Genomic DNA, 47,567 nt, shown 5'->3' with positions numbered 1-47,567 from the left:
CCGCTTTTACAAGGACGGCGTGATCGTGGGCTTCAAGGTCATCGACGACTTCAAGGCCATGCGCGACGCGTGGAAGGCTGGCGAGTGCGACGTGCTTGGCCTGGCCACCACCGACTCGCTGCCGACGGAGATCACGGAGCTCGCGGCGCTTGGTGCCAAGCAGTTCATCCAGACCGACTGGAGCGAGGGCGGCGACGCCATGGTGGTGAAGGCCGGGATCAACTCGGTCTGCGACCTCAAGGGCAAGAAGGTGGCGGTGGCCATCGGTACGCCGAGCCACACCCTCCTCCTGCTGACCTTGGCCACCTGCAACCTTTCCTACACGGACATCCAGGTGGTGGGCGTGGACAACGGCATCGAGGCGGCCAGCCGCTACAAGGCCGGCGCCGCGGATGCGGCAATGGTCTGGGCCCCGGATGACGAGGACTGCGTGAAGAACGTGCTCGGCACCAAGGTGCTGGTCAACACCAAGAAGGCCAACAAGGCCATCGCCGACGTCTTCCTGGCCAAGCAGGATGTGCTTGTCGCGAAGAACGCGGCCTTCAGGAAGTTTACTTGCGGATGGCTCAAGGCGGCGGGCGAGATCAATGCCGTGCCGACGGCCAAGACGCAGGCGGCGCAGATCATCAGCGCGGGTTTCAACCTGAACGACGTGGCCTCGGCCACTCGCATGATCGAGAACGCGCGCATCACCACCTACGGTGACAACCTGCTGTTCTTCGGCCTCAAGACGTCGCCCGGTGCCGTGCGCGGCGAGGAGGTGTACAACAAGATGCACCGCCTCTTCAACCAGATCGGCCTGGCGCCCGACAACATCCCGCTCTGGCGCAACATCGTGGACACGTCCTTCGTGGCGTCGTGCACGGAGCTCGCCGGTCCGCCGGAGAACGCCCCCGAGGAGACCCCGCGCTTCGCGCCTCCCAAGCCCGAAGACGCCAAGGCTCCGGCGTTCTCGTCCCTGGACCTCACGGTCAACTTCGCCTTCAACTCCGCCGACTTGACGGACGGGGGCAAGGAGGCCATCGATGCGTTCTTCATCAACCGTTCCAAGGAGTTCGGAAAAACGCGCATCCTGATCGAGGGCAACACGGACAGCAAGGGTTCGCGGGAGGTGAACCAGAAGCTGTCGTATGATCGCGCACGTTCCGGCGCCAACTACCTGGTCGTCAAGCTGGGTCTGGACCCCAACCGCTTCATCATCGTGGGCAACGGCCCCGACAAGCCGGTGGTGGGTTGCGAGACCAACGCGTCCGAGGATTGTCGCGCCAAGAACCGGCGCACCACGTTCAAGTTCCTGGAGAACTGATGACGGCTTAACGGCCACATCAACCGGGGAGGCGGGATCGTCCTGCCTCCCCATTTTTTTTCACCTCTTAACATCGAAAGGAGGCAAGTGATGGCCTCATATGATCTGCGCGAGGAATTGCCACAGAGGAACGCTCTACTAGTAGAGCTGATAGGCTTCTCCGCAATCATTGGATTGTGGACGCTTATCACTGAAATGGAATGGATACCCGTGGGTATCCTTCCTTCGCCCTTAAAGGTAGGGAGGGCTATCATAGAGATGAACTCCCAAGATGCCCTTATTGCCAATGCCGTGCAGTCCTTGAAGGTCAATGTCTTGGGTTTGCTTGAAGCAGTGATTTTGGGGCTGCCTCTGGGTTTGGCTATTGGCCTTAACAAGTACTTGCGCGCTCTGTGCAAGCGATTCATTGTGGTCATTCGTTTTCTGCCCTTGACCATTTTGATTGGTCTCTTCATCGCTTGGTTCAAGCTGGGTGATTTCATGAAGATTCAGTTCCTGGCTACATCCATCTTCCTTTATCTTTTGCCAGCTGTGTTGCAGCGTGTACGTGAGGTAGAGGACGTATATGTTCAAACCGTTACTACGCTCGGAGCTACCAAGTGGCAGAGTGTGTGGTACGTCTTTTTGCCGGCCGTGGTGTCTCGTTCGTTTGACGACATTATTAACCTGGGTGCTATTTCCTGGACTTACATCGTGGCCGCGGAAATGTCAGACATGTATGGCGGAGGACTGGGAGCTTTGTCTTATTTGGCTGCACGACAATCTCGTGTGGACAAGCTCTTTGGTCTGGTCATCATCATTATCCTGATTGGTTTCCTTTTGGACAAAGTTCAGCTTTATCTGGATAAAACCCTCTTTGCTTACAAGTATGCCAACAAAGAGCATGGGAGGTAATTCATGACAGCCTCTGAAGATCGGAACAATGCCGGAATCAGGTTTGAAAACGATTCCACTTTGCCCGATGTCGTGAGCCTGGTGAATATCTCCCAGACTTACGATGGCGGAGCCCATTACATCATTAAGGATTTAAATCTTTTGGTGGAAGGGCACGCCGAGCGGGGACATTTCACAGTTCTTATGGGAACATCCGGATGCGGAAAGTCCACTCTTCTGCGCTACATCGCTGGTTTGCAAAAGCCGACCAAGGGTGAGGTGTTGTTGCATGGAAAGCCGCTCGAAGGATCTGTTCCTATGGTATTCCAGACCTATTCTTCGTTGCCTTGGCGCACTGTCTTGGAGAATGTGACACTACCTTTGGAAATCAAGGGCATGGGTACCCCTAAGGAGCAGCGCGCGGCAGCAATGGAGATGCTTAGGACCGTGGGTTTGGAAGATCAGTGGCGCAAGTTTGCGCAACATCCGATTTTGTCCGGCGGACAGCTTCAGCGCGTCGCTCTGGCCCGTGCGCTAGTCTCTAATCCAGAGCTCTTGCTCATGGACGAGCCGCATCAAGCCTTGGACGTGAACACTCGTTTCCTGGCCCAGCTCACTGTGTCCAGGTTGAGGGAGAAGCTTAAGTCCACCATTCTTCTGGTGACCCATGATATCCAGGAGGCGGTGTTCCTTGCTGATGATATCTACATCATGGCACCTAATCCCGGACGCATTGTGCAACACATCAAGGTGGATTTACCCTCTCCAAGAGGTCGTGAAATCCGTATGGACAAGAGGTTTGTGGAACTTGTCCAGATGGTGGAACAATCACTCTTTGAGGTAGGGTCGCTTCCGCCTTTGGTACAGCCACCGCAATCGGTTGTCGCTCCGACAGTCGTGATGCCGTCAGCGGCCGTGCCCAATTAGTTCTTTAACCAACCTTAATAGACTCTCTGTAATAGGAGAGTCTTTTTTTATATTTTTTAAAGCTAATTTAAGCTCATTTTAAGACCTTGACAAAAAAGACTAAAAGTGGTAAAGTAGCCAGTCCTGTAAAATAAGCAGGCAAGCTCTTTTAAATTGAAATGATGCAAGTAAAATAAGGGAGGTGCTCATGTCTTCAGAGAATTCCCCAGTTGCTTATGGGACTGTCATTGCAACTTTTGAGAGAGAACAGCCTAAGGGTTTAATCCCGGAAGTTATTGAAACAGACATCTCTTCTGCTCTACAACGTGGAGGTTTTGGCGATTTCTTTCTCTCTATCACAGGGGAGAAAGTTCTAAGAGACGCCAAGCGTGAATCACTAGAAGAATTTCACATTGGTGATGTCTGTCGCTTAAAGCGGCCAAGCCTCGTAAGCTTTGAAATCGTCAATGCCGAGACCATCGTGATTGTTGGTTTTACCAAAGAAGGTAATGTCATCAGTCAGCTTGATGGTAAGGGTGTTATCAATGATTCTCCCAGTGAGCATCGGAAAACCTTTGAAACTCTGTCTTCGTCTTCTAAGGATACCAAGGCAAAAGTTCAAAGTGGTGATGCCAAGGTGGAAATGGAAAAAGTCACCATCGCCGTGGTTGTTTTTGAAGGGCGCGTGTTGGAAATGGTTCTGCCTAAGGATCTGGAAGTTACGCCTGGTGAAACAGTCACGTTGAATATGAAAACACTTAACGTCGTTGGCAGGGCCGTTCTGCAAATGGCCGGCGACATCGCCTTGATACGGCGAGTGATTGATGAGACTACTTCGGAAGTGGAATATCGTAACACTGTCAAGATCGTCTTTAATGGCCGGTTTGGAAAAGAACTGACCAAGGGCGATCGGGTGGTACTGGATGCTTCCGGCGTGGTTGTTATCAACAACTTGGGTAAGGATGATGATCGCTTCTCCCTGGGCGTGAAGCTTGGGATAAAATGGAGCGACATCGGTGGTCTGGAAGAAGCCAAACAGCAGATGATTGAGACAGTGGAATTGCCACATCGCTTTCCTCATCTGTTTGGTCTTTATGGACAGAAGAGAGTCAAGGGGATTTTGCTGTTTGGGCCTCCGGGCTGTGGCAAGACTCTTCTTGGTAAGGCCGTGGCGACGGCTCTCTCTGACATCTATGGTGGCGATAAGGCCTCTGAAGGCTTTATCTACATCAAGGGACCGGAAGTGTTGGAAAAGTTCGTGGGTGTGGCCGAAGCCAATGTGCGGCAGATCTTTGATCGCGCACGCAAGCACATGGCTACTCACGGCTATCCGGCTGTCATCTTCATTGATGAAGCTGAGGCACTTCTTTCCAAGCGTGATTCCGGAGTGAGTTCTGACGTGGGGCGCACAGTTGTGCCCGCGTTCTTAAACGAAATGGACGGTCTGGAAGATTCGGGAGCCGTGGTAATTCTGGCAACCAATCGTCCGGATCTGCTTGATAGTGCGGTTGTGCGTGGTGAACGCATTGACCTCAAGATCAAGGTGACGCGTCCTACGCCTGCGTCCACCAAGGAAATCTTCCGGCTGAATTTCAAGCACATGCGTCTGGCAGAGGGCTTGATCGTGGAAGGCTTGGCCGAACTTGGTAGCACGGAGATTTTCTCTGCTGCGCGCATACTTTACGAGATTCGTAAGCGTGATACCACTGTTGTCAACTTCACCTTGAAGGATATTCTAAACGGTGGTATGATCGCGAATGTCGTGAAGGTGGCGACAGCTTTGGCCCTGCGGCGTGACATCGCTAAGATGAACGCAGCTGGGGTCAAGGATGATGAGGCAGAGAAGTTTGTGAGTGGTCTTACCAAGGAGGACTTGGTCTCTGCGATTGATATTGTGCAGAATCAAACCCGCGATTTGGATTTCGTTGATGACCTCAAGGAGTTTGTCCACGATTTCCAGAAAGAGGTGGTTAGTGTCGAAAAACTTCGACAGGGACGAGGTTAGATGGCAGAGGCGCGTGGCCTGGCATCTAAAGAAATCAAGTAGGAGGGTTTCATGGACAGGAAGACGTTGGTTCTGTTCATCGTGGTCGCAATGGTGCTCCTGGTGCTGGCCGTGTCCTTCATCATCAACGTGTTGGAGATGATCGCCCCCGTCATCGGGATCGCGATCATCCTCTACTTCGCCATCCCGTACTTGTGGAGGCAGCTCTTCCCCAAGGGGCCCCGGCAGCAGTAATGGTGCAATTTCCCATCCGGAGAAAGATCTTCGGAATGGGAATCCCAACATCAGGACAGGAGGTTTTCATGAGCACATTCATCAGAGTGCTGGTTGCGGCAGTGGTGTTCGGTTACTTCTCCACCCTTGCCAAGGCGGCCGAGGCGAAGGGTGCCACGACCACCGGATTCCTGGAGACCCAAGTGCAGCTGGACAAGGACGCTGATCGTCCGGTGCCCATCCTGGATGTTGCGCTCATCCACAACTTCCAGGGCGGTTGGGGTCTGCAGGGGTTCTTTCTGGTGACCGACGCGTGGGCGCAGGGTTACATCGGCCCCAACTACAAGCCGGTGGACTGGTTTTTGATAGGTCTGTACGTGGGTGCCGAGCAGGGTCTCACGGGCAAGCTTCAGGCTCGCTACTCCACCTGGTTGTGGCTGGGATGGGATATCTACTCCCTCTCTGGCGCGGTGGAGTTGAACAACGCCGTTTTTCAGGGAGACAAGGCGGGCGTCTGGTATGACGTCGTGGGAAAGCTCAATCCCTCTTCCTGGCTTGGCGCCGGCCTGCGGATGCGCCGCTTCATCGGCTTTGGCCCTTACGCGGAGTTCAGCTTCGCGGCGCTAGGAGTGCCGCTGACCCTCTGGCTGAATTACACGCCGGTGGATCAGGAGGGCCTGGCGGGTTATGTCCATAAGGCCCGCGGCCTCCTTGGTCTTTCGGCCAACTTCTAACCTAAGTTTCTTAAACAACACCCGGCAACCTTGAATAATAGCTTAACTGCTGTTTCTCGTAGGTTGCCGGTTTTTTTATTGCCAAAAGGTCCTATTTTTGATATTCTTTATCCTATCAACCATGTCCAAATTTAAGCTTAAAATTTTGCTCCAAATGTACAAAGGGCTCATGGTCGTTAAGCGCGGCCTGATCTCTTTTTTTATTTTTATTTTTAAAGTTTTTTTGGAAAAATTGGGTAAAGGTTTGGCCAAGATTCTCATTTTTCCTTTTTATAAATTATACTTGCGTTACTATCTAAAAGGCGGTTATTATCTGCAATTATTTTTTAATAAAAAAGTTTTTTACGCTTTGATTTTATTTTTAAGTTTGTTTTTGGTGGCCAGTGAAAGTCAAACTTATGGCACTAACAAATATATTGGCGGTCGCGAGAGTTTGTTGTTTCAATCTTTGGGGCCGGGCGAGGAAGGGGATTTTTTGGAGGAAGAATTAAATGTGAATATTCCCACTGTTACCTTTCAACAAAAAGCAGGTCTTAGTTCCGGATTGGCCTTGGGGCAAGAGACTATTGCGCCGACCAGCGAAATTATTGGGTTTAATCAAAATTTGAGTGGTGTTTATTCTTCACCTATTTTACCCGGAGTGAGTTTAGAAGGAAGCCGCAGAGAAATTGTTAAATATGTTGTGCAGTCAGGTGATAATATTCCCAGTATTGCTCAAAGATTTCAAATTAGCGCTGAAACAATTTATGCGGAAAATAAATTGAATTCACGAAGCATAATCAGGCCGGGGGATGTCTTAACTATTTTGCCCGTTTCCGGAGTCAGTCATACAATTAAAAAAGGCGACACCATTCAAAAAATTGCCGCTACTTACAAAGTTGATGGACAAAAGATTTTAGATTTTAACGCTTTGGGCGAAGGATCTTTGCCTGTGGGTGAAAAAATAATCATTCCCGAAGGCCGATTACCTGCCGCTCCTGTGTTTTTCAAGCCGGCTTCCCAACCGGCGCAAACTTCTACTGCCAAGCCTTCATCTTTGCGCGGAGCCGGTTCCGGCATGCTGTGGCCCACTACCGCGCGTCGCATTACTCAATATTTCAGTTGGCGCCATAATGGCATTGACATTGGTATTTCTATTGGTACCCCAATTTACGCTTCTGATGACGGTGTGATAGAAAAATCCGGTTGGAATACCGGCGGTTATGGCTATATGATTTTGATCAATCACGGCAATGGTATTAAAACCCGCTATGGGCATAATAGCAAATTGTTTGTTTCTGCCGGGGAAGACGTGCGTAAAGGCGATGTTATTGCTTTAAGCGGTTCCACCGGTCGCTCTACCGGTCCTCATTTGCATTTTGAGGTAATTGTGGGAGGTGTCAGGGTTAATCCATTTTTGTATGTGAAGTAATCGTACAGCCAAAAAGTATTGAATCATTGACAAGGCGGTTCTTTTTTTATTCAGCTTTCATTCTATATTGCAAAGCCTCGGCCAAGTGTTCAGTTTTGATTTGTTGCGAATTCGCCAAATCGGCAATAGTCCTGCCTACTTTTATCACGCGATAATAAGCGCGTGGTGAAAGATGCCAATTAGTAACGGCTAAACGCAAAATATCTTTTTCTTTTTCTCCCAAAGGGCAAAACTTTTTTATTTCTTCACTGCCCATTTCGGCATTGGTAAAATTTTTTGTATTGGCAAGTCTTTGGGCTTGTATCTGACGGGCTTTTTCCACTCGTTCTCTAATTTGGGTTGATAATTCTGCCTCTGATTCGCTTTCTAACTCGGAAAATTTTAATCTGGGTACTTCCACGTGCAGATCTATCCGGTCTAAGAGCGGTCCGGAAATCTTTTTTTGATACTTATGAATCTGTAGTGGCGTGCAGGAACAAATTTTTTCGTTATCGCCAAAGTAACCGCAAGGGCAAGGATTCTGCGCGGCTACCAGCATAAAACGGGCGGGAAAAACGCAAGTGCCGCTGGCGCGAGAAACTGTAATTGTTCCATCTTCTAAAGGCTGGCGCAGATTTTCTAAAACCTGGCGGGAGAATTCGGGAAATTCATCTAAAAATAAAACGCCGCGGTGAGCTAAAGTAATTTCTCCGGGTCGCGGAATTTTTCCTCCGCCCACCAAAGCTGTTCCCGAAGCCGTGTGGTGCGGGCTCCTAAACGGCCTTTCCACAATCAGCGGTTTTTGCGGCGTGAGTAATCCGGCTACAGAGTAAATTTTGGTGGCCTCCAAAGCTTCGGCCAAATCCATTCGGGGCAAAATCGTTATTAAAGTTTTAGCCAGCAGTGTTTTGCCAGAACCCGGCGGCCCGGAAAGCAAAATGTTGTGGCCGCCGGAAGCCGCAATTTCCAAAGCTCGTTTGGCAAAATTTTGGCCTTTGACATTGTTCATATCTAATCCCGGCCAAATAGTTTCTCGGTTATAATTAGAAAAATCTTGACTGTTTAAAGCAGTAATTTTTTCTTCTTCTAAAAGATGTTTAATTAATTGTCCTAAATTTTTTACCGGCACAATTTCCAGGCCTTCAATCAACCTGGCTTCGGCAGTATTTTCTTCCGGCAAAAATAATTTTTTCAAGCCCGCTTCTTTCATAAAAATGGCAATTGGTAAAACACCGTTAACCTTGCGCAAGGTACCGTCCAGTGCCAATTCGCCGATAAAAACAGAATCTTTATAATTTAAATCTTTGCCTAAATGCCCCAGGGCAATAGAAACAGCCATGGGCAAATCATAACGCGGCCCTTCTTTGGGTATGTCGGCCGGCGCCAAATTGACGGTAATTTTTTGCGTGGAGGGAAAAACCAGTACGGAATTTTTAATGGCCGCGCGAATTCTTTCTTTGGCTTCTTGTACAGAGGTATCGGGCAGGCCCACAATATTAAAAGAAGGGAAACCGCCGGATAAATCGGTTTCCACCTCTATCAAGGAACATTTAAGGCCGGTAAGGGCCACGGATCTAACGCGTGAAAGCATACCTCCTTAAATTTTCTTTTGCTTATGCCGGTATAGTTTAATGATAAGTAAAATTAGGCCGCTAAAAATTAACAAATCGGCCAGATTAAAATAGGAGACGGGAAAGAGATAAAAATAATCTACCACATAACCGTAAGAAATTCTGTCAAAAAGATTACTGATGGCGCCCAGGATAATTAATGTAATTGGAAAAAAGAAGCAGGGTTTTTGCCAAACAAAAAACAGCAATCCCATTAAAATTAAAATAGAAAAAATAACGATGACTGATTGGGGAAATTTAATACTAAAAGCCAAAGCGGAGTTTTTAAAAAAATAAAAAGCAAAGATTCTGGGAATAATAAAAAAACCCTCCGCATCGCGTAGAGCAATTTGTTTTAAAATAATGTCAGCTAGAAAAAGGAAAATTAAATAAAAATATTTTTTCATCAAGATAGGGTTCTATCCGTTATGGCGCATCAGATAACCGGCCTTTGTATTATAACGTATTAGCCCCTTGCTTTCTAGGTAAAGATTTGGTAAAAAGCAAGTTAAACTTCTTGAGTCAAAAGTTTTTTACAGGAAACGCAAGAGGTGGAAGATGGTCTGGCCAACAATCTTTTTTCGGGAATTGGTTTCCCGCAATATTTGCAAATGCCGTAAGTGCCATCTTTAACTTTTTTTAAAGCGCTGTTAACATCCTGCAGATCTTTTTCCACAGTTTTTTCCAGGGCTAAATAATCCGAATAGGTGGAAACCTCTTGAATGTTTTCATCTTCCTCGTCTCCATATTGAGGAAATTTGGCATCAAAATCTTCCGCATTGTGAATGTTGCGTTTGGTGAATCTGGCCAACTCGTTTTCTAATCTCTTTTTTTCTTTAAGAAGCAGGCCTTCAAAATTTTTTAGTGTTTTTTTGTCCATAACTTTAACTTGAGCTAAATTATGCACTAATTATAAAACAACGGGATGGAGAAGTCAATATATTGACAATTAAATTTTGGTTACCGTCCTTATAAGGCTAATCCCAAAGGCGATTTTTAATTTTTGGTTTGTTTGTATAGACTAGTCTAATCTTTTTTCTGCTGTTTCCCAATCAATAGCTTTAAAAAATGCTTCAATATAATCAGCGCGTTTAAGGCCGTAATCCAACATAAAAGCATGTTCAAATACATCCATTACCAATAAAGGGTTGGCACCAGCAAGATGTCCCGTGTCATGTTCGTTGACCCAAGTGTTAAAAAGATGGTCGGAAACTGGATCTTGGTACAAAATTACCCAGCCAATACCACGCATGGCGCCAGTGGTCTTAAAATCCTTTTCCCAGCTTGAAAAGTCCCCAAATTCAGCAACTATTTTTTGGTTTAAGGCAGAATTGGCTGAAAAATTAGATTCACCATTTTTAAGATTATCAAAATAAAGCTCGTGCAGGCGCAGTCCATTAAATTCCCAGCCAAATCGGCGTTTTAGCTCGGCAAATTCGGGCGTGTTTGTTTTTTGGCTTTGAGACAATAGAGCTAATTCTTCCAGTATTTTATTTGTATTGGTGTTGTAGCCCTGATACAGGGTAAAGTGATTTTTAAGTAAAATATCGCTAAATCCTGGTGTCCCCAGTAAGGATTCAAAGTTTTTAGGTTCAAACATAAAAAATATTGGTTAATTTTTAAAAGACTAAACTATAAGTAATTTTACCAATAAAAAGATCTTTTTAAAAATAGAAAAAACCCTTAAAACGCCAAAAGGGGCATACTTAAAGCCCAATTATTTGTTTATTTGAAGGCAAGTAGCCCCTAAAATCCTGTGGGGGAACTTGAGCGGCCGATAAATCGGCCAAACAAATATCCTAATCCCAGGACTGGGTTGCTCTTCTTAGACCCTACTTTTGGCTTATGCCAGTTCAAAAATCATTCATAATCGTGGCTTAAAGCCGTTGTTTACCCCAAAATGGGCAAACAAGAGAGTGAAAGAAGCAAAGATGTATGCAGTAACGCTCATGCACACGTCTTTTAATTGTCCAAAGAACTATTTCTAACTACTTATATAATAATTATACCCCTTTTTTATGGTTTTGTCAACAAGCAAGGTGCAAAAGTAAAAATTTTATTTAAATTTACAAAAGAAAACGTTTTAAAAATAAAAAAATCTTGAAAAATTTGTCTACACTAATCTATACAAATCTGGGGATAAAGTAGGGTTTATGAGCAAGTTATCCACAGGGCGGTTAGCTTAAAAGTGGATTTATTGGTTAATATCTCGTCGGTTCGGTTTGTATACACTAGTCTATACAAACGGAAAGTAGTGTTTTGTGGTGATTATTGATTTTTTCAGAGTTTTTTAGTAAGGTTAACTAAATTGCCAAGTGGCAATACCGTGCCTGTCCGGTAGACAGGTTGTTCTTTGCCAATTAAGCTAAAGAACTTACCAAGGTTTTGCTTTAAGAAAGCAGAGTTGCGGCAAGTTGTGGGCTGTTGGCGGAGGGGGGTGTTATGCTGAGTGCACAAGAGGTGCTGGCCTTGATGGAAGAAGTGAGTGTGAGGTTAAATCGAGGACAAGACCCCGAGCAATTTGCTCAGGATTTAAGGGAATTCCTCCGAAATCCTGCTTTATGGCGTGAGTCAAAAAGATACCTGGTAAGTCAGGCAATGGAGCTTTTAGGTACGGCGGAAGTTTTAGGAAATTCCTCCCATATGGAAGATATTTATAGTGCGATGGGAAGAATAAGTAGTTCTGATTTTAGACAGGCTCTATGTTATTGGATGCAAGGCGTCTACTTCACCATGGGCATTCAGTGCGAGGTCCCTCTGCCCCCTGCTCTTACTTCTAGACAGAAAAAATCTTTGAAGAAGTATGGTTTGCGCCTGTTTTATATCCCAGCTATCACGGAAGCTGAGTACCCTGAAAGCTTCATCAAGCCGGATTGGGGCAAGCTTCTGACCGTTTCTAGCATTGAGAGCAAGCCTTTGCTTGGCCGTTGGGTGGTAATAGAGACCATCCCCAAGCCTAGCTGGGATGACCCAGTTGGTTATACTAATGACACCCTGGCTCAGGCTCTAAAGTTGGTTAAGCGTTTCGCCGTAAGTTGGGATGATTTATACAACGAAGATGGTTTTCTGACTAAGATCGCCAAGATCACCGGCCTTCCCAAACACTCCACCCGTCTGCCTACGGCAGAAGAGTGGAACTTCCTGGGTAATCTCTTCCTCTGGCTCAACGCCAACCGTAAAGAAAACCTCCCTGATTTTGGCTCTACCAGTTCCTGGGAGTGGACTGAGAATCTTTACGACTTCGACAATCGTGTGGTTGTGGGCAGCCGTGAGGACGGTGGACTGGCAGATGTTGACGACAACTGGCACAACAGCCACAACGACAGCATCGCTTTCCGCGTTCTGGCAGTTCTTTAATTAGTCTTTGAACCCCCTCCCCCCGCCTAGGTTAACTCCGGCGGGTTTTTTAATACAAAAGCCGCTCTTGTGTAAAAAAGCGGCTTTAATAATTTCTGGTTTCCCAATCAAGTTGGGAAAGACAGTCAACTATCTTCTTGGTCCATGACCGCCATGGCTACTGTGTCCGCCACGGCCGCCACGTGAGTCATCACGGCGAGGTGGGCGAGAAGTACGCGGCCTGTCAAAACTTGGTGCACGCTCTTCGTAGTCTTCTGGCTTAGGTAGCAATTCCTTCATGGTCAAATTCAATCGGCCCATATCATCAATTTCTTTTACTTTTACTTTTACTATATCACCAACCTTCACCGCATCTTCTACTTTTTCTGTGCGACTCCAAGCCATTTCCGAAATATGTACCAAACCTTCTTTGCCTGGTAAAACTTCCACAAAGGCGCCAAAATCCATTAGGCGAGTCACTTTGCCTTCAAAAATTTCACCGGCCACAGGTACTCGTATAATGTCTTTTACCATTTGTTCGGCTTTTTCCAAGGCTTCTTTATTTACCGCGGTAATAGAAACCGTACCGTCTTGTTCAATATCAATTTCTACTCCGGTAGCTTCAATAATTCCATTGATGACTTTGCCGCCGGGACCAATGACTTCGCGAATTTTGTCAACATCAATTTTAAAGGCAATAATGCGCGGAGCAAAAGGAGATAGTTCGGTGCGAGGAGCGGGGATGGCCGCGTTCATGATTTCCAATATTTGCATTCTGGCTTCACGGGCGCGCATTACAGTTTCTTTAACCAAGTCGGAATTTAAGCCTGCGGTTTTGGTGTCTAATTGAATAGCAGTAATGCCTTCGGTAGTGCCGGCTACTTTAAAATCCATACCGCCTTTGCCGTCTTCTAAGTCTTGTAAGTCGGTTAAAATTTTGTAATTGTAACCGCCTTCATTAAAATCAGAAGCCAAGCCCATAGCAATGCCGGCCACGTGGCGTTTGATAGGAACTCCGGCATCCATTAAGGAAAGGGATGAGCCGCAGGTGGAACCCATGGAAGAAGATCCGTTGGATCCCAAGACTTCGGAAACTACGCGGATAGTGTAAGGGAATTCTTCTTTGGTGGGAAGAACCGGAAGTAAGGCTTTTTCAGCCAAAGCGCCGTGACCAATTTCACGGCGGCCGGGTCCGCGCATCGGACCAACTTCGCCTACGCTAAAAGGAGGGAAGTTATAATGATGCATATAGCGTTTTTTAGAAGTGCCTTCCACGCCTTCCAATGTTTGCACGGCGGCCGGCGAACCTAAAGTAACCGCACTTAATATCTGCGTCTCACCGCGAGAGAACAAAGCCGAGCCGTGAGTGCGAGGCAGTACCGCCACTTCAGAGGTAAGCGAACGAATTTCTATTAAGGCACGGCCGTCCACGCGTTTGCCTTCTTTAATAATTCTTGCGGTGATGAATTCTTCTACCAATAATTTATAATTATCAAAAATAAATTTGCGTCTATCCTTGCCAATGTTTTGTTCTTGTAAATGATTTTCCAAGTCTTTGGCCAGGCTGGCAAAAGCTTCTAATCTTTCGGCTTTGACTTTTAATTCTTTGGCAAAAAAGTAATGAGCTACATTTTGGGCAATGAAAGTTCTGGCCGAATCCAGTAGTTGGTTCTCATCATTAGGAGTTGTTTCTTCGCTCACGTCCATATCTTGAGCTAAAACAATTTTTTCTTTACCTACCTTGGTCTGTGCTTCTTTAATCAAATCCATAATATCGCGCAAATGTTTTTGGCCAAAAGAAATAGCCTCTAAAATGGTTTCTTCCGGCACTTCATTGGCACCAGCTTCTAGCATTATTACTTTTTCCGGCGTGCCGGCCACTACTATATCTAAAGTGCTTTTTTGACGCGCTTCGTAAGTGGGGTTTAAAACCCACTCGCCTTCAATTTGTCCAACGCGGATGCCGCCGATAGGGCCTTTCCAAGGAATGTTGGACATAGCTAAAGCACCGGAAGCGGCGATTAAACCTAAAACATCCGGATCGTTTTCTCCGTCAAAAGATAGGATTGTCACTACTACCTGTACTTCGTTGCGCATGGTTTCATTAAAGAGAGGGCGAATGGCTCTATCAATCATACGGCCGGATAAAACAGCCTCGTCAGAAGCGCGGCCTTCACGTTTGATAAAACGAGAACCTTTAATAATGCCGGCGGCGTACAAACGCTCTTCAAATTCCACCATCAAAGGGAAGTAGTCTACGCCTTCGCGCGGTTTCTGGCTCATTACGGCGGTAGCTAAAACAACGGTGTCCCCATATTGCACGGTGCAGGAACCGTTGGTTTGATTGGTGAATTTACCAACCTCTAGGGTAAGATCTTTGCCTCCCCAAGTTTTTGAGAATTTTTGGACCATAAAATTTTTGGGCGCCGCCGCATTTTTTTGGCAACTACCCGTTAACTGGTCCAAAGGCTGAAGACCTAAAAGGTCTCTGTGTCTTTGGATCAGCGAATTAATTAATTTTTAACTTTTTTTAAAACTTTTAAAAGTTCTTTTTTTCTCCGGCACTCTATCCATGATTAAAAATCTTTTTTTATCAGCGGATAAATCTAAAAATCCATCAGCCGTTTCTATCAGTTTGGAAGAAGTGGTTTCTTTAAAAGCTAAAACTTCTACTTGCTTGCCCTGGTTTTGCAGATAGGTGACTAACTGCTGGTAATCTCCGTCGCCGGAAACTAAAATTAAAGCATCCAAACTTGGAGAAAGACGAATCATATCCACGGTGATGCCCACGTCCCAATCAGCTTTTTTTGCTCCGCCAAAAAATATCTGCAAATCTCTTTCTTTAGTTTCAATTCCCAAATTGGTTAGCGCGGCAAAAAATGGTTTTTCTTCACCGGTGGGGGTTTTAACCACGTAAGCGATGGCGCGAATGAGTTTGCGATTATCCACGCCGGCTTTAACAATTTCGCCAAAATTAACTTTGGCATTAAATAAGTTTTTAGCGCTGTAATAAAGATTTTGCACATCAATAAAGATGCCAACGCGCTGATCTGGATGTTTTATCATATTTTTAGGCTCACATTAAGCCAAAAGACGCGTAAAAACGCGCCTTGAGGAAATTATTTTGCTGTTTCTGCGGCCGGAATTTCTATGTCTTCTTCTATGGGTTTTTCCTCCACAGCCGCTTTTTTTAATTTTAATTTGACGATGATTTCGTTGTAGCTTTTGGGATTTTCGCGGGAGAGATATTTTAACAGTCTGCGTCTTTCATTAACTTTGCGAAGCAAGCCGCGACGAGACGAATTGTCTTTGCGGTGATCTTTTAAGTGTTTAGAAAGTTCAGCGATTTCCTCTGTAAGAATGGCGATTTGCACCTCGGTAGAGCCGGTATCATTTTCGTGAGTTTTATACTTTTCAATGATGCGTAGCTTTGCTTTTTTGTCTAACATAGATTAGGCATTAAATTTACCAAGCCGCGGCAACGCCTGCCTCCTTGTGGAGGATTGCCGGGTTCGGATCCCTTTATTAGGGAATGTTTTAATAAAAATATTATAGCACCAAGAGGTAATTTTGTCAAGTTTTTGGGCTTACTAAAGGGGAAAAATATAAAAAAGCCATCGGGGTTAAATCCGATGGCGTTAGGAAGTTTTTTCTAAAATGATTTTTTCGTACTGCGGTCCGTTAGCAATCAAGGTAATAATGGTCTCTTGGCGTAAACGCTGCCAAAAGTTACTGGAGCCGCCTTGGGCAACTCTTTTTACCATAGCTTCTTTGTCTGGAGACCGCCAGTTTCTTTCTCCAGTTTCCGTCTGCCAGTGAAGGCAAAGCTCGTCTATCAGTTCTGGCAAAAGAGGCATAGAAGATAAGATTTGGTCCGGATCCAAAACTAGGATCAAAGATTCCGCTTCGTCTGTTTCCATCGCTTCCGTCCAGCTGACCTTGGCCAGAAATCTGGAAATAGTAGCTGGTGAGGCTGATTTGGCAATAGCTTCCATCAACCTGTGGGCGTAGCTTTGGCGCGAAGTAACAGGGGCAGGCATTTTTTTAGCCTGCTTTCTCTCAGAGCCAAAGATAATCTGTTCCAAGCTACTTTTATCTACATCCAAGTGGATGTTAGTTAACCAAAAGCCCAGCGGTCGCTGTTTGCCTTTGACTGTCGGCGGATGCAGAATTATCTCCAAGGCTTTATGCCACATCTCTTCTAGCTTACGCCGTTCAATTTCATTGGGTTTAAAAGGAAGATTTGCCGTGTCCAGATAATCTAGGAAGCAGTTGGTACTGGTTTCGGCAAAGTACGCGCCGCGAGAAACCCTTAAGGAGCTTTCTACATAATTTAATATGTGGGATGGCAAAATTGTGGTCATGGTAAGTTCGTGACTGCGATTGACGCGCTTGTCACGAATTGTTCTTCCAACAGCTACATTGCTCCCCCCGCAGACAAAGGAGGCGGCCATAGTCATGAGCAGAGTTTCCGAAGTCCAGACCAGATGGTGGCCTCCAAAAGAGTCGCCGTATTCCAAGTTTCCTTCCTTTTTAAGTTGGGTCCAGGGTAAAAAAGACCGGCTTACTTGCCATTCTAAATAAAGATCATCTACCATTGCCTTCCAAGTGTTAAGGTCGGCTAAAGTTTTAATTTTTTTTATAACATTGGACAAGTTAGGTCTTTTATTTATTTTTCTTTTTTGCAAACCGGTGGCCACTTGCTCTGTTTGAAAAAGCAAGAGTTCTCTGGCTGCCGGATGGTTGGTGCTGACAGGAATGATCTCTACACTATAGCCAAAAGAGGTGATAGCTCTTTTAACCGCCGCCGCTACTTCACCAATTTGGGTGGCAGTTTTTTTAATTTCCTCCATGATTTCGGCAATCAAAGAGGTTGTTTTTTCTTGGTTTAATATTTCTACGGCCAAGGTTGTATTTCCTTGGCTCTTTTTTTCCACAGCTACGGAAAGAAAAGAAAAAAGAATTTCCACGGCTTCCAGAGAATTTCCAATATCCAAAGGATTGATTTTCAAAAAGTGGCACAAGCTTGGATACAGGATAGCTATTTCTTGTTGGATTTTTTCGCGGCGCTCTTTAGATAGAGTTTCGTTTTCAATACCATGTTGTATGACTTTGTCAAGGAACTGTGCCCCTTCTTGGGGCCTTATGACTAACTCGCTCATGGTCCCCTCCTAGGGTTGGTTAAAGGATCTGTTCAGATTGTCCAAAAAATAGATTTTTCGTCCGTCAACCGGCGGATTCAGAACGCCTCTTTAGACAGTCTGGTCAAGTCCTTAGAAGAAAAGGGCGGCAGATGTAAGTTAATACAGCTACCGCCCGGTGTTACTTTTTCAAAGAGTCACTTACTTAAAATAAGTCTCGGCTTCCCGATCAGCCAAGTAATTTTCAATCTTTTGCTCAAGATTAAAGAGAAGAGAGGATGCCTCCTCGTCTCCACCCCGGGCCAAAAGCTTGATAGGCCGCAGGATATCGTTGCGATCAAGATGATATTGCCCGTCGGGCAACTGGACAGGATAAGAAGTGTCGTTGCTGAAGAACTCCAGAATTCCGCGACCGGAAGATTCCATGATGAGAGTCCAGGTGAGGTATAAGAGCCTGGTGGCCGAGGGATGTCCGTCCAGAAGATTGGTCTTGGTGTCCTTTACATACAACTCGGCTACAAGTTCTGCCGTGAGCCTTTCAGCCACAGCCGAACTGTCAGCGGCATTGCCACGGACAATGGCCAGTACCAACTCCGTGTCGCCGTTTTCAATCATGTCAGTAATGACAAGATGGCAATCTGTTAGGGGCAGAGATTCAATCACGCGACCGATTTTACGGCCCTGCTCCATGGCCTTGTCAGAGGCCGAACTCGGATCAACTCCTGCCAGAGAAGCGTCATAAACTTGACGCAGTACCAGTGAGCGAGCCTTTTGGGGCAGAGCCAAAAGGCTTTTGGCCGCCTCCTCTGGAGTTCCTGCTCCCGTGAGAGCCAGGTTGATGGCCTTTTGGGCCTCTTCGATGGGTTGGATATTAGCTTGCATGTGACTTTCTCCTCTTGGACATTGTTGCTCTTGATTCCCGCTTGTTTTTCTTCAACTTGGCTGCCAGGCAAAGTGCCTTGACAAGTCGCAACTGATTTTCCAAACCGGCCTGGAAAGCGTCTATGAACAGCTGGCGGACATTGGTGCCCGTCTTGATCCAATCATCCAACTCCTCCAGCAGGACGTTGAAGGTATCATCGTCAACCCCATCATCAACCTTACGGGACAGTTCATATAAACCCTCTTTGCTGATGGTGAAGTCTTCTCCTCCCAAGGAGGCAAAGATGGCGGCCATGTCCGGAATGGACAATTCCTTGAGAAATGCCCAGCCGCTTTTCAGGTAGCCCTGGGCCAGACTCCTGGCTTCATTCAGGGCTTCTTCAAAAGTGAAACCTTCTCCGCCATCGGGAATATGCCGCATCTCATGAAGAACAGATTGTGCTTCATCAAACATTTTGTCCCAGGTCATGTTTCCCTCCATCATCGATCTCCTTCTTTTAGCCCCAGCCTTCTGGCTAGGTAACTCGTAACTGCTCCCGAGGCGCCTTGCCCCAAGGAGGCTTTGGCTTTTTCTCTAAGTTGGCGTCGTTTCTCTTTGGTGTCCACCATTTGGTAGGCTTCAACCAGTTGCTTGTAGTCTTCTTCTTTGGTGGGATCACCAGGATACAAATCCGGATGGCAATGGGCGGCCAATCCCCGGAATGCCCGTTTGACATCATCGTCACCAGATGTTTCCGACACACCTAAAGTCTTGTAAGGATCAAAATCCTCCTTCATTTATAAATTCCTCCTTTTATCCCATTTTAAGGGACCTTTTACTATATAACAAGATGATTAAATTTGTCAAGCCCACCCTTGTTTTATTATTTTTTGGGGATTTTGTCAATCCTTTGGAGTCCCCCTTTAAATTATTATTAGGATAGGTGAAGTTATGGCTAAAGTTGACAAAAAAACTGTTTTGGAGTATAATCATCTTTAATTGAATCAATAATTTAGGTACAATAATAATATAAAATTATATGGGTTTACCTGGGCATCGTCGTACTTCATCTGATAAGCGTCGCCGCGCCGCGCATTTTGCTATTAAACCAAAACAGTTAACTGTCTGCCCCAAATGCAAAAAGCCGGCCAAGCCACATTATGCTTGCTCTTTTTGCGGTACCTATCGTGGCAAAACTATCAAAACAAAATAACCGACTTTAGAGTTAGAAAATTAAATTGTTCTTTGTATGTCTAATAGACATTTGGCTCGTTCCATTGCCATGCAATCCCTTTATCAATGGGATTTTGCCGGACAAAATAAAAAAGGATTGGAAGAATTGGTTTTTTTCAATCTTAAAGAATTTGCCCCTGATTTTGATGATAAGGGTTTTACTTTTGATTTGGTAAGAGGTGTTATTAAAAAAGTGAAGGAGGTGGATAAACTCATAGAAAAATACGCACCCGAATGGCCTATTGGGCAAATTACTTTGGTGGATAGAAACATTTTACGTTTGGGAATTTATGAACTTAAATTTGTAGAAGAAATTCCTTCCAAAGTGGCCATTAATGAAGCAATTGAATTGGCAAAAACTTTTGGGGGTAATGCTTCGGGTAAATTTGTTAATGGTGTGCTAGGTGCAATTTATAGGGATATGGAAAAAACCGGGGAATTAAAAAAGATTGATACAGAAAAGAGAGAAAAAAAGGAAGAAGAAGATAATGTCACGAAGGAAAAGAAAGAATAATTTTTATGAAAGAATTAGAATTGCTAGAAAAAAATATTAAAGTGACTTTTAAAAATAAAGAAATTTTGCGCCAAGCCGTGGTGCATCGTTCTTATTTAAATGAACATCCGGACTTTGCCTCGGGGCATAATGAAAGATTAGAATTTTTAGGTGATGCGGTGTTGGAATTGGTAGTGACGGAATTTCTTTATAACAATTTTGATAATCCCGAAGGTGAATTAACTAATTGGCGCGCCAGTTTAGTTAATGCTAAAATGCTTTCCGGTATTGCTAAAGATTTGGGTATTGAAGATTTTTTATATCTTAGCCGCGGCGAATCTAAAGATAAGGATACTAAGGCCAGACAGTATATTTTGGCCAATGCCATAGAAGCGGTAATCGGAGCTATTTATCAGGATAGAGGCTGGGATGAAGTAAAAAACTTTATTCATCATTTTATTATAATACATTTAGATACAATTTTGGAAAACCAATTATACATTGATCCTAAAAGCCATTTTCAGGAATTGGCTCAGGAAAAATTTGGGGTTACACCAAATTATAAAGTTTTAAAAGAAGAAGGACCGGATCACGCTAAAAATTTTACTGTGGCGGTGTATTTGGAAAAAGAAGAAGTGGCGCTAGGAGAGGGGACCTCTAAGCAAGAGGCGCAAACCGAAGCGGCCAAAGAAGCGATAAAAGTTAAAGGTTGGTAGAAAGACAGTGGGCAGGTGGAAGAGAGCCCCCGTCGTCCAATGGATAGGACAGCAGCCTTCGAAGCTGTTGATGTGGGTTCGATTCCTGCCGGGGGCATTGGAAAATGCGCCGCTAGCTCAGCTGGTTAGAGCAAACGCCTCTTAAGCGTAAGGTCCTGGGTTCGAATCCCAGGCGGCGCACCAAAATCATCGTTTTTAAACGATGATTTTTGTTTTTGGCTACGATTTTTTGTAAAAAGGAATAGGTGAAAACAGGTGAGTGGTTGACAAAAATGTTTATTTTTGATAAACCTAAAATAGATCTTAAACAAATAATAGGCTTAAAGCCTGCAAGGGAGAATAAAAATGGTAAACGATGCAAAGAACGCCGTTTTGCTTGGTGTAAGGTCTGATTTCTTTGAGCCCCCTCCCCCGCTTAAGAGCTTTGTAAATCGCCGGAGAATGCTTTCTTTTCCCGCCATGTCGATTGAGGAAGCAGATGAAATCATTGCCAAAGTACCAGGTGTCGTCTTAGTGATAGTTGATGGCGTCACTCGGAATGAGGATGGAACCAAGTTGGCCTTTGATGTTAAAAAACTGGAAAGACTAATTATCAAATGGCCGGATTTGCGTTTCATCTTCCTGGTTTCACAACTAGGAATTATGGAATTGCCGCCTACGGACAGAGCTAGAATTATTCACGAACCCTTTAATCATAAAACCTTGGCTCTGATGACTCGGCGGTTGATCGGGATCCCCGAGCGTACCTATTACAAGACTTTGGTGCAGTTTAAACGGCTATCCGAGAGTGTTCCCAAGGGTTTGTTTGGTTTTTCCGTCAACATCGAGCCTGCCGGCTTGCTTTTGCAAACAGAAACTATGTTGCAAATTGGGGAGGCCGTAGGTTTGAGTTTCATTCCTCCCAATGGTGGGCGAAATGTTGATGTGAAAGGCATAGTGGTTCGTGAAACGGAATCTTCGGAAAAGGGGACTAAACGGTTTGGCATCAAACTTGGAGGTCTTTCCCCTGCTTTGAAAGAAGCCATTAGTGATTTTTGTTTGCCCAAGAGCCAGCTGTAGTTTTTAACTAGAACGTAGAGCGTGAATTAACTTTTGCGCTCTTTTTCTTTTTTTGTTAGGTAAAATTACTGTAAAATAAGCCTAAAATTGTTCTATCCACAAATTATCCCCACCAGCTCTTGACAAGCTTTTTGGTTTAGTCTATAATACTATCACATTAAAAATATTAGTCATGTACAGCGGGTTGGCTGTTAAAAGTGCGGCGCAAAAAAAGCGTCGGGCTAGCAAATCCGTTTGGACCTCTGCCGAGTTTCCACCAAAAATATGGTAAAAACTTTAGCACTTAATTCTCCAAGCGGATCATGACTCCCTCTTATTGTTGCATGACCGCTGGAAAAGCGGTTTTTTTAATGCCAATTTTCTTTCACGCTTCCTTTCAAAAGATTTGAAAAGAAACGTTAGGGAGAATGAATACAATGGTTGAAAGGAAAAGAGAACTTTGACAATTTAATTAGATCTGTTAGATACAGATCTACAAGGTCTTAAATTAAAAAGGGTAAAAATTGCAATTTTTGCAAAGAGTTAATAAAGATAAAAAATCTCCATAAAGATGGAGAAGAGCGTAAGAGCGTATGTGTGGATGCCTTGACATTAGAAGACGATGAAAGACGTAGCAGCCTGCGATAAGCTTCGGGGAGGTGGCAAGCAACCTTTGATCCGGAGATCTCTGAATGGGGCAACCCCTCTTGGCGTTGAACCGAGAGACCGCACCGCAAGGTGCGGGGTGTACCTGGCGAAGTGAAACATCTCAGTAGCCAGTGGAAAAGAAATAGGTCATATATTCCCTAAGTAGTGGCGAGCGAAAGGGGAGAAGTCTAAACCTCATATGAGTCAAACGGTTAGGCGAGTTTTGATGCAAATTGAAATTACGTGAATTGTTTGGGGCTATAGGGCTGTACTCTATAAGGTGTTGCGTGGCAATCAAATTGTTTTCCTATAAAAACAGGTAGAGAAAAAAGAACAATTTATAACAGAATCTTCTGGAATGAAGAATCATAGAGGGTGATAATCCCGTATGTGAAATAAATTGTTACTCTGCTTTGGTTGTTCACAAGTACTACCAGACTCGTGAAATCTGGTAAGAATCCGGGCCGACTATTGGCCCAAGACTAAATACTTCTAATGATCGATAGTGAACAAGTACCGCGAGGGAAAGGTGAAAAGCAGCCCGGTGAGGGCGATGAAATAGTATCTGAAACCATACGCTTACAAAGAGTCGGAGCTCTAGATACACGCAAGTGTGTCAGAGTCACGGCATTCCTATTGAAGAATGAGCCAACGAGTTTATTGTGTGCGGCTTGCTTAAGGACTTACGGTCCATAGGCGCAGTGAAAGCGAGCGTTAATAGCGCGTTTGTCGCACATATAAGACCCGAAGCCGGATGATCAAACCATGACCAGGTTGAACCCTGTCGAAAGACAGGGGGAGGACCGAACCCACTAGCTGTGCAACACTAGGGGATGAGTTGTGGTTAGGAGAGAAATTCTAATCGAATTCGGTGATAGCTGGTTCTCCTCGAAATAGCTTTAGGGCTAGCCTTGGAAGTTCCTCTTGGTTGTAGAGCACTGAATGAGACGTGGCGGAGCAATCCGCCTTGTTTCAACCAAACTCCGAAGGCCAAGAATTAACATTCCAGGAGTCAGTCTCTGGGGGCTAAGCTCCAGTGGACAAAAAGGGAACAGCCTAGACCCTCATCTAAGGTCCCTAAATCTACGTTAAGTGTAAAAAGCGGTGGAACGACTTATACAACCAGGAGGTTGGCTTAGAAGCAGCCATCCTTTAAAGAAAGCGTAACAGCTCACTGGTCAAGTTGTTCTGCACTGAAAATGTACCGGGGCTAAACGTAGTACCGAAGATAGGGAATTTTCATTAATTTATTAATGAGGATTGGTAGAGGAGCATTCCTGTCGCAGTGAAGTCGGACCCGTGAGGGCCGGTGGAGCGTCAGGAAGAGAGAATGTTGGCATAAGTAGCACAAACTCTGGTGAAAACCCAGAGCACCGTAAACCCAAGGTTTCCTGGGCAACGCAAATCGTCCCAGGGTTAGTCGATCCTAAGGTGAGTCTGCCTTCCGAGGCAGGGTAGCCGATGGAAGAGGCCGTTAATATTCGGCCACTTTCATATTTTTGCTATGCACTGACACATGACCGCGATGCAAGCGCGTTTTGGTTATACGCGTACCGCAAGGTAGAGATGAAGCCGCAAGGTGGATTCAATTTGGGTCAAAGTTGTGTCGAGAAAAGGTGCCAGGCGTTAAGAATATGAAATCCGTACCGTAAACCGACACAGGTGGGTGGGCGTAAGTGTGCCAAGGTGTACGAGAGAACCCTCGTTAAGGAACTCTGCAAAAAAGCATGCGTAACTTCGGAATAAGCATTGCTCCAATTTGTTGGAGCCGCAGCAAACGATCTCAAGCGACTGTTTAACAAAAACACAGGTCTCTGCTAAGCCGCAAGGCAATGTATAGGGGCTGATGCCTGGCCAGTGTCAGAACGTTAAGGGGAGGGGTCATCCCGTAGCAATACGGGGGCAGCTCTGAACTGAAGCGCTGATGAACGCCGGCGATAACTATAATCGTCCTAAGGTAGCGAAATACCTTGTCGTGTGAGTTACGACGCGCACGAATGGCATAACGACTTGAGAACTCTCTCAACGAGGGACTCGGCGAAATTGCAAGGGAGGTGAAGATGCCTCCTACCCGTGGTTAGACGAAAAGACCCCGTGAAGCTTTACTACAACTTGGTATTGGATTAAAAATTTCTATGTTCAGTGTAGGTGGGAGCGCCATAGCAATATGGTGCGCCGATGAGACACCACCCTTAGGTATTTTTAATTCTAACCACCCTTAGTTATCCTAGGGGAGGGACAGTATCTGGTGGGTAGTTTGACTGGGGCGGTGGCCTCCTAAAATGTAACGGAGGCGTTTACAAAGGTAAGCTTAGCTCCAATGGAAACGGAGCTGGACGTGTAATGGCACAAGCTTGCTTTACTGCAAGTCCTACAAGACGCGCAGTCCCGAAAGGGGAACATAGTGATCCGACGATCCAATATAGGATGGTCGAAGCTCAACGAATAAAAGCTACTCCGGGGATAACAGGCTGATCAGGTCCAAGAGTCCATATCGACGACCTGGTTTGGCACCTCGATGTCGGCTCATCGCATCCTGGGGGTGAAGAAGCTCCCAATGGTTTGGCTGTTCGCCAATTAAAGCGGTACGCGAGCTGGGTTCAGAACGTCGCGAGACAGTAGAAAAATTTAGCTTAAATTAGCTAATAACCGTGCTGTCTATAAATCTAGCTAAATGCTGGAAACTCTGTGCAGCAACTTATAAATAAATTTGGAGAAATTATTTATGAGACTGGTAAATCTCACACTACTTTTGGTATAATTAAAATGCTATGAGTAAAAATGTGTTGAGTGCAGACAATCAGCAGGAAAGACTTATCTCTTCAGTTAATCCTTGGTATATTACCGGGTTTGTAGAAGGAGAAGGCACTTTTCATGTAGCAATATATGAAGATAAATTAATGAAACAGGGGATTAAAATAATCCCGGAATTTCATGTTAATCAAAGCCAACTTCGTTCCATAACTTTGGAGGCAATAAAAAAATATTTTAATTGCGGTTATATCAAAGTTAATCATAGAACCAATCCTAAAGATGATACTTTAGTTTATGTGGTCAGAAATAATCAAGATTTGAGAGAAAAAATTATACCTTTCTTTGAAAAATATTCTTTGTTATCAAAGAAAAAAGAAAGTTTCAAAATTTTTTCTCAAATAGTTTGGATGATGTTTAAAAAAGAACATTTAAAAAACATAGGTATCCGAAAGATTATCAATTTGTCATATAAAATGAATGGTAATGGAAAATATAGGATGGTAAAGAAAGAAAAATTATTGAAGAAATAAGAATCCTCAGAGACTATATGCTAGAATTCTTTTTATAAAGAATAAGATATAGTCCGAACTCTAGTGAGAATTAGAGAGCAAATCAGAAATGTTTTTGCTTCCTTTTAAAAAAGGAAATAACAAATTGTCGGTCTCCTATCTACCACGGGCGCGGAAATTTGAGAAGGCTCATCCCTAGTACGAGAGGACCGGGATGAACAAACCTCTGGTTTATCGGTTGTGATACCAATTGCAGTGCCGAGTAGCCATGTTTGGTACGGATAACCGCTGAAAGCATATAAGCGGGAAGCCGTCTTCAAGATTAAATTTCATAGATCCCCACTAGACGAGTGGGTTGATAGGTTCCAGGTGTAAGGCCCGCAAGGGTTTAAGCCGAGGAATACTAATTGATCGTTCTCTTCTCTGTCTTTTTGCAGATTTTGATTGCGATTTTTACTTTTTAAGATTAAGACTTTTATCACCAATTTGGAAACACAACCCTCGGTGCTTTAAGCGGAGTGGTCACACCCGTTCTCATTCCGAACACGGAAGTTAAGCACTCTGGCGCTGATGATAGTTGGACCCAACCCGGTCCTGCAAAAGTAGGCAAGTGCCGGGGGTTGTGTTTCCAAAGCAAAATGCCCCGTTCAAAACGGAGCATTTTTTGTTTTTATATTGATTTTTGAGCTTAAATAAGACTGGGAAGAAGTTGCTGTTAAATTATTTTTTGTATAACTTCTTTTTGCAAAGCCAGATATTTTTTTATTTTTTCTTCCGGATAATTGGGAAAAACAGGTCCCAAGTAATCAAGAAATTTTTGTTTGACTTTAAAATTGTCAAAATCAAACATTTCCTCATCTAAAAATTTGTAGCGTCCCTTTCCGGCCATATCTTCCAACGGGATTTCTTTTACATTTATTTCATTTGCATTTTCATCTTCTCTTTTAAGACAAACAGCCGAATCAAATTGTTCTTTTTCAATCAATTCTACGGCGTGAGTGCCCAATTTAATTGATAAATTTTTATCTATTTCTATGGGGTCTAAGACTTCCAAATAATTGGCCGGGTGTAAATTTCTTATATCCATTTTTAATTCTTTTTTAAGAAAATCAGTAAAGGAAAAACCAATAAAAGCGCGGCGCATGGTGTTGTATTGATCAAATTGATTGTCTGTGGTGCCGGCGATAGCCTCATCAAACCTGGCGTATTGGGAGATAACTACAGTAGCATAGTTGCCGTTGGCGGTATAAGCCTTAGAAATAGCTTCAACAACCGCGCGGCAGTTGATTACTTTTTCCGGTGGTAAAATTATATCGGCCTTGCCAAAAGCAGAACTGGCCGCTATCCAGCCGCTTTTAAAACCGGGCACTTCAATTATAAACAGGCGGGAAAGGGTGTAGGCGGCGTGAATTTTAATGCGCCTGACATAATCGGCCAAAAACCAAGAAGCGGTGGGATAGCCCGGTGTCCAATAAGTTTCGGAAATGTCGTTATCTATGGTTTTGGGTATGGCCACAATGGGCAAATGTTTTTCCTTGGCTAAAAGAGAGGCGGCGGCGAGGGTGTCATCTCCGCCGATAACTATCACTCCGTCTATTTTATTTTTTTTTAAATTTTCGCTTACTTGTTCCAAGCCGTTGGGTACTTTTAAAGGATTGGTGCGGCTGGAACGCAAAAAATCTCCGCCAATATCTTTAATTGTTTCCGCGTTTAAAGAAGTAAAATCAATTATTTGGCCATTATCTAAAAGGGAAGCCCAGCCAAACAAACCTCCTAAAACTTTCCAGTTTTTCTTTTGCGCTTCGGTAATAACCCCATAGATAAGACTGTTGAAGACCGGGGATAGTCCACCGCCGGTTAAAATTAAAATAGTTTTTTGCATAGTTTAAAATAGTGTATAGTTTTTTGGTTCACCTGTCAATTTTGGCTAAAATAAGCCAAGAGGTTGACAAATTGGCCCTATGTGTTAGATTATTATAACAAACTTGTTTTAATATGCCTATCAGTAATCTTTTAATAGATTTTGATCATACTTTATTTAACACGGCCCAAATAAAATATGAGTGGGCCTCCACTATGGAAAAATGCGGTGTGCCCCAGCAAATTTTTTGGCGCACCTATCCTTTGGCGCGTTTTGGCGAAGGCGGTCGTGCTTCTTATAATCCTCGCAAACATGTTGAATTTTTAAAAGTTAATTTAAATTGTTCGGTGGAGGAGGCTCTAAATAAAATTAATGAAGTTGGTCAAAGAGCCGGCGAGTTTTTGTTTCCCGATGCCAAGAAATTTTTAAGCCGCATGCTTAGCCTTAACGTGCCAATGACCTTGATTTTGCATGGTGAAAAAGATTATCAGAAAGAAAAAGTGGAACACTGTGGTATTAGCGATTATTTTTCTCGTGTTCATTCTTCCGATAAAGATCGAGTGCAGATTGCCGAAGAATTAAAATTGGATCCCAGCCAAAAGATTTATTGGCTTTCACATAAATTGGAAGAGATGGTAAAAGTGAATAAAGTCTTTCCTTTTATTACCCCCATAATTAAAAGACGCAGTGATGTGCCCTTGGCTCATTATCGCGAAACCGGGTTTTTGAATTTTGAAAATTTTGATGAGATGCAAGACTATCTAACTATTATTCAAGCCACCAGCTACTAGTATGGTTGAAGAAATTTTTAAAGAGGTGGGTTTTGTAATTTTGGCCGCCGGCAAGGGGAAAAGGATGCAGAGTGACAAATTAAAAGTGATGCATTTTTTGAAGGGGCGGCCGCTTATAGATTACGTGGTAGGCACGGTGGAAAAATTAGGTTTGCCCCAGAAACCGGTAGTAGTGGTTTGCAATGAGGATCCATCTGTGCAGAATTTTTTGGGCGAAAGGGCCGATTATGTAGTTCAAAAAGAACGTTTGGGCACCGGACATGCTGTGGCAGCGGCGGAAGAAGTTTTGCGAGATCAGGCTAAGCATATTGTGGTTTTGTATGGCGATATGCCTTTTATCAAAACTGAATCAATAGAAAAATTATTGAAAAAACACTTGGAAAGAGGCAATAAGTTAACTTTAATGACCGCTACGGTGGAAGATTTTAATGATTGGCGGTTAAATTTGTTTGATTATGGCAGAATTATTCGCGGCGGGGAAGAAAATCACATTATCAAAATTGTTGAAAAAAAAGATGCCGGTCCAGAAGAATTGCAGATTAAAGAATTAAACCCGGCAGTTTTTTGTTTTGAGGCGAGCTGGCTCTGGGAAAAATTACGTTTGCTAAAAAACAATAATGCCCAAGAAGAATATTATTTAACCGATTTGGTGGGGCTGGCTTTTTTGGAAGGGCAAAAATTATCTTCAGTGGATATTGACCCGCGCGAGGCCGTGGGGATAAATACCAAGGAACATTTGGAAACGGCGGAGAAGATATAAGCGCCATAACAGCACTTGTGCATTGCGTCGCTCGCCCCAGATGCAAACAAGCTTGCACCTGGGGGGCTCGTTAGCAAATATAAAATTTTATGACCAATAAAAAATTAGCTACGGGTTTTGAGGCAGTAACAGAGGCTTGTTTTGATGCCGGAGCTAAAATGATGTTTGGTTATCCCATTACGCCGGTGACCGAGGTTTTTACCACCTGGATTAAAAAAGGCGGCGAATATTTGCAAACCGAAGATGAAATTGCGGCGGGTTTTGGAGTTTGCGGAGGTTTAATTGCCGGGCAAAAAGCCTTTACGGCCACTTCTGGACCGGGTCATATTTTGATGCAAGACGCCTTAAGCATGGCCGAGGGTATGCGCCTTCCCTTTGTGGCTATTATCGGCCAGCGCGGCGGTCCATCCTCTGGAACAGTGATTTACTCTCAACAGGAAGTGACTTTAGCTTGTTTTGGCGGCAACGGCGAGGGTTTGCGTTTGGTTTATTCCCCCGCTACCATTGAAGAATTGTATTCCCTTACTCGTGAAGCTTTTAATGCGGCTTGGAAATATCAATACCCAACTATTGTTTTAACCGATGGCTATTTATTAAAAAGCCGCGGAGTTTTGGCAATAGACAAGAAAATGGAAAATGTGGAAAGTTATCCTTTGGTAAAAGAAGGAGAAAAAAAACATTGGCGCAATATTTATACTTTTGAGGAAGAATTAAATGAAGAGGTGTTGAGAAGCAAGGCCGATTTTGAAAAAAATAAAAATGAAGTAGTACGTTGGGAAAATTATCAAACAGAAGAAACGGAAATTTTAATTGTGGCGCACGGTATTGTAGGCGCGGCCGCTAAAGAGGCAATAGATGAATTAAGAAAAAACGGTCTGAAGGTTGGCCTATTTAGGCCAATTACTTTGCGTCCCTTTGCTAATAAAGAGTTTGATAAAATAGCCGGGCGGGTGAAAAAAATAGTGATTGTGGAATCTAGTTTGGGACAGCTGGCGCAAATTGTGCGAGCCGAAATGGCGCCGGAAATTTCCACGCCGGTGGAGTATTTGCAATATCCGGCTTTAGGAATTGAGGCAGAAAAAATTGTAGAGTATTTTAAATAATTTTTATCTTATTCTAAGGGAGCTTGAGCGACCGAAGAATTTGTGTTTAGAACCCCTTTGTTATGACTCAAGAAAATCCGGCCAAATTTTGTCCCGGTTGCGGATATCCGGTGATTCTAATGATTTTGAATCAGGCTTTGGTTGCCAAAAATTTACAAGACAAAGCAGTTTTGGGTTTAGACATTGGTTGCTCTCTTTTGGGTTGGAATTACTTGCCGATCAATACTTTTCAGACGCATCATGGCCGTGTTGTGCCCACCATGCTTGGGTATAAACGCGCTAAAAAAGATTCAGTGAGTCTGGCGGTGGTTGGTGATGGCGGGGCTTATGCCATTGGCTGGCAAAGTTTGTTTTACGCCGCTAGGCGCGATGAAGCGGTCACTGTGATTGTGGTGAATAATACGGTCTATGCTATGACTGGCGGACAAACCGCCCCCACCACTGTTTGCGGGCAAAAAACCGATACCCATCCTTTGGGTTCTTGTGAAGAGCCTTTCTATGGTCCGGAAATTTTAAAAAATATTATTAAATCCGGAGCTTATCTGGCCAGAACCGCCGCCAATGATTCCCAAGGTATTTTTGCGGCTCTGGCCAAGGCTTTGGCCGCGCAACAAGCCGGACATTTTTCTTTGGTGGAAATTTTGTCTTTTTGTCCCACTAATTGGAAAACTACAGGCAAGGCCACTTTTGATTATTTGGAAAATTTGAAGAAGATTTATAAACTGGGTGAGTTTTAATTTATTATGCTTTTAAAAATTCTGCTGGCCGGCGATGGTGGGCAAGGCATACAAACTATAGCTGATATTATTGTTAAAGCCTCTTTTAATCAAGATTGGCAGGTTAGTTTTATTCCCAATTACGGTTTGGAACAGCGTGGCGGGGTTTCCCTGGGCTATATTCAAATTAGTGATAAAAAAATTGCTTACCCTAAATTTTCCTTTGCCGATATAATGGTAGTTTTGTCAGAACAAGCCAGAGAAAGGATTCAAAAATATCAAAATTCCCAAACCCAAATAGGGGATTATAAAAATTTTGATGGATTGTTGAAGGAGAAAAATTTGGCAGAAAAAAGTTTAAACATTTTCGCCTTAGGTTGGCTGGCTAGGCGACTTCAAGAAAAGAAAATTTTAGAAATTGAGGAAGTTGGAAGATTATTAAAAGAAAAATTAGGCCTGAAGGCTAATTGGGAGGAAAACAAGAAGGCGTTTGAGGTGGGAGTTAATTATGTTTTATAATTTTGTTTTTTATGTGCGGCATTATCGGTTACATTGTTAAAGAAGGGGGAGCTAAAAATTTAGCTCCTATTTTAGTTAATGGTCTTAGGCGTTTAGAATATCGCGGCTACGATAGCGCCGGTTTGGCTGTAGTTGATTCAACCAGTGCGGCTCTTATAGAAAAATCGGTGGGTAAAATTGATGCTTTGACGGAGAAACTAAAAAGCCGGGAATTTATTGGTACATTGGGTATTGCCCATACACGCTGGGCCACGCATGGTGGCGTGACAGAAAATAATACGCATCCGCATAGCGATTGCACAGGTCGGATTATTTTGGTGCATAATGGCATTATAGAAAATTACCGCGACCTGAGGGAGAATTTTTTAAAAGATCATAGATTTATTTCCGAAACTGATACCGAAGTTTTGGCCCATTTGATAGAACATTTTTATAACCAATCAGAAAAAAAAGATTTACGCGCTTCTTTAATTAAGGCTTTGCAAATGGTGGTAGGCACTTACGGAATAGCCGTAGTTTCTTTGGATGAACCCAATAAAATTTTTTGCGCGCGCCAAGGCAGCCCTTTGGTTTTGGGTGTAGCGGATGAAGCTTATGTAATTGCTTCGGATGCCTCGCCGCTTCTTTCCTACACCAAAAAAGTCATTTATTTAGAAGATGGCGAGATTTTGGAATTAACTCCGGAGGGTTTTCAGATTTTTAATTTGAAAGATGAAAAAATTGAACGCACGCCCGAACAGATTGAATGGAACGAGGAGCAGGCGCAAAAAGGCGGCTTTGCTCATTTTATGCTTAAAGAAATTTTTGATCAGCCCAATACTTTTAAAGATGCTTTGGCCGGTCGCCTGGTGCCAAATGATGGCGTGGCTCATTTGGGCGGCATGCGTTTTACTGACGAAGAATTTCGACAGATTAAAAAAATCAAAATTATTGCTTGCGGCAGTGCTTATCACGCGGGACTAATTGGTAAATATGTTTTAGAACATGTTGCTTGGATTCCTACTGATGTAGAAGTGGCTTCGGAATTTAGATATCGCGACCCGGTAGTAGAAGACAATACTTTAACCATTTGCGTGAGCCAATCCGGTGAGACTGCCGATACAGTAGCGGCTTTAAGAGAAGCGCAGCGCAAAGGCTCCCAAGTGATGGGCTTGGTAAACGTGGTTGGCTCCACGATTGCCAGGGAAGCCGGCCGCGGCGTCTATATTCACGCCGGTCCGGAATTATCTGTGGCTTCCACCAAGGCCTTTACCAATCAGATAGCTATTTTAATGGTCTTGGCTTTGCAACTGGGGCGCTTAACTCATTTGCCCTTGGCTACAGGCAAGCTTATTATTAAAAATATTTTGGAAGTGCCGGAAAAAATGCAAGCAATTTTGCAACAAAATGATTTAATCAAATCCCTTGCCGAGAAATACAAAAATTTTGAAGATTTTTATTTTATTGCCCGCGGCATAAATTACCCCATTGCTTTGGAAGGGGCTTTAAAATTAAAGGAAATTTCTTATGTGCACGCCGAAGGTTTGCCGGCCGGTGAATTAAAACACGGTTCCATTGCTTTAATAGATGATAATTGTCCGGTGGTGGCCATTGCTACGCGTGATAGTTTGTATGAAAAAATGATTAGTAATATAGAGGAAATAAAAGCACGGCGCGGTAAGTTGATTTTGATTGCTACCGAGGGCGACGAAGAAATTAAAAAATTAGCAGAAGATATTATTTACGTTCCCAAATCCAGCGAGATGCTTTCGCCTCTTTTAACAGTTTTGCCTTTGCAGCTTTTTGCCTATCATATGGCGGTCTCCCGTGGCAAAGACGTAGATCGCCCGCGCAATTTGGCTAAAAGTGTGACAGTGGAGTAGAATAAATCATATGCTTAAAATTGTCACCATTGGCGGCGGCAATGGACAGTCGGTCACCTTGCGCGCCTTAAAAAAATTTTTGCCTCATATACAAATAACCTCGGTGGTTTCCGTCACAGACTCGGGTGGTTCTTCCGGTCGTCTGCGCGAGAAATTCAATATCTTGCCCGTGGGTGATATTCTGCGGGTTATTTTGGCTCTCTCTTCTTATCCCTATTTGGATTTGCGTCATATTTTTTACAAAAATCGTTTTTCCCAAGGAGAATTGCAAGACCACAACGCCGGCAATTTGCTTTTAACTTTTTTGTATCAGCAAAGCGGCAGTTGGTTAAAGGCCATAGAAGGATTTTCGGAAATTTTAAAAATTGAAGGACGGGTTTTGCCGGTCACTTTAGATTTGGTCAATCTTTGCGCCGAGTTGGAAAACGGAGAAATTATTACTGGTGAAAACAACATTGACATACCTGCTTTTAATTGCAAAATTAAAAAAGAAAAATTATGGCTGGAACCAGCAGCTGCAATTACTCCGGAAGCTAATGAAGCAATTTTGCAAGCTGATTATGTTTTTTTGGGATCGGGCGATTTGTATACCAGCATTATTCCCGGTTTATTGGTGGGAGGAATTCAAGAAGCGCTTTTTAAATCTTCTGCTAAAATAGTTTTCATTCCTAATGTGGCTAATCGGGAAACCGGGGAAACTTGTGGATTCAGAGTTTCCGATTACATTGGAGAAATTCATAAATATTTATCGCGGCCGGTTGATTTTATTATCGCCCATGACGCCAAGATTAAATCCAACGCGGAGCATTTTGCCGCTAAAAATTGGGAACCGGTGGAAGTGGATGCGGGAGAATGGCAAAAAAAATATCCGGTGATTTTTGCCGATTTGTACGCCCCCAATGAGGCTGGTATGGATTGGGAAAAATTGGTTAAACCAATAGGCGAAATTTTAGGGTTTTAATTTTTATACCCAAAGAATTTACCAAAATTTTTGCTCAGTTGTCTGATGAACAAAAAAATTCTTTGAGCCACCGCGGAATGGCTTTTAGAAAGTTAAAAGAATTTTTGGAAAAGCCGGTTGACAAAAAGCATAAAAATTGATAGGTTAAAAGCATCGTTAAGGCGATGTTTTTTAAAACTTTTTTGGGAGCGGATCATGCACATGCCGGCGGAAACCTGGTGGAGATGGTTAGCGAGGCAGAGGGAAAGATCACAAATGGTGGTTTTGCCTAATACGCGCCTGGATTCTTTAGGCGGAGGTTGGGGCTTTGATGGCACCACTTTTGCTCGTGCTGATGGCAAGTTTTTTGGCTTAGAAGGAGTAGAAGTGCGGACCGCTGGCCGTGAAGTGCCAGGCTGGGGACAACCCCTGCTCAAAGAGTACGGAGTGGATGGCAGTGAAGACGGCGTGGTGGTCGTGCCGGTGGAAGTAAATTCTTTTGGTCATGTTCAACGGGTTTTGCTCGCCGCGCGCATAGAACCGGGCAATCCGGCTACTTATAACGCGCCCGGAGTGCACGCGCCGGATTCCAAGAAACATGTGCTTATTGGCACACCATTGCAGACTTCCGTTGCCAATCTTTCTCAAGCACACGGTGGCAAGTTGCCGCCTCGGGCGGAGTTAGTAACTATGCACGCCAACAAGTACAGCAACAACCCTCTTATTCGTTGGGTGACACAACCCCAAGATGGTGGCCGCTATTTTGGCAAGAGTGTCCGTTTGGGCAGGCTTATTGTTAAGGAAGGGGACCTAAATCCTCTTCTTCCGCAGGAGCGCTGGTTTTATCCCAGCGAAATAAACTCGGCTTTTGCCAAAGGCGAACTCAGTAACTACTTGGTGCAATCACTTTTGCTCTTTGCTCGCTTCTAATTTATTTGTTTTTAATCCCTCGTCATTAACTTGGCGAGGGTTTGTTTTTTAAGCGCCATTTTGATAGACTGACTTTATAAATCAATATCATTATATGACTGAAAAATTTAAAAGTTTTCAACTAAAAGAAATTGTCACTCCCAACTTTAAAATGCACCCCTTAGAGTTAAAAAATTATCTTGATTTTGAAGTGAAGCGCGTTTATTATTTAACTGATCCAACTGACAAAACCGGCGCCCATTGTCATAAAGTGGAAAAGGAATTTTTTATTCTACTCCAAGGCACAGCCACCGCAATCATTGATAAGGGTAATGGTTTGGAAGAGATAAAAATGGCTGGACCTTTGTCCGCTGTGTATGTTTCATCTTTGGTTTGGCATCATTTTAAAGATTTTTCCTCTGATGCTATTCTGCTTGCGCTTTCTTCCACTAATTATAATCCGGACAGAAGCGACTATGTGGAGGATTATCAAGAATTTTTAAGTTTAGTTGGAACTAAATAATTTTTATGTTGATTGCTGATCTTCACATTCATTCCCGTTATTCGCGCGCTTGCTCGCCGGAATTAACTTTGGAAAATATTGCCAAATGGTGCCGCATTAAAGGCCTTAATTTAATAGCGACCGGTGATTTTACGCACCCTGTTTGGTTTAAAGATATTCAAGAAAAATTAGAAGAGATTGGCAATGGCTTTTTAAAATTGCGCACTGGTGATAACGGAGTGAGATTTATTTTAGGCACAGAAGTTTCGGCCATTTATTCACAAGGTGGTAAAACGCGGCGTGTGCATTTGTGTTTGTTTTTTCCAAAAATTATTGATGTAGAAAAATTTAATGCCGAACTTACAGGCCGCGGCAAGAATTTAAAATCCGACGGTAGGCCGATTTTAGGCCTGTCTGCTAAAGAAATTTTAAAAATTATTAAAGAAATTGATGGGCGCGCGGTAATGATTCCGGCGCACGCTTGGACGCCGTGGTTTTCCGTGTTTGGTTCTAAATCCGGTTTTGATTCTTTGGAGGAATGTTTTGAAGAACTCACGCCGGAAATTTTTGCCATTGAAACAGGGCTCTCCAGTGATCCCGCTATGAATTGGCGTCTTTCTGCTTTGGATAAAATTACTTTGATTTCTAATTCTGATGCGCACAGTTTGCCCAATTTGGGTCGTGAAGCCAATGTGTTTGATTTGGATATTGCTAAAACCAGCTATGACGAATTTTTTAGCATTATCAAAGAAAAAAAATCTCCTCAAGAGGGCGGAAAGTTTTTGCAAACCATTGAGTTTTATCCGGAAGAAGGAATGTACCATTATGATGGGCACCGCTCTTGCGGAGTTAGTTTAACCCCTAAGGAGTCGGTGAAAAATAAAAATTTGTGTCCGGTTTGTCGGCGGCCGCTGACAATTGGCGTTTTAAATAGGGTGGAAGAATTGGCGGACAGAGAAGAAGGTTTTGTGCCGGAAAACGCTGTGCCGTATGTAAGTTTAGTGGAACTTGATAAAATTATTGGCGAGGCATTGGGGATAAAATCACGCACCAGCCGCGCTGTGCAGGCGGAATTTGGTAATTTGATTATCAAGGGTGGGGACGAATTGAATGTTTTGTTGAACTTATCTTATGAAGAACTTGCCAAAATAACTTTGCCGGAAATTGTGGAGGGTATTAGGCGCGTACGAGAAAAAAAATTGAAAATCAAACCGGGATTTGATGGAGAATATGGGGAGGTGACAATTTTTAGTCCCGAGGAGAAAAAAGAAAGGCAGAAGAAGTTGTTTTAGTAGGTGATTTTTGAGTTTGATTTTTGCTAAAAAGTCAAGTTACGACCCGCCGCAGATGAGAAGGCAGATGTACTAAAATTTCGTAAGGAATAGTTCCACAGATTTTGGCTATATTTTCTAGAGAATTAGGGTCGGCTGTTTTATCGCTGATAATATTTACACTCATACCTACGATAGCCTCTTTAATCTCACTAATATCACAAGTGGAAATGTTCATACTAATTTTTCCCACCAGAGGCGAGGGTTTTCCATTGATTAAAAAAAATCCCTGATTGGCCAAGCGGCGATCTACTCCTTCAAAATAGCCAACCGGCACCGTGGCGATTTTAGTTTGTTTTTGGGCCACAAAAGTTCCGTTGTATCCTACTGTTTCACCGCGTTCAATCATTCTAACTTCATTAATGATGGATTTCATTTTTAAAATCGGATGTAAATTGATGGGCAGATTTCCTGGGTTGATTCCGTAAAGCGCTAAACCGCTACGGCCTACATTGGCAACAATATTTTGAGAAAAAGCCAAACCAGCAGAATTAGTTAAATGATAATATTTGATGGTGGGAAAAATTTCTTGCATTTTTTTGGCCAGCTCATTCCAATTAGTGATTTGTTTTTTGGTTATTTCCGAATTGGAATTTTCCGCATCAGAGAGGTGCGATAAAACGCCGCTAATTTTTAGAGTAGTATTTTTTTGAAGGATTTCCAAAACTTCAATCAGAAAATTATAGGGAATGCCTTGGCGATGCATGCCTGTATCAAATTTAATCTGAATAGTTTGTTTAATTTTTTTGTCCACTAAAATTTTTAATTGCTCCAAAGATCCCACGACAAATTGCAAATTTTTTAATTTGTTTTTAACTATTAGTGTTGTAGGAGTGTAGCCCAAAATTAAAAGTGGTTTGTTTAAGCTGTGATGTTTTAACTGTTCTGCTTCAAAATAAGAATCAATACAAAAAAAAGGCAGATGATCTTCCTTTTTTAAAATGTCAGCAATTAAATTGCTGCCGTGTCCGTAAGCATTGCTTTTTAAAACCGGAGCTAATTGCCAATGCGGAGCTAATTTTTGCAAGTTGTGTAAATTGTTAAGCAGGGCATCCCGGCTAATTTCTATGGTGATTAGAGTTTCGCGCTGGTTTTGGAATTTCCTCATTTGCCGTATTTTGGCTACAAGTTGGTGCAACATAAAGTTATTTTGGTGCCGGAGGAGGGACTTGAACCCTCATGCCCTTGCGGGCGTCAGCTCCTAAAGCTGGTGCGTCTGCCATTTCGCCACTCCGGCAATTGTTCTTATTCTACCAAAAAATACCAATTTGACAAGACGTTGTCTTATTTTTATAATAAGAAAAAATAATTTATAAAATTTATGACAAGGGGGAAAATTTGTTTTTTAATAACCAGCGTTTTTTTAATCGGTGGTTTTTTTATTTTTGCCTCACGAATTTGGGCGGCCGAAAGCGACTTGCAGATTACAGAGATAATGTGTGACCCCAGCGGTTCGGATACCAAAAATGAGTGGGTGGAAATTAAAAATTCCGGCGCCTCACCTTTAGAAATTGTGGGCGGCTCAAGCGCCATCGCTTGGCGTTTGTTTGACGGGTCTAATCATACTTTTTCCACCAGCACTATTTTGGAAGCAGGAGAATATTGTGCCGTGGTACAAGATGAAGCCACTTTTGCCTCTAATTATCCAAATTATTGGGGAAAAATTTTAAAATCTTCTTTTAGTTTAAGCAATGCCTCTGGCACTGTGGCCTTGAGAGTTGGTTCAGATGGGCCATTGTGGTCAGAGGTGAATTATTCTAACAGTTGGGGTGCTTCCGGAAATAGCAAAACTCTGGAGAAAAAAGACGAAACCGGTTTTGGCACAGCAGATAATTGGCAGGAAAGTTATGTGGTGGGTGGTACTCCTGGCGCAGTAAAAAGTGAAGCCCTGATCACGCCACCAGCACCGCTAGAAAGTATTTCCACTTCCACCGGATCAAATTATCACATTAAAATCAATGAGATTTATCCTGTCACCGCCACTTCTGCGGAAAAAGAATGGGTGGAGTTTTTTAACCCTGCTACTTCTACTGCCAATTTGGCTGGTTGGACTTTGCAAGATAATTCTTCTACTACTACTTTGGGGGGTGAAATTATTTCCGGTGGATTTTTAGTTTTAGAATTTTCTAGTCGTTTTAATAATAGTGGTGATATTGTGATTTTAAAAAATAGTGTTGGAGAAATTATTGACCAAATATCTTATGGAAATTTTGATGATGATAATTTAATGGACAATGCCCCTGCGCCATCGATCGGTGAATCCTTGGCGCGTTCAAGTGATGGCAGTGATACTGATTTTGATAAATCAGATTTTGCTCTTACTTTGACGCCAACTAAAAGCCAATCCAATGTTATTACTCTACTTCCAGAACAAATGGAAAATTCGTCCTCAGCGGCCAGTTCCGGTGGCAGTGCCAATCTACTTGCTGCTTCTTACGGAAAAATTTTCATCAATGAATTTGTTGCTGATCCCAATAGCGGCGAAAAAGAATGGCTGGAGTTGTACAACAATTCCGCCGAAGAGATCAATTTAAATAATTGGCGGCTGGAGGAGGGTTCGGAGGAACAAACTTTTTTACAAGGCACAATTAAACCACACGGTTATTTCGTGGTTTATAGCCCCAAGGGAAATTTAAATAATTCCGGCGATGTGATTTTTTTGTATGATGCTTTTGGCCGCCTGGTGGATAGAGTTGCTTATGGTAATTGGAACGACGGCAACATCTCCGACAATGCCTCGGCGCCTTACGATAGCAAAAGTGCGGGAAGAAAAAATTTTGAGTCTGGCGTCAATAAAGAAAGTTGGGCGGTTTGCGCTACTCCTACATTGGGAAATTTCAATGTTTTTTTAGCGGAAGATTATTCTGCTGATAATTCTAGCGTAAATAATAATACCCCGCCCATTTCTAGCTGTATCATCATCAACGAAATTTTTCCCAATCCCAAAGGATCAGATCAAGAAGGGGAGTTTATAGAATTAAAAAATATTGGCACGGAGAAAATAAATCTGCAAAATTTTTATCTTCTCAATTCCAGCCGGCGTAAATACAAATTTGCTTCCTCCACTTTTATTGGGCTAGGGGAATTTTTAGTGGTTAAAAGAAAAGAGAGCAACTTAATTTTAAAAAATAATGCGGAAAATTTAGAACTTTACGATTCGGACAATCGTTTGTTAGATAGGGCAACATTTGAAGATACCGCTTTGGATGGTGTTTCTTGGGCTAGAGCTGGGACTACAAGTTCTCTTTGGGATTGGACAGTGGCCGTGACGCCGGGCCGAGAAAACATAATGGTTCCACCCAACTCTTTGCCTTTGGTGGCGGTTTCTTTACCCAGTGTTGTTTTAACCGGCGAGGAAATTGTTTTTGACGCTTCGGATTCTTTTGACCCGGATAATAATCCGCTTGGCTTTTTTTGGGATTTTGGCGACGGGACAAATGGGGAAGGAGAAATTGTTAATCATATTTATCAAACAAAAGGAAATAAAAAGATTTCTTTAGTGGTTAAAGATAATCAAGGCGGCGAAGTTAAACAAGCGCTTAAAATTTATGTGGAAACCGATGAAGAAGAAAATATAGCCGTGGTTTCTTCTAAAAATTCTGTTAATTCCGCGGCTAAAAAAATAAAAAGTTTAGTTGTTGCTTCTTTAGATAAAATTTCTGCCTTGGCACCTTTAACTATGGTAAAAACCAAAGGTGTGGTAAAGGTTCCGCCGGGAAATTTTAGTACCCAAATGTTTTTTATTGTAGATCCTTTAAGCGGCGCGGGCTTACCTGTGTATATGAACAGCAGAGATTTTCCCCCAATTAAAATTGGCGATGAGGTAGAAGTGACTGGTGAATTGGGAACATATTTAGGCACTGTCCGCGTAAAAATTAAAGAAAAAAAGGATATTGATATTTTATCTATTGATAATTTAAAAGAACCATTGGCAGTAAACACCGGAGACATTGATGATGATAAATTTTTTTCTTTGGTGCAAATGGAAGGTGAAGTTTTAGAAACGGGTAGCGGTTATTTTTATTTGGGCGATGAGATGGGGGAAATTCAAGTGCAATTAAAAAGTAGAACCGGACTAAAAGGCAAAGTGGCTAGCGTGGGGGACAAAGTAAAAGTGACAGGAATTATTGGTAAAAGCAAAGATACCTGGGTTCTTTGGCCCCGTGGAGCAGAAGATGTCAACATTTTAGATGTAGGCAAGCCAATAGACAATGGGACTACTGCTGATGTGACGGAAAAATATTTAACCGCTACGGCTGGTGGAGTGACTAGTTTGTTGCTGGCTTTATTGGCCAAGGGTCGCGGGGCCATAGCTAAGGCAATAGCTTTTGGTTTTATTGGTAAAATAGCTTTTTGGAAAAAAAGAGATAAAGTTTAAAATTTGGTATAATATAAAAGATTCTTCTTTTAATATTATTTTAAGGCTATTACTCCCAAGATTTTTTTATGTCCAAGCCTAAAATTTCACGCAATGTTTTAATTGTAGCTTTTGTGGCCCTTTTTTCCGGGTTAGGTCAAGATTTGATTACGCCTGTTCTGCCCGCCTATCTTTTGACTTTGGGAATTGGCCATGCCGGTGTGGGTGTAATAGATGGTTTGCTTCAAGGTTTTACCAGTTTGTTTAGATTTGTTTCCGGAATTTTATCCGACAGATTTCGCAATCGCAAATTTTTCATTTTTTTAGGTTATACTTTTTCGTCCGTGGCCAGGCCAATTTTAGCTTTGACTAATTCTTTTGCCGGCATAGCCATTTTGCGTTCGGTTGATGGGGTCGGCAAAGGTATGAAGGACTCGCCTCGCGACGCCTTGGTGGCCGATTCTGCGGCCGTTGAATATCGGGGCAGGGCTTTTGGTTTTCATCGCTTGGTAGATACGGCCGGTTCAGTTTTAGGTCCGCTTTTAGCGGCGGCAATCTTGTTTGCTCTCACGCCTTCTTTACATTCTTATCGTTTAATTTTTGCTTTGGCCGTTATTCCCGGTCTGATCGCTTTGTCTTTAATTTTTTTTGGTATTAAAGAACCGGAAAATAAGATGGCCACGGTGGTGAAAACAAACCAGTCTTTTCCCTGGCAGTTTTGGGTGTTTGTGTTAGGTATGACTTTGGCTATGCTTACCAAAATTAATGATTCTCTGTTTTTGATTAGGGCGCAGGATCTGGGCATTACAGCGCGGTGGATTCCCGTGCTCTTTGCCGGTTTCACTTTGATTTACGCCGTTCTTTCTTATCCGGTTGGAATTTTAAGTGATCGGTTTGGTAAAATGCCTTTTATAATGTTGGGCTGGCTGGTGTTATCCTTAGTGGAATTGGGGTTTATCTTTGATTCAACCATCGGTGTAGCTTTGATCCTTTTTGCTTTCTATGGTTTATTTTATGCCTTAACAGAAGGTTCTGCTCGCGCCATTATAGCTGATTTAGTCACGGTCGAAGCGCGAGGTAGCGCTTATGCCATTTTTAATACTTTTGTAGGGTTGGCCGTAATTGCGGGCGGATTTTTTCTTGGTAAAATTTGGGATAATGCTTCCCCGGCCTATGCTTTTGCTTTTTCTTCTGCAGGTTCTTTAGTGGGTTTTTTGATTTTGCTGTTTTTGCTGTGGGAGGGGATGAGGAAGAAAGCCGCTGGCATAGCCCCTTGACCTCCGTTTAGAATAAGAGTATATTGTAGGAGTAATATTTTGCGGATATATGTTCCATATATCCGCTCATTCGGAGAAAATGAATAAAAAAATTTATTCATTTTGCCCCTCATTTCGTGGGTATACTTTCGTATACCCACTCGTTCGGAAAAGATGTCCAAGCAAGCTTGGCCGCCTTATTCCTCACTTCGCGGGTATAGTATAGCGGCTATTATGCGTCCTTGCCAAGGACGAGATACGGGTCCGACTCCCGTTACCCGCTCCAAGAAAAAAGCACTATTGAAAAATAGCGTTTTTTTCTTTTATTAAGATCCGTTTAACTCATGCCTCATTTGGCTCACTTTATATTACAGTACAGGGATTTGACAAAAGATAAAAAAACCTTTATAATTTAGTTTAAGTTAATGACGCGGGATAGAGCAATTGGTAGCTCGTCGGGCCCATAACCCGAAGGTTCCCGGTTCGAGTCCGGGTCCCGCAACCAAAAAAACCTCTGCATTGTGCAGGGGATTTTTTGTTTTTCCAAATTGGATTGGTATAATAAAAGTGCCTTTATTATTTTTTTATCAGCGAATTTTATAATTTCGCTCAAGAAACTATGAAATTTTTTACCAAACTTATTTTATTATTAGTGGGTATTACCATCGTACCTCTCATTGTTATCACCGCGTTATTTTATTGGCAAATGCGTGACACCATCTCCAATCAAGTTAATGGACAATTAATTTCTTTAGCCAATTCCAAAAAACAAGAAATAAATGAGGTTTTAAATTCTTACTTTAACATTTTAAAATTAACCAGTTCCCGCACCAGTTTAAAAACTAATCTCCAAGATTATTCTAAAAATAAAGATCAGCAAAATTTGAACAAAATTTACGAAATTATTAGAGATGCTTCTTTGGTCGTTTCTGAAATTCAATCAATCTCTGTCTTTGACAAAGAAAATAGGTTAGTTGTCTCTACCGATTCTGAGATAGAGAAGAACAAGGCTCTGTGGCCTCTGCTTCAAAGTCCGCAAGAAAAAGAAAAATACCAGGGTATTTTTAAAGATGTAGATAATATTCCTCGTTTTCTTTTTACTGCGCCTTTGATTTTAGATAATCAAAATATTGGTTTTATTGCCGTTATAAATTTTTTTGATCCAGTGCTTAAAATCACCAGTGATTTTATTGGCTTAGGAGAAACCGGCGAAATGCTGATAGCCCAAAAAAATAAAGAGGGTGATGCGCTTTTTGTTACCCCTACGCGTTTTGATCCTAATGCTTCTTTAACTCGTATTGTCACGAAAGATAAAATTAATGTCCCCATCGTACCGGCAACTAACGGACACGAGACTCTGTTGGTTGAAAATAATATTGTTGACTATAAAGGAACTCCTGTAATAGCGGCTACCAGATATGCGCTTAGAGCAGATTGGGGTTTGGTGGTAAAAATTAATAGAGATGAGGCTTATCAACCGCTCAAGCAACTTTTTAATTATTTTTTAATTATTTTTATTATTACCGAAATTTCGGTTTTAATAATTTCTTTGTTATTTTCTCGTTGGTTGATCAATCCTCTTTTGTATTTATCGCGCGTAGCCCAAAAATTATCACAGAGCGATTTTGATGAAGTGATTTTTGTTGCTAGCCGCTATAATAGAAAAGATGAAATGGGTTTTTTGATTAAAGTTTTTAATGAGATGGTAGTTAAATTAAAAGAATCATATGAAAATTTGGAGCAAAAAGTAGAAGATAGGACAAAAGATTTGAAAAGAACCAGGGAAAATTTGGAACAAGAGTTAGAGGAAGTGGAAAGACTTAATAAAATTTTATCAGGTAGGGAGTTAAAAATGATTGAATTGAAAAAGAAAATAGAAGAGTTAGAAGGTAAAAAGATTAATCTGTAAATTGGGAATTGGCTTACGGTAAGATGGGTGTGGGTGCAATGGCGGAGATTGGCACGATTGGACAGCTTTTAATAACTTTTTTGTTTGAACTTATTACATTTATAATCCTGCTAGGTGATCTGGCAGGGTTTTCTTGCTTTTGGCGGTTTTTTTTGTTAAATTTAAGTGGTTGGTGGGGTGGCAGAGTGGTCGAATGCGGCGGTCTCGAACACCGCTATACTCGCAAGAGTATCGTGAGTTCGAATCTCACCCCCACCGCCAATTTTCACTTTTTGTTTTTGTTAAGGGGAATTTGTCCAGTTTATAGGTTTTCTTAGTAAATATATAAAGAAATGCTAGATTTTATAGGTTTTATGCTGTAATCTATAAAAACTCCCTTGACTTTTATAGGTTTTTGTGGTATTATATTTTTATATGATAAATGGGCAAAACGTACGAATAGGAAAGGCGGCAAAAATACTTGGTGTTTCGGTGCAAACTCTACGCAACTGGGAAAAATCCGGCAAACTTCGTGCTGGACGAAGTGAAGGTAAACAACGTTTTTACGCGCTGCGAGATCTTAACAACTTTACTCTTGATCTTAAAATATTAGGACTAGCATGGGCCACAAGCGCAATCCCACCAGAACTACCAAGTGAATATTATTGCGAACGGGCAGACCGTTTCACAAATCGAGTGACCAGGATGGGTGCTGAGCTCCAAAAAGCCGGAAATGTGTCGGAAAATATGGCTTCGCTTCTCACTCTTGTTGCGGGAGAAATCGGCGATAATTCTTTTGCACATAATGTTGGCAACTGGCCTGATGTTCCAGGTTTATTTTTTGGGTATAATATCGATAAGCGTATTATAGTTCTTGCGGACCGAGGGCGCGGTGTCAAAACAACGCTTCAACAAATCAGACCAAATCTCGCAACTGATATTGAAGCGCTTAAAGTGGCTTTTACAGAAATTGTTTCGGGGAGAAATCCAGAGAAACGCGGCAACGGGCTCAAGGTTGTTCGTAGTGTGGCAGAATCAAATGAAATCGGCCTTTTATTTCGTTCGGGAATTGGTCTAGTTAATATCCCTCTGCATCCAGGATTGATGCAAATTATGATGACTGATGGAAATATCCGCGGAACATATGCTGTTATACAATTTTAAAATATAATAAATATGCAAATGATCCAACTCAAAAAATTTGGCACTGTGCTTATTTCTCGCCCGGCAGGTTTGGAGGCCTTTAATGCAATTCGTCCACAACTTAATCCTGATGTGTCTGTCCAAATTGATTTTGACCAAGTACTCACAGTAACACCATCTTGGCTCGATGAATTCTTAATGCAACTTACCGATTATAACGGAGGAAAGGTAGAATTGTTGCCTACTAAAAATGCATCTGTGCTCGCAACGTTGCCAGTGTTGGCCGCTGCGCGAAAAGATTTTGTTGCTTCTACTGTTCTTAGAGCTCTTAAACGAATGGAATCCTAAAATAGTAAGGCAGTTCTGACATCGTCCACGACTCTCCGCTAATATAAACTTCGCGATTTGAAAGGGCGGCTCCGAGCGGCCGCCTCGTGTCCGCGCTCCGCAAAAATCCCTCGCCGCTCGAGAGAAAGTTCATAGTTATAAACAAAATGTTAAGCAAGTTTTGGGAAAGGTGAATGTTTTTTGATTGTCGTAGAAAAAATTTGGCTTGTCTATAAAATATCAATAAAAAAGAGCGGTTTGTGCTGCTCTTTTTCTTTTTTATAGTCAAATTTGTCGTTACTTCTTATATTCCAAAATGTCCCCGGGCTGGCAATCTAAAGCTTTGCAAATAGCTTCCAAAGTTGAAAGGCGAATTGCTTTTGCCTTTCCGTTTTTCAATATAGAGAGGTTAGCCATTGTGATACCAACTTTCTCGGCGAGCTCGGTGACGCTCATCTTCCGCTTCGCCAACATGATATCAATGTTAATAATGATTGCCATAGCGTTAAATGGTTAAGTCGTTCTCAGACTTGATATCTACGGCACTTTGCAAAGTTTTTTCAAACACGGCCGCGGCAGTGGCGATAACGATAGAAATAAAAATGGCCACAATAGACACGGCAATAAAACCCGCCGGATCGTCATCTGCGTTGCCATTAAAAGATACCCTTATGTATATTGCCGCTATTACAATAAAGCAACTCAGTACGATTGCGCAATATTTTATATTCCTTAAAGACTTCACGGATTCTAGTGAGAATACTTTATTTTGTCTGATGTATCCGAGTAATTTAAACGCCTGATACAGCGCAACGAAAAACGCGATAGACGCGAGATATCCATAGATTATGAAAGGGTCAGCATAAATACTAAACAGGTCTAAGTTCGCGGCCCTTCCTTCGGTCAAAGGAAACCGGATCATAATGGCCAGTGCCACAATGCCGATAAGCATGATTACGACCTGAAGAAATATTGTTGAGCTTTTTTTCATAGATGATTTTTGGTTAGCGATAACTACAATTTAATTTATCTTTTATCGTTTGTCAATATATTTTTATTGTTATCTGCGAATAAAGGAAATTTTAGTATATTTTCTGGATAAAAGCCGGAACGTCAAAATAGGCTTAACTATTTAGACAGAGTAAATATGTACCTTATGCCTAAATAAAAAACACCTTGCCTAAGGCTTGGTGCTGTTGAAAGAACGGTTCTATAAAATTACTTTCTTACACTCCAAGAAGGGCGCGTTGCCCTGGTGTAAGTTTTTCAAGGATCTTCTGCCGAAGTCTGACGGCTTCTTGTTCGTCATCAAAGAACGTTACTTTTTCTCCCGTATCAAGAACATAGCCCACCTTGCCATTGGTCAAAACATATACGCCAGCAATGCCGTGCCAAGGAGCATCGTTTTGCTCACCAACAAAAGCCTGGGCAATAGCAGGATTTTTAAAGAAACCAACGGATCCCGTTTTGCGTCCGTCCTCGTTTTTTTTGTAAACTTCGGCCATTAAAAGAATCTGAAACCCCTTTAAATCCTT

The 47,567-nt window shown here is 42.8% G+C and carries 41 protein-coding genes, 6 tRNA genes, 2 rRNA genes and 1 pseudogene (2 of these 50 cut by a window edge); 32 read left to right on the top strand and 18 right to left on the bottom strand.

Translation table 11 applies throughout. The annotated features are described in order from the left end of the window. Positions 1 to 1,360: pseudogene (locus A2294_01325) on the bottom strand (hypothetical protein) (it extends 38 nt beyond the left edge of the window). A gap of 36 nt (positions 1,361 to 1,396) precedes the next feature. On the opposite strand from A2294_01325, the gene A2294_01320 reads away from it, so the two are divergent. The 5 genes from A2294_01320 (at position 1,397) to A2294_01300 (ending at position 7,448) form a co-directional block, all read left to right on the top strand. Next, on the top strand, positions 1,397 to 2,200 hold the full coding sequence (locus A2294_01320; GenBank protein OGH85387.1) for a hypothetical protein: 804 nt from the start codon (positions 1,397 to 1,399) through the stop codon (positions 2,198 to 2,200). Between the two features lie 3 nt (positions 2,201 to 2,203). After that, positions 2,204 to 3,106, top strand: a complete 903-nt coding sequence (locus tag A2294_01315; protein ID OGH85386.1) for a hypothetical protein — start codon at positions 2,204 to 2,206, stop codon at positions 3,104 to 3,106. Between the two features lie 187 nt (positions 3,107 to 3,293). Further along, complete coding sequence (locus tag A2294_01310; GenBank protein ID OGH85385.1) at positions 3,294 to 5,090, top strand: hypothetical protein; 1,797 nt, start codon at positions 3,294 to 3,296, stop codon at positions 5,088 to 5,090. 194 nt (positions 5,091 to 5,284) lie between these two features. Continuing rightward, positions 5,285 to 6,037, top strand: coding sequence for a hypothetical protein (locus A2294_01305; GenBank protein OGH85384.1), 753 nt, complete (start codon positions 5,285 to 5,287; stop codon positions 6,035 to 6,037). A 121-nt stretch (positions 6,038 to 6,158) separates the two neighbouring features. Further along, a complete protein-coding gene (locus A2294_01300) occupies positions 6,159 to 7,448 on the top strand; it encodes a hypothetical protein (protein OGH85383.1) in 1,290 nt (429 codons plus the stop codon). A 46-nt stretch (positions 7,449 to 7,494) separates the two neighbouring features. Here A2294_01300 and A2294_01295 read toward each other — a convergent pair whose 3' ends face one another. The 4 genes from A2294_01295 to A2294_01280 all read right to left on the bottom strand — a co-directional run bounded on the left by A2294_01295 (position 7,495) and on the right by A2294_01280 (position 10,637). After that, positions 7,495 to 9,018, bottom strand: coding sequence for a magnesium chelatase (locus tag A2294_01295; GenBank protein ID OGH85382.1), 1,524 nt, complete (start codon positions 9,016 to 9,018; stop codon positions 7,495 to 7,497). A 6-nt stretch (positions 9,019 to 9,024) separates the two neighbouring features. Then, on the bottom strand, positions 9,025 to 9,444 hold the full coding sequence (locus tag A2294_01290; GenBank protein OGH85381.1) for a hypothetical protein: 420 nt from the start codon (positions 9,442 to 9,444) through the stop codon (positions 9,025 to 9,027). Between the two features lie 101 nt (positions 9,445 to 9,545). Continuing rightward, positions 9,546 to 9,917, bottom strand: coding sequence for a hypothetical protein (locus tag A2294_01285; protein OGH85412.1), 372 nt, complete (start codon positions 9,915 to 9,917; stop codon positions 9,546 to 9,548). A gap of 141 nt (positions 9,918 to 10,058) precedes the next feature. Next, on the bottom strand, positions 10,059 to 10,637 hold the full coding sequence (locus A2294_01280; protein ID OGH85380.1) for a superoxide dismutase: 579 nt from the start codon (positions 10,635 to 10,637) through the stop codon (positions 10,059 to 10,061). Positions 10,638 to 11,461: 824 nt separating this feature from the next. On the opposite strand from A2294_01280, the gene A2294_01275 reads away from it, so the two are divergent. Further along, the gene (locus A2294_01275) at positions 11,462 to 12,394 is read left to right on the top strand and encodes a hypothetical protein (protein ID OGH85379.1); all 933 of its coding nucleotides are present in this window, start codon (positions 11,462 to 11,464) and stop codon (positions 12,392 to 12,394) included. 129 nt (positions 12,395 to 12,523) lie between these two features. On the opposite strand, the gene A2294_01270 is transcribed toward A2294_01275, so the two are convergent. From A2294_01270 to A2294_01240, 7 genes are all read right to left on the bottom strand, one after another. After that, positions 12,524 to 14,785: a polyribonucleotide nucleotidyltransferase gene (locus A2294_01270; protein ID OGH85378.1), complete on the bottom strand. Its 2,262-nt coding sequence runs from the start codon at positions 14,783 to 14,785 to the stop codon at positions 12,524 to 12,526. A gap of 108 nt (positions 14,786 to 14,893) precedes the next feature. Then, positions 14,894 to 15,439 carry a hypothetical protein gene (locus A2294_01265; GenBank protein ID OGH85377.1) on the bottom strand — a complete coding sequence of 182 codons (546 nt, stop codon included), beginning with the start codon at positions 15,437 to 15,439 and terminating at the stop codon, positions 14,894 to 14,896. A gap of 53 nt (positions 15,440 to 15,492) precedes the next feature. Continuing rightward, positions 15,493 to 15,822 carry a 30S ribosomal protein S15 gene (locus A2294_01260; protein ID OGH85376.1) on the bottom strand — a complete coding sequence of 110 codons (330 nt, stop codon included), beginning with the start codon at positions 15,820 to 15,822 and terminating at the stop codon, positions 15,493 to 15,495. A gap of 189 nt (positions 15,823 to 16,011) precedes the next feature. Beyond that, entirely contained in the window at positions 16,012 to 17,535 is a 1,524-nt protein-coding gene (locus tag A2294_01255) for a hypothetical protein (GenBank protein ID OGH85375.1), read from the bottom strand. Positions 17,536 to 17,715: 180 nt separating this feature from the next. Further along, the gene (locus A2294_01250) at positions 17,716 to 18,396 is read right to left on the bottom strand and encodes a hypothetical protein (GenBank protein ID OGH85374.1); all 681 of its coding nucleotides are present in this window, start codon (positions 18,394 to 18,396) and stop codon (positions 17,716 to 17,718) included. Further along, on the bottom strand, positions 18,386 to 18,880 hold the full coding sequence (locus A2294_01245) for a hypothetical protein (GenBank protein ID OGH85373.1): 495 nt from the start codon (positions 18,878 to 18,880) through the stop codon (positions 18,386 to 18,388). Before A2294_01245 ends, A2294_01250 begins: the two co-directional genes overlap by 11 nt. Then, positions 18,877 to 19,173: a hypothetical protein gene (locus tag A2294_01240; protein ID OGH85372.1), complete on the bottom strand. Its 297-nt coding sequence runs from the start codon at positions 19,171 to 19,173 to the stop codon at positions 18,877 to 18,879. The genes A2294_01245 and A2294_01240 overlap by 4 nt, the downstream gene beginning before the upstream one ends. A 242-nt stretch (positions 19,174 to 19,415) precedes the next feature. Here A2294_01240 and A2294_01235 point away from each other — a divergent pair, with 242 nt between their 5' ends. The 8 genes from A2294_01235 to rrf all read left to right on the top strand — a co-directional run bounded on the left by A2294_01235 (position 19,416) and on the right by rrf (position 26,386). Further along, a complete protein-coding gene (locus A2294_01235; GenBank protein OGH85371.1) occupies positions 19,416 to 19,589 on the top strand; it encodes a 50S ribosomal protein L32 in 174 nt (57 codons plus the stop codon). 36 nt (positions 19,590 to 19,625) lie between these two features. Continuing rightward, the gene (locus A2294_01230) at positions 19,626 to 20,123 is read left to right on the top strand and encodes a transcription antitermination factor NusB (GenBank protein OGH85370.1); all 498 of its coding nucleotides are present in this window, start codon (positions 19,626 to 19,628) and stop codon (positions 20,121 to 20,123) included. Between the two features lie 5 nt (positions 20,124 to 20,128). Further along, positions 20,129 to 20,818 (top strand): ribonuclease III, encoded by a 690-nt coding sequence (locus A2294_01225; protein ID OGH85369.1) that lies wholly within the window; start codon positions 20,129 to 20,131, stop codon positions 20,816 to 20,818. A gap of 25 nt (positions 20,819 to 20,843) precedes the next feature. Beyond that, positions 20,844 to 20,915, top strand: a tRNA-Arg gene (locus tag A2294_01220). Positions 20,916 to 20,924: 9 nt separating this feature from the next. Then, positions 20,925 to 21,001, top strand: a tRNA-Lys gene (locus A2294_01215). A gap of 258 nt (positions 21,002 to 21,259) precedes the next feature. Next, a complete protein-coding gene (locus A2294_01210; protein ID OGH85368.1) occupies positions 21,260 to 21,877 on the top strand; it encodes a hypothetical protein in 618 nt (205 codons plus the stop codon). Positions 21,878 to 22,427: 550 nt separating this feature from the next. Then, positions 22,428 to 26,188, top strand: a 23S ribosomal RNA gene (locus A2294_01205). A gap of 79 nt (positions 26,189 to 26,267) precedes the next feature. Then, positions 26,268 to 26,386 (top strand): 5S ribosomal RNA (gene rrf, locus A2294_01200). 96 nt (positions 26,387 to 26,482) lie between these two features. Here rrf and A2294_01195 read toward each other — a convergent pair. After that, positions 26,483 to 27,649: a hypothetical protein gene (locus A2294_01195; protein OGH85367.1), complete on the bottom strand. Its 1,167-nt coding sequence runs from the start codon at positions 27,647 to 27,649 to the stop codon at positions 26,483 to 26,485. A 113-nt stretch (positions 27,650 to 27,762) separates the two neighbouring features. On the opposite strand from A2294_01195, the gene A2294_01190 reads away from it, so the two are divergent. From A2294_01190 to A2294_01145, 10 genes are all read left to right on the top strand, one after another. Beyond that, on the top strand, positions 27,763 to 28,419 hold the full coding sequence (locus A2294_01190) for a hypothetical protein (protein OGH85366.1): 657 nt from the start codon (positions 27,763 to 27,765) through the stop codon (positions 28,417 to 28,419). A gap of 1 nt (position 28,420) precedes the next feature. Next, on the top strand, positions 28,421 to 29,179 hold the full coding sequence (locus tag A2294_01185) for a hypothetical protein (GenBank protein ID OGH85365.1): 759 nt from the start codon (positions 28,421 to 28,423) through the stop codon (positions 29,177 to 29,179). An 89-nt stretch (positions 29,180 to 29,268) separates the two neighbouring features. Continuing rightward, positions 29,269 to 30,282, top strand: a complete 1,014-nt coding sequence (locus A2294_01180; GenBank protein ID OGH85364.1) for a hypothetical protein — start codon at positions 29,269 to 29,271, stop codon at positions 30,280 to 30,282. Between the two features lie 62 nt (positions 30,283 to 30,344). Beyond that, positions 30,345 to 31,019, top strand: a complete 675-nt coding sequence (locus A2294_01175; GenBank protein OGH85363.1) for a hypothetical protein — start codon at positions 30,345 to 30,347, stop codon at positions 31,017 to 31,019. A gap of 6 nt (positions 31,020 to 31,025) precedes the next feature. After that, positions 31,026 to 31,517 (top strand): hypothetical protein, encoded by a 492-nt coding sequence (locus A2294_01170; protein OGH85362.1) that lies wholly within the window; start codon positions 31,026 to 31,028, stop codon positions 31,515 to 31,517. An 11-nt stretch (positions 31,518 to 31,528) separates the two neighbouring features. Continuing rightward, on the top strand, positions 31,529 to 33,379 hold the full coding sequence (locus A2294_01165; protein OGH85361.1) for a glutamine--fructose-6-phosphate aminotransferase: 1,851 nt from the start codon (positions 31,529 to 31,531) through the stop codon (positions 33,377 to 33,379). 10 nt (positions 33,380 to 33,389) lie between these two features. Further along, positions 33,390 to 34,340, top strand: coding sequence for a hypothetical protein (locus A2294_01160; protein OGH85360.1), 951 nt, complete (start codon positions 33,390 to 33,392; stop codon positions 34,338 to 34,340). Between the two features lie 255 nt (positions 34,341 to 34,595). Then, entirely contained in the window at positions 34,596 to 35,249 is a 654-nt protein-coding gene (locus tag A2294_01155) for a hypothetical protein (GenBank protein OGH85359.1), read from the top strand. Positions 35,250 to 35,343: 94 nt separating this feature from the next. Next, the gene (locus A2294_01150) at positions 35,344 to 35,751 is read left to right on the top strand and encodes a hypothetical protein (GenBank protein ID OGH85358.1); all 408 of its coding nucleotides are present in this window, start codon (positions 35,344 to 35,346) and stop codon (positions 35,749 to 35,751) included. A 5-nt stretch (positions 35,752 to 35,756) separates the two neighbouring features. After that, positions 35,757 to 37,022, top strand: coding sequence for a DNA helicase UvrD (locus A2294_01145; GenBank protein ID OGH85357.1), 1,266 nt, complete (start codon positions 35,757 to 35,759; stop codon positions 37,020 to 37,022). 34 nt (positions 37,023 to 37,056) lie between these two features. Here the strand turns inward: A2294_01145 and A2294_01140 are convergent, their stop codons facing one another. Both A2294_01140 and A2294_01135 read right to left on the bottom strand, forming a co-directional pair. Next, complete coding sequence (locus tag A2294_01140) at positions 37,057 to 38,202, bottom strand: alanine racemase (protein OGH85356.1); 1,146 nt, start codon at positions 38,200 to 38,202, stop codon at positions 37,057 to 37,059. A gap of 10 nt (positions 38,203 to 38,212) precedes the next feature. Next, a tRNA-Leu gene (locus A2294_01135) sits at positions 38,213 to 38,298 on the bottom strand. Between the two features lie 84 nt (positions 38,299 to 38,382). Between A2294_01135 and A2294_01130 the strand changes: the two genes are divergently transcribed. The 8 genes from A2294_01130 (at position 38,383) to A2294_01095 (ending at position 46,053) form a co-directional block, all read left to right on the top strand. Further along, on the top strand, positions 38,383 to 41,439 hold the full coding sequence (locus A2294_01130; GenBank protein ID OGH85355.1) for a hypothetical protein: 3,057 nt from the start codon (positions 38,383 to 38,385) through the stop codon (positions 41,437 to 41,439). Between the two features lie 68 nt (positions 41,440 to 41,507). Next, positions 41,508 to 42,695 carry a hypothetical protein gene (locus tag A2294_01125; GenBank protein ID OGH85354.1) on the top strand — a complete coding sequence of 396 codons (1,188 nt, stop codon included), beginning with the start codon at positions 41,508 to 41,510 and terminating at the stop codon, positions 42,693 to 42,695. A 190-nt stretch (positions 42,696 to 42,885) separates the two neighbouring features. Beyond that, a tRNA-Gly gene (locus tag A2294_01120) sits at positions 42,886 to 42,960 on the top strand. Between the two features lie 143 nt (positions 42,961 to 43,103). Next, positions 43,104 to 43,179 (top strand) — tRNA-Met (locus A2294_01115). A gap of 114 nt (positions 43,180 to 43,293) precedes the next feature. Further along, a complete protein-coding gene (locus A2294_01110) occupies positions 43,294 to 44,583 on the top strand; it encodes a hypothetical protein (GenBank protein ID OGH85353.1) in 1,290 nt (429 codons plus the stop codon). A gap of 171 nt (positions 44,584 to 44,754) precedes the next feature. Next, a tRNA-Ser gene (locus A2294_01105) sits at positions 44,755 to 44,844 on the top strand. Between the two features lie 153 nt (positions 44,845 to 44,997). Then, on the top strand, positions 44,998 to 45,726 hold the full coding sequence (locus A2294_01100) for a hypothetical protein (protein OGH85352.1): 729 nt from the start codon (positions 44,998 to 45,000) through the stop codon (positions 45,724 to 45,726). Positions 45,727 to 45,738: 12 nt separating this feature from the next. Continuing rightward, on the top strand, positions 45,739 to 46,053 hold the full coding sequence (locus A2294_01095) for a hypothetical protein (GenBank protein ID OGH85351.1): 315 nt from the start codon (positions 45,739 to 45,741) through the stop codon (positions 46,051 to 46,053). Positions 46,054 to 46,329: 276 nt separating this feature from the next. Here A2294_01095 and A2294_01090 read toward each other — a convergent pair whose 3' ends face one another. From A2294_01090 to A2294_01080, 3 genes are all read right to left on the bottom strand, one after another. Further along, on the bottom strand, positions 46,330 to 46,533 hold the full coding sequence (locus A2294_01090; protein OGH85350.1) for a transcriptional regulator: 204 nt from the start codon (positions 46,531 to 46,533) through the stop codon (positions 46,330 to 46,332). Between the two features lie 4 nt (positions 46,534 to 46,537). Continuing rightward, positions 46,538 to 47,023 carry a hypothetical protein gene (locus A2294_01085; GenBank protein OGH85349.1) on the bottom strand — a complete coding sequence of 162 codons (486 nt, stop codon included), beginning with the start codon at positions 47,021 to 47,023 and terminating at the stop codon, positions 46,538 to 46,540. Positions 47,024 to 47,258: 235 nt separating this feature from the next. After that, positions 47,259 to 47,567, bottom strand: partial view of a hypothetical protein gene (locus tag A2294_01080; protein ID OGH85348.1) — the 3' portion only. Its footprint extends 36 nt past the window's final position; only the last 309 of its 345 coding nucleotides appear in the window; the start codon falls outside the window, past its right edge; its stop codon occupies positions 47,259 to 47,261.

This window comes from Candidatus Magasanikbacteria bacterium RIFOXYB2_FULL_38_10, assembly GCA_001783145.1.
GTDB lineage: Bacteria > Patescibacteriota > Patescibacteriia > Magasanikbacterales > UBA10003 > GWC2-40-17.
Note: the sequence above shows the minus strand (reverse complement) of the source record. Positions and strands in the feature narration are given on the sequence as shown.

Bases quoted from the DNA above. Each gene is read 5' to 3' on its own strand.
- A2294_01160 (OGH85360.1), top strand. From the start codon at position 33,390: ATGCTTAAAATTGTCACCATTGGCGGCGGCAATGGACAGTCGGTCACC.
- A2294_01240 (OGH85372.1), bottom strand. From the start codon at position 19,173: ATGAAGGAGGATTTTGATCCTTACAAGACTTTAGGTGTGTCGGAAACA.
- A2294_01265 (OGH85377.1), bottom strand. From the start codon at position 15,439: ATGATAAAACATCCAGATCAGCGCGTTGGCATCTTTATTGATGTGCAA.
- A2294_01155 (OGH85359.1), top strand. From the start codon at position 34,596: ATGGTGGTTTTGCCTAATACGCGCCTGGATTCTTTAGGCGGAGGTTGG.
- A2294_01130 (OGH85355.1), top strand. From the start codon at position 38,383: ATGACAAGGGGGAAAATTTGTTTTTTAATAACCAGCGTTTTTTTAATC.
- A2294_01270 (OGH85378.1), bottom strand. From the start codon at position 14,785: ATGGTCCAAAAATTCTCAAAAACTTGGGGAGGCAAAGATCTTACCCTA.
- A2294_01190 (OGH85366.1), top strand. From the start codon at position 27,763: ATGCCTATCAGTAATCTTTTAATAGATTTTGATCATACTTTATTTAAC.
- A2294_01185 (OGH85365.1), top strand. From the start codon at position 28,421: ATGGTTGAAGAAATTTTTAAAGAGGTGGGTTTTGTAATTTTGGCCGCC.
- A2294_01285 (OGH85412.1), bottom strand. From the start codon at position 9,917: ATGGACAAAAAAACACTAAAAAATTTTGAAGGCCTGCTTCTTAAAGAA.
- A2294_01260 (OGH85376.1), bottom strand. From the start codon at position 15,822: ATGTTAGACAAAAAAGCAAAGCTACGCATCATTGAAAAGTATAAAACT.
- A2294_01150 (OGH85358.1), top strand. From the start codon at position 35,344: ATGACTGAAAAATTTAAAAGTTTTCAACTAAAAGAAATTGTCACTCCC.
- A2294_01100 (OGH85352.1), top strand. From the start codon at position 44,998: ATGATAAATGGGCAAAACGTACGAATAGGAAAGGCGGCAAAAATACTT.
- A2294_01250 (OGH85374.1), bottom strand. From the start codon at position 18,396: ATGCAAGCTAATATCCAACCCATCGAAGAGGCCCAAAAGGCCATCAAC.
- A2294_01145 (OGH85357.1), top strand. From the start codon at position 35,757: ATGTTGATTGCTGATCTTCACATTCATTCCCGTTATTCGCGCGCTTGC.
- A2294_01085 (OGH85349.1), bottom strand. From the start codon at position 47,023: ATGAAAAAAAGCTCAACAATATTTCTTCAGGTCGTAATCATGCTTATC.
- A2294_01140 (OGH85356.1), bottom strand. From the start codon at position 38,202: ATGTTGCACCAACTTGTAGCCAAAATACGGCAAATGAGGAAATTCCAA.
- A2294_01290 (OGH85381.1), bottom strand. From the start codon at position 9,444: ATGAAAAAATATTTTTATTTAATTTTCCTTTTTCTAGCTGACATTATT.
- A2294_01295 (OGH85382.1), bottom strand. From the start codon at position 9,018: ATGCTTTCACGCGTTAGATCCGTGGCCCTTACCGGCCTTAAATGTTCC.
- A2294_01320 (OGH85387.1), top strand. From the start codon at position 1,397: ATGGCCTCATATGATCTGCGCGAGGAATTGCCACAGAGGAACGCTCTA.
- A2294_01165 (OGH85361.1), top strand. From the start codon at position 31,529: ATGTGCGGCATTATCGGTTACATTGTTAAAGAAGGGGGAGCTAAAAAT.
- A2294_01255 (OGH85375.1), bottom strand. From the start codon at position 17,535: ATGAGCGAGTTAGTCATAAGGCCCCAAGAAGGGGCACAGTTCCTTGAC.
- A2294_01210 (OGH85368.1), top strand. From the start codon at position 21,260: ATGCTTTCTTTTCCCGCCATGTCGATTGAGGAAGCAGATGAAATCATT.
- A2294_01195 (OGH85367.1), bottom strand. From the start codon at position 27,649: ATGCAAAAAACTATTTTAATTTTAACCGGCGGTGGACTATCCCCGGTC.
- A2294_01230 (OGH85370.1), top strand. From the start codon at position 19,626: ATGTCTAATAGACATTTGGCTCGTTCCATTGCCATGCAATCCCTTTAT.
- A2294_01300 (OGH85383.1), top strand. From the start codon at position 6,159: ATGTCCAAATTTAAGCTTAAAATTTTGCTCCAAATGTACAAAGGGCTC.
- A2294_01245 (OGH85373.1), bottom strand. From the start codon at position 18,880: ATGATGGAGGGAAACATGACCTGGGACAAAATGTTTGATGAAGCACAA.
- A2294_01175 (OGH85363.1), top strand. From the start codon at position 30,345: ATGACTCAAGAAAATCCGGCCAAATTTTGTCCCGGTTGCGGATATCCG.
- A2294_01315 (OGH85386.1), top strand. From the start codon at position 2,204: ATGACAGCCTCTGAAGATCGGAACAATGCCGGAATCAGGTTTGAAAAC.
- A2294_01095 (OGH85351.1), top strand. From the start codon at position 45,739: ATGCAAATGATCCAACTCAAAAAATTTGGCACTGTGCTTATTTCTCGC.
- A2294_01310 (OGH85385.1), top strand. From the start codon at position 3,294: ATGTCTTCAGAGAATTCCCCAGTTGCTTATGGGACTGTCATTGCAACT.
- A2294_01225 (OGH85369.1), top strand. From the start codon at position 20,129: ATGAAAGAATTAGAATTGCTAGAAAAAAATATTAAAGTGACTTTTAAA.
- A2294_01235 (OGH85371.1), top strand. From the start codon at position 19,416: ATGGGTTTACCTGGGCATCGTCGTACTTCATCTGATAAGCGTCGCCGC.
- A2294_01090 (OGH85350.1), bottom strand. From the start codon at position 46,533: ATGGCAATCATTATTAACATTGATATCATGTTGGCGAAGCGGAAGATG.
- A2294_01180 (OGH85364.1), top strand. From the start codon at position 29,269: ATGACCAATAAAAAATTAGCTACGGGTTTTGAGGCAGTAACAGAGGCT.
- A2294_01280 (OGH85380.1), bottom strand. From the start codon at position 10,637: ATGTTTGAACCTAAAAACTTTGAATCCTTACTGGGGACACCAGGATTT.
- A2294_01110 (OGH85353.1), top strand. From the start codon at position 43,294: ATGAAATTTTTTACCAAACTTATTTTATTATTAGTGGGTATTACCATC.
- A2294_01170 (OGH85362.1), top strand. From the start codon at position 31,026: ATGCTTTTAAAAATTCTGCTGGCCGGCGATGGTGGGCAAGGCATACAA.
- A2294_01125 (OGH85354.1), top strand. From the start codon at position 41,508: ATGTCCAAGCCTAAAATTTCACGCAATGTTTTAATTGTAGCTTTTGTG.